The 47,271-nt window shown below is 67.1% G+C and carries 46 protein-coding genes, 1 pseudogene and 1 riboswitch; of the genes and pseudogenes, 24 read left to right on the top strand and 23 right to left on the bottom strand.

Going from position 1 to position 47,271, the window contains the following annotated elements:
* Positions 1-59: 59 nt before the first annotated feature.
* Positions 60-536 (top strand): annotated as a pseudogene (locus A5708_RS17015) (hypothetical protein); the annotation flags it as partial.
* 82 nt (positions 537-618) lie between these two features.
* On the opposite strand, the gene A5708_RS17010 reads toward A5708_RS17015, so the two are convergent.
* Together A5708_RS17010 and A5708_RS17005 are read right to left on the bottom strand one after the other, a co-directional pair.
* Positions 619-765 carry a hypothetical protein gene (locus A5708_RS17010; RefSeq protein WP_003875447.1) on the bottom strand — a complete coding sequence of 49 codons (147 nt, stop codon included), beginning with the start codon at positions 763-765 and terminating at the stop codon, positions 619-621.
* Between the two features lie 29 nt (positions 766-794).
* On the bottom strand, positions 795-1,367 hold the full coding sequence (locus A5708_RS17005) for an HhH-GPD-type base excision DNA repair protein (protein WP_065029751.1): 573 nt from the start codon (positions 1,365-1,367) through the stop codon (positions 795-797).
* A gap of 90 nt (positions 1,368-1,457) precedes the next feature.
* Here A5708_RS17005 and A5708_RS17000 point away from each other — a divergent pair, with 90 nt between their 5' ends.
* Positions 1,458-1,991, top strand: a complete 534-nt coding sequence (locus A5708_RS17000; RefSeq protein ID WP_065029750.1) for a nuclear transport factor 2 family protein — start codon at positions 1,458-1,460, stop codon at positions 1,989-1,991.
* Positions 1,992-2,036: 45 nt separating this feature from the next.
* Here the strand turns inward: A5708_RS17000 and A5708_RS16995 are convergent, their stop codons facing one another.
* Together A5708_RS16995 and A5708_RS16990 are read right to left on the bottom strand one after the other, a co-directional pair.
* Positions 2,037-2,261: a DUF5302 domain-containing protein gene (locus tag A5708_RS16995; protein ID WP_065029749.1), complete on the bottom strand. Its 225-nt coding sequence runs from the start codon at positions 2,259-2,261 to the stop codon at positions 2,037-2,039.
* A gap of 50 nt (positions 2,262-2,311) precedes the next feature.
* On the bottom strand, positions 2,312-2,755 hold the full coding sequence (locus A5708_RS16990; RefSeq protein WP_065029748.1) for a PPOX class F420-dependent oxidoreductase: 444 nt from the start codon (positions 2,753-2,755) through the stop codon (positions 2,312-2,314).
* 75 nt (positions 2,756-2,830) lie between these two features.
* Between A5708_RS16990 and A5708_RS16985 the strand changes: the two genes are divergently transcribed.
* Positions 2,831-3,361: a DUF1697 domain-containing protein gene (locus tag A5708_RS16985; protein ID WP_065029747.1), complete on the top strand. Its 531-nt coding sequence runs from the start codon at positions 2,831-2,833 to the stop codon at positions 3,359-3,361.
* A 57-nt stretch (positions 3,362-3,418) separates the two neighbouring features.
* On the opposite strand, the gene A5708_RS16980 is transcribed toward A5708_RS16985, so the two are convergent.
* A complete protein-coding gene (locus A5708_RS16980) occupies positions 3,419-3,784 on the bottom strand; it encodes a GntR family transcriptional regulator (protein ID WP_065029746.1) in 366 nt (121 codons plus the stop codon).
* A gap of 37 nt (positions 3,785-3,821) precedes the next feature.
* Between A5708_RS16980 and A5708_RS16975 the strand changes: the two genes are divergently transcribed.
* Entirely contained in the window at positions 3,822-4,535 is a 714-nt protein-coding gene (locus A5708_RS16975; RefSeq protein ID WP_065029745.1) for an SIR2 family NAD-dependent protein deacylase, read from the top strand.
* Positions 4,536-4,546: 11 nt separating this feature from the next.
* Here A5708_RS16975 and A5708_RS16970 read toward each other — a convergent pair whose 3' ends face one another.
* Together A5708_RS16970 and A5708_RS16965 are read right to left on the bottom strand one after the other, a co-directional pair.
* Entirely contained in the window at positions 4,547-5,176 is a 630-nt protein-coding gene (locus A5708_RS16970) for a class I SAM-dependent methyltransferase (RefSeq protein WP_065029744.1), read from the bottom strand.
* Positions 5,177-5,243: 67 nt separating this feature from the next.
* Positions 5,244-7,577: an MMPL family transporter gene (locus A5708_RS16965; RefSeq protein ID WP_081292988.1), complete on the bottom strand. Its 2,334-nt coding sequence runs from the start codon at positions 7,575-7,577 to the stop codon at positions 5,244-5,246.
* Between the two features lie 310 nt (positions 7,578-7,887).
* On the opposite strand from A5708_RS16965, the gene A5708_RS27825 reads away from it, so the two are divergent.
* On the top strand, positions 7,888-8,010 hold the full coding sequence (locus tag A5708_RS27825; protein WP_085981634.1) for a hypothetical protein: 123 nt from the start codon (positions 7,888-7,890) through the stop codon (positions 8,008-8,010).
* 137 nt (positions 8,011-8,147) lie between these two features.
* Here A5708_RS27825 and A5708_RS16960 read toward each other — a convergent pair whose 3' ends face one another.
* Entirely contained in the window at positions 8,148-8,912 is a 765-nt protein-coding gene (locus A5708_RS16960; protein ID WP_065029743.1) for a 3-hydroxyacyl-CoA dehydrogenase, read from the bottom strand.
* Between the two features lie 48 nt (positions 8,913-8,960).
* On the bottom strand, positions 8,961-10,055 hold the full coding sequence (locus tag A5708_RS16955) for a CaiB/BaiF CoA transferase family protein (RefSeq protein ID WP_065029754.1): 1,095 nt from the start codon (positions 10,053-10,055) through the stop codon (positions 8,961-8,963).
* Positions 10,056-10,175: 120 nt separating this feature from the next.
* On the opposite strand from A5708_RS16955, the gene A5708_RS16950 reads away from it, so the two are divergent.
* Entirely contained in the window at positions 10,176-10,988 is an 813-nt protein-coding gene (locus tag A5708_RS16950) for an enoyl-CoA hydratase (RefSeq protein ID WP_065029742.1), read from the top strand.
* 90 nt (positions 10,989-11,078) lie between these two features.
* Positions 11,079-12,419 (top strand): DUF2867 domain-containing protein, encoded by a 1,341-nt coding sequence (locus tag A5708_RS16945; protein WP_065029741.1) that lies wholly within the window; start codon positions 11,079-11,081, stop codon positions 12,417-12,419.
* A gap of 6 nt (positions 12,420-12,425) precedes the next feature.
* Here the strand turns inward: A5708_RS16945 and A5708_RS16940 are convergent, their stop codons facing one another.
* Both A5708_RS16940 and A5708_RS16935 read right to left on the bottom strand, forming a co-directional pair.
* A complete protein-coding gene (locus A5708_RS16940) occupies positions 12,426-13,151 on the bottom strand; it encodes a CPBP family intramembrane glutamic endopeptidase (protein ID WP_065029740.1) in 726 nt (241 codons plus the stop codon).
* Positions 13,148-14,296: an NAD(P)H-binding protein gene (locus tag A5708_RS16935; RefSeq protein WP_065029739.1), complete on the bottom strand. Its 1,149-nt coding sequence runs from the start codon at positions 14,294-14,296 to the stop codon at positions 13,148-13,150. Before A5708_RS16935 ends, A5708_RS16940 begins: the two co-directional genes overlap by 4 nt.
* Positions 14,297-14,367: 71 nt before the next feature.
* On the opposite strand from A5708_RS16935, the gene A5708_RS16930 reads away from it, so the two are divergent.
* From A5708_RS16930 to A5708_RS16920, 3 genes are read left to right on the top strand one after another with little or no spacing between them, the layout of a single operon-like run.
* Positions 14,368-15,462 (top strand): type III polyketide synthase, encoded by a 1,095-nt coding sequence (locus A5708_RS16930; RefSeq protein ID WP_065029738.1) that lies wholly within the window; start codon positions 14,368-14,370, stop codon positions 15,460-15,462.
* 20 nt (positions 15,463-15,482) lie between these two features.
* Positions 15,483-15,983: an isoprenylcysteine carboxyl methyltransferase family protein gene (locus A5708_RS16925; protein ID WP_065029737.1), complete on the top strand. Its 501-nt coding sequence runs from the start codon at positions 15,483-15,485 to the stop codon at positions 15,981-15,983.
* The gene (locus A5708_RS16920) at positions 15,980-16,996 is read left to right on the top strand and encodes an NAD(P)/FAD-dependent oxidoreductase (protein WP_065029736.1); all 1,017 of its coding nucleotides are present in this window, start codon (positions 15,980-15,982) and stop codon (positions 16,994-16,996) included. Before A5708_RS16925 ends, A5708_RS16920 begins: the two co-directional genes overlap by 4 nt.
* Positions 16,997-17,071: 75 nt before the next feature.
* On the opposite strand, the gene A5708_RS16915 is transcribed toward A5708_RS16920, so the two are convergent.
* Together A5708_RS16915 and A5708_RS16910 are read right to left on the bottom strand one after the other, a co-directional pair.
* Positions 17,072-17,863 carry a crotonase/enoyl-CoA hydratase family protein gene (locus tag A5708_RS16915; RefSeq protein WP_065029735.1) on the bottom strand — a complete coding sequence of 264 codons (792 nt, stop codon included), beginning with the start codon at positions 17,861-17,863 and terminating at the stop codon, positions 17,072-17,074.
* Complete coding sequence (locus A5708_RS16910) at positions 17,860-19,008, bottom strand: thiolase family protein (protein WP_065029734.1); 1,149 nt, start codon at positions 19,006-19,008, stop codon at positions 17,860-17,862. The genes A5708_RS16915 and A5708_RS16910 overlap by 4 nt, the downstream gene beginning before the upstream one ends.
* 178 nt (positions 19,009-19,186) lie before the next feature.
* Between A5708_RS16910 and A5708_RS16905 the strand changes: the two genes are divergently transcribed.
* On the top strand, positions 19,187-20,623 hold the full coding sequence (locus A5708_RS16905; protein WP_065029733.1) for a WS/DGAT/MGAT family O-acyltransferase: 1,437 nt from the start codon (positions 19,187-19,189) through the stop codon (positions 20,621-20,623).
* A gap of 10 nt (positions 20,624-20,633) precedes the next feature.
* Here the strand turns inward: A5708_RS16905 and A5708_RS16900 are convergent, their stop codons facing one another.
* Both A5708_RS16900 and A5708_RS16895 read right to left on the bottom strand, forming a co-directional pair.
* A complete protein-coding gene (locus A5708_RS16900) occupies positions 20,634-21,377 on the bottom strand; it encodes a lysophospholipid acyltransferase family protein (RefSeq protein ID WP_231117938.1) in 744 nt (247 codons plus the stop codon).
* Positions 21,378-21,421: 44 nt separating this feature from the next.
* Entirely contained in the window at positions 21,422-22,690 is a 1,269-nt protein-coding gene (locus A5708_RS16895; protein ID WP_065029731.1) for a cytochrome P450, read from the bottom strand.
* A gap of 365 nt (positions 22,691-23,055) precedes the next feature.
* Between A5708_RS16895 and A5708_RS16890 the strand changes: the two genes are divergently transcribed.
* Positions 23,056-23,304, top strand: a complete 249-nt coding sequence (locus tag A5708_RS16890) for a hypothetical protein (protein ID WP_065029730.1) — start codon at positions 23,056-23,058, stop codon at positions 23,302-23,304.
* A 3-nt stretch (positions 23,305-23,307) separates the two neighbouring features.
* On the opposite strand, the gene A5708_RS16885 is transcribed toward A5708_RS16890, so the two are convergent.
* The 7 genes from A5708_RS16885 to A5708_RS16855 form a co-directional block, all read right to left on the bottom strand.
* Positions 23,308-24,792, bottom strand: a complete 1,485-nt coding sequence (locus A5708_RS16885; RefSeq protein ID WP_065029729.1) for an aldehyde dehydrogenase family protein — start codon at positions 24,790-24,792, stop codon at positions 23,308-23,310.
* Positions 24,793-24,906: 114 nt separating this feature from the next.
* The gene (locus A5708_RS16880) at positions 24,907-26,124 is read right to left on the bottom strand and encodes a cytochrome P450 (RefSeq protein ID WP_065029728.1); all 1,218 of its coding nucleotides are present in this window, start codon (positions 26,122-26,124) and stop codon (positions 24,907-24,909) included.
* Between the two features lie 9 nt (positions 26,125-26,133).
* Positions 26,134-27,138 (bottom strand): SDR family oxidoreductase, encoded by a 1,005-nt coding sequence (locus A5708_RS16875; protein WP_065029727.1) that lies wholly within the window; start codon positions 27,136-27,138, stop codon positions 26,134-26,136.
* Entirely contained in the window at positions 27,131-28,273 is a 1,143-nt protein-coding gene (locus tag A5708_RS16870) for a spirocyclase AveC family protein (protein WP_065029726.1), read from the bottom strand. Before A5708_RS16870 ends, A5708_RS16875 begins: the two co-directional genes overlap by 8 nt.
* Positions 28,273-29,391, bottom strand: a complete 1,119-nt coding sequence (locus A5708_RS16865) for an ABC transporter substrate-binding protein (RefSeq protein ID WP_065029725.1) — start codon at positions 29,389-29,391, stop codon at positions 28,273-28,275. The genes A5708_RS16870 and A5708_RS16865 overlap by 1 nt, the downstream gene beginning before the upstream one ends.
* Positions 29,392-29,475: 84 nt before the next feature.
* The gene (locus A5708_RS16860) at positions 29,476-30,342 is read right to left on the bottom strand and encodes a CbbQ/NirQ/NorQ/GpvN family protein (RefSeq protein ID WP_065029724.1); all 867 of its coding nucleotides are present in this window, start codon (positions 30,340-30,342) and stop codon (positions 29,476-29,478) included.
* Positions 30,343-30,398: 56 nt separating this feature from the next.
* A complete protein-coding gene (locus A5708_RS16855; protein ID WP_065029723.1) occupies positions 30,399-32,165 on the bottom strand; it encodes a nitric oxide reductase activation protein NorD in 1,767 nt (588 codons plus the stop codon).
* An 82-nt stretch (positions 32,166-32,247) separates the two neighbouring features.
* On the opposite strand from A5708_RS16855, the gene A5708_RS16850 reads away from it, so the two are divergent.
* The 9 genes from A5708_RS16850 (at position 32,248) to metE (ending at position 42,458) form a co-directional block, all read left to right on the top strand.
* Positions 32,248-33,222 (top strand): SDR family NAD(P)-dependent oxidoreductase, encoded by a 975-nt coding sequence (locus A5708_RS16850; RefSeq protein ID WP_065029753.1) that lies wholly within the window; start codon positions 32,248-32,250, stop codon positions 33,220-33,222.
* Between the two features lie 2 nt (positions 33,223-33,224).
* Positions 33,225-33,794, top strand: coding sequence for a nuclear transport factor 2 family protein (locus A5708_RS16845; protein ID WP_065029722.1), 570 nt, complete (start codon positions 33,225-33,227; stop codon positions 33,792-33,794).
* Between the two features lie 44 nt (positions 33,795-33,838).
* On the top strand, positions 33,839-34,996 hold the full coding sequence (locus A5708_RS16840) for an acyl-CoA dehydrogenase family protein (protein WP_065029721.1): 1,158 nt from the start codon (positions 33,839-33,841) through the stop codon (positions 34,994-34,996).
* Positions 34,993-36,114: an acyl-CoA dehydrogenase family protein gene (locus tag A5708_RS16835; RefSeq protein ID WP_065029720.1), complete on the top strand. Its 1,122-nt coding sequence runs from the start codon at positions 34,993-34,995 to the stop codon at positions 36,112-36,114. Before A5708_RS16840 ends, A5708_RS16835 begins: the two co-directional genes overlap by 4 nt.
* The gene (locus tag A5708_RS16830) at positions 36,114-36,761 is read left to right on the top strand and encodes a nitroreductase family protein (RefSeq protein ID WP_065029752.1); all 648 of its coding nucleotides are present in this window, start codon (positions 36,114-36,116) and stop codon (positions 36,759-36,761) included. The genes A5708_RS16835 and A5708_RS16830 overlap by 1 nt, the downstream gene beginning before the upstream one ends.
* 138 nt (positions 36,762-36,899) lie before the next feature.
* Complete coding sequence (locus tag A5708_RS16825) at positions 36,900-38,177, top strand: TetR/AcrR family transcriptional regulator (protein ID WP_065029719.1); 1,278 nt, start codon at positions 36,900-36,902, stop codon at positions 38,175-38,177.
* 97 nt (positions 38,178-38,274) lie between these two features.
* Positions 38,275-39,117, top strand: a complete 843-nt coding sequence (locus tag A5708_RS16820; RefSeq protein ID WP_065029718.1) for an SDR family oxidoreductase — start codon at positions 38,275-38,277, stop codon at positions 39,115-39,117.
* Positions 39,118-39,146: 29 nt separating this feature from the next.
* Positions 39,147-39,788 carry an SDR family oxidoreductase gene (locus A5708_RS16815; RefSeq protein ID WP_065029717.1) on the top strand — a complete coding sequence of 214 codons (642 nt, stop codon included), beginning with the start codon at positions 39,147-39,149 and terminating at the stop codon, positions 39,786-39,788.
* A gap of 51 nt (positions 39,789-39,839) precedes the next feature.
* Positions 39,840-40,042: riboswitch (cobalamin riboswitch) on the top strand.
* A 136-nt stretch (positions 40,043-40,178) separates the two neighbouring features.
* Positions 40,179-42,458: a 5-methyltetrahydropteroyltriglutamate--homocysteine S-methyltransferase gene (metE, locus tag A5708_RS16810; protein WP_065029716.1), complete on the top strand. Its 2,280-nt coding sequence runs from the start codon at positions 40,179-40,181 to the stop codon at positions 42,456-42,458.
* Between the two features lie 50 nt (positions 42,459-42,508).
* On the opposite strand, the gene A5708_RS16805 is transcribed toward metE, so the two are convergent.
* Entirely contained in the window at positions 42,509-44,260 is a 1,752-nt protein-coding gene (locus A5708_RS16805) for a DUF3556 domain-containing protein (RefSeq protein WP_065029715.1), read from the bottom strand.
* Positions 44,261-44,408: 148 nt separating this feature from the next.
* On the opposite strand from A5708_RS16805, the gene A5708_RS16800 reads away from it, so the two are divergent.
* The 3 genes from A5708_RS16800 to A5708_RS16790 form a co-directional block, all read left to right on the top strand.
* Positions 44,409-44,630 carry a hypothetical protein gene (locus A5708_RS16800; protein ID WP_065029714.1) on the top strand — a complete coding sequence of 74 codons (222 nt, stop codon included), beginning with the start codon at positions 44,409-44,411 and terminating at the stop codon, positions 44,628-44,630.
* A 158-nt stretch (positions 44,631-44,788) separates the two neighbouring features.
* Complete coding sequence (locus A5708_RS16795) at positions 44,789-46,156, top strand: flavin monoamine oxidase family protein (RefSeq protein ID WP_065029713.1); 1,368 nt, start codon at positions 44,789-44,791, stop codon at positions 46,154-46,156.
* A 78-nt stretch (positions 46,157-46,234) separates the two neighbouring features.
* Positions 46,235-47,271 (top strand): 13E12 repeat family protein (locus tag A5708_RS16790; RefSeq protein WP_065029712.1); only part of this gene is annotated, 1,037 nt, incomplete at its 3' end.

Below are 47,271 nucleotides of genomic sequence, written 5' to 3'. Positions count from 1 at the left end.
ATTCGTCGCAGATTTGGCGCACCCGCTCGAAATAGCCTGGGGGAGGCGGGATGCTGCCGCCCGCGCCGGCACCGGCACCCGCGCCCGACGCCGCTCCCGCGGCGGCGGCCCCGGGTTTCGGCCCTGACACGCCGCCCACGCAGGACTTCATGTACCCGTCGATCGGCTCCAACTGCCTGGCGGACGGCACCAGCGCCATCGCCACCGCGTTGTCGGTGGCGGGGCCGGCCAAGATTCCTGCCCCAGGCCCGGGGCCCGGCCAGACCGCCTACGTGTTCACCGCGGTCGGCACGCCCGGACCCGCCGAGGTGCAGAAGCTGCCGCTGAACGTCACCTGGGTGAACCTGACCACCGGCAAGTCGGGAACCGTTGCCCTGCAGCCGCGCCCGGACATCAACCCGGAAGGCCCGACGACCTTGAGCGCGATCGTCGACACGGGCTCGGGCAGCATCATGTCGACGATCTTCGGGCAGGTCACCACCAAGGAAAAGCAGTGCCAGTTCCTGCCCACCATCGGCTCGACGGTGGTGCCGTAACGGATCGGCGCCGCCGCCGCCTCGTCGCCTGCGAATGCGCGTGTCCCCGCCCGGGGGCACGCGCATTCGCGTCAGGCGGACGCTAGTACGCCATGAACAAGATGGCGTCGCGGTCGTACTCGAGGCCAGGATGAACGCTGGCGAGGTGAGCCTGGGTCAACTCGACCAGTTCGTCCTCATCCTTGCCGACGATGGCTTCGCCGCATGGACACGTTATGTGTGTCTTCACGTTGTCGCCCTTCCCTTCTTATGGACCTGCTACTTCGCCGCTTTGGCTGCCGCTTTCATCTGCTTTTTGTAGGCGCGCACTTTCCCCATCGACTGGGCGTCGACGATGTCGGCGACGGATATGTGCGCACCGGCCTTGCCGAAGTCCCCCGCCGCCGCGCGCCACCCTTTCGGCGTCACGCCGTATTGCTTGCCCAGCAGTGCCAAAAAGATCTGCGCCTTGACGTCGCCGAATCCGGGCAATCCCTTGATCCGCCGCAGCAGCTCGCCTCCGTCGGGGTCGCCGGCGGTCCACAATCCGGCCGCGTCGCCGTCGTAGCGGTCCACGATGATCTGCGCCAGCGTTTGGATGCGCTTGGCCATCGAACCCGGAAAGCGGTGTATCGCAGGCCTTTGCGAGCACAACGCGGCGAACTTGTCGGGGTCGTAGTCCGCGATTTCGGCGGCATCGAGGCTGCCCATCCGGTCCGCGATCCTCTTCGGCCCGGCGAACGCCGTCTCGAAGGGGACCTGCTGATCGAGAACCATCCCGATGAGCAGCGCCAAGGGACTCTCGTCCAGCAGCCTGTCGGCCTCAGGATCTTGAGCGAGGCAAATTTTCACCGTCAACGATCTTCCTTCCGCTGAACATGCTGGGACCGGGGACCCATAGGTCGCAAGACTACTCACCAGCAATGGCCGCGTTATCGTGGCGTGGTGGTGGATGAGGGCAAGCTGGCGCTGATGCTGGCGCGCGACGAGCTGCATCAGCTCGTCAACGCCTACTGCCGGGCCGTCGACCGCGCCGACTACGACACGCTGCGCAGCCTGTACCACCCCGAGGCGACCGATTCGCACGGCTCGTTTTCGACCGGCGGCGTCGAACAGTTCATCGCGCAACTACAAGCGGCCGAACCGTATGTGCGTGTCTCCCAACACAACATCACCACCACGAACTTCGTGGTCGACGGCGACACGGCGCGCGGTGAGATCTACTGCCTGGTGTTTCACACCTTCGCCGGCCCCGAGCACGACGTCGACGTCATCATCGGCGGGCGATACCTGGACACGTACACCAAGCACGACGGCCGCTGGAAATTCGGTCAACGCACCATCGTGGCGGACTGGGCGTACCAAAACGACCCGTCCCGAATGAACTTCGAACACCCCAGCACCCGGGGCAGCCTGCGCGGCCGACCCGGCCAAGCCGACCCTTCGATCGGCGTATTCACCGCGCCGGAAGGCTGAAGCTCACGGAACATCCTGGCGCACAGCACGTTTCGCCAGCGACCATCAGCCGCTCTTGCGACGGAATTCCCGGCGGTTTCCCACCGCGCCGTGTGCCCGCGACTGCTTGCCCGCGCCGTCCTTGTGGTCGGACCCGCTCGCGGATTTCGCCATCTTGCGGTCCAGGGCTTCGCGGAATTTGCGCTTGGTGTCGTCGTCCGACCCGGGCGATCCGGCGGCCCCCGAAGGCTCCGACGACTTCGAACCCTGCCGAGCATTCGATTCAGCCATAGGGGGCAGCCTAGCCCTGGTTTGCCGAAACGGTTGGCTAGGTGGCGCGGCTACCGCATGCCCGGCGGCATGCCGTACAGGTGCGAGATCGGCAGCGTCAGCAGCACCCGCCGGTCGGTGACCATGGCCTGCCGGTATTCGTCCCAGTCCGGGTGTTCACCGGCGATGTTGCGATACAACGCAATCAGCGCCTCGACGGTGTCGTCGTCCGGCGCGGCCGCGGGGGGCGTCAGCTCGGAGGTGCCCTCGGCGACGGCGTACGACCAGCCGTCGTCGGCGTCGACCAGGATCGAGGCCCGCGGGTCCCGACGCAGGTTGCGGGTCTTGGCGCGCGGCTCGGTGATCGACACCTGGATCGCCAGGCTGCGCGGGTCGAAGTGATAGCTCACGTTCGAGAGCTGCGGCCGCCCGTCGCGCTTGATGGTGGCCAGCACCCCGAGGGAGTGTCCGCTGATCAAGGCCAGCAATTTGTCGTCGAAGACTTGGCGTCCCATGACGAAAGCCTACGTCGCGGACGGCCGGGGCGGCCCGGCATATTCGCCGCGCGGCCGACCTGGTGGAATCGGGGCATGACCAAGTACGCGGCGTTTCTGCGTGGCGTCAACGTCGGGGGCGTCAACCTCAAGATGGCCGAGGTGGCGGCCGCGCTGACCGAGGCGGGATTCACCCAGGTCCGGACCATCCTGGCGAGCGGCAACGTGCTGCTGGAGTCGACCGCCGGCGTGGCATCGGTGCGCAAGAAGGCCGAAGCCGCGTTGCGTGACCGGTTCGGCTACGACGCGTGGGTACTGGCCTACGACATCGACACGGTGCGCGCAGTGGTCGAGGCTTACCCGTTCGAGCGTGAGCTCGACGGCTATCAGTCGTACGTCACGTTCGTCGCCGATAAGGCAACGCTCGATGAACTGACTGAGCTCGCCGCGGCGGGCGAGGACGCCGGCCCCGACGAGAAGGTTCGCCGCGGCGAAGGCGTCATCTACTGGCAGGTCCCCAAGGGCGGCACGCTGGACAGCCGCATCGGCAAGACGATGGGTAAGCCGCGGTACAAGTCGTCGACGACGACGCGCAACCTGCGCACGCTGGACAAGGTGTTGCGCTGACGCACCGCTAGCAAAACTGCTGTGCGCCAATGGGTTTCGATGCTTCCCGAGCACCGGTCACTCGTCGGGCACCGCTTCGATGTAGCGCACCGCGTCGGCCCTGTCCAACCCCAGTCCGCGCGCAACCCGGACGTACTCGCGGGCCGCGGCAGCCATCGCGGCGTCGGTCGGGTCGTAGCGGGCGATGAAAGTGCCGAAGCGCCCGCGGGTTTCGATGATGGCGGAGGTTTCCAGCTCGCGGTACGCGCGCGCCACGGTGTTGACGGCGACGCCGAGCTGGCCGGCCAGGTCCCGCACGGTCGGCAAGCGGGTGCCGGGCGGCAGCGCACCCTCCCGGACTCCATCGATGACCTGCGTCCTGAGCTGGTCGAACAACGGCTTGCCCGCCTTCATGTCGACCTTCAACCAGTCACCCAGCTCCACCCGTCCAGTATCCCCCACCCCCGGCTATCTTGGTGGGATGCGAGTAGCGGTGCTCAGCGGCGCGGGGATCTCCGCCGAAAGCGGTGTGCCGACCTTCCGCGACGACAAGAACGGATTGTGGGCCCGCTTCGACCCTTACGAGCTGTCCAGCACCCAGGGATGGCGCGACAACCCGCAGCGGGTCTGGGGCTGGTATCTGTGGCGTCATTACCTGGTCGCCGACGTTCAACCGAATGCGGGTCACCGTGCCATCGCCGCCTGGCAAGACGACGCCCGGGTCAGCGTCATCACCCAGAACGTCGACGACCTGCATGAGCGCGCGGGCAGCCGGTCGGTGCACCATCTGCACGGCAGCCTGTTCGAATTCCGTTGTGCGCGTTGCGGTACGGACTATTCCGGTGCGCTGCCCGCGATGTCCGAACCGGCGCTGGAGGTGGACCCCCCGGTATGTCACTGCGGCGGGCTGATCCGGCCGGACATCGTGTGGTTCGGTGAGCAGCTGCCCGACGAGCCGTGGCAGCGCGCCGTAGAGGCGACCGAGGCCGCCGACGTCATGGTGGTGGTGGGGACCTCGGCGATCGTCTATCCGGCGGCCGGACTGGCCGAGCTGGCGCTGTCCCGGGGCACCGCGGTCATCGAGGTCAATCCCGAGGTCACGCCGCTGTCGGGCAGCGTGACGATCAGCATGCGTGCGACGGCCAGCGAGGCGCTGCCCGGTCTGCTGCAGCGGCTACCTGCGCTGCTGAACTGACGGGCCGGCCGTCACGGGCGGCGCGCGCGGCCGAGCAGCAGCTCGGAGACGGGCATCGGCGCCCAGGCCGGCAGCGTGAATTCGCGCCGCGAAGTGTCGATTTCGAACCCCGCCTCCATGATCGAGCGCTCGGTGTCACGGTGCGTGTGGCAATTGCCGAACAGCCGCGGCCACAGCGTCGCATCGGCGAAACGCTGGAAGCGCCCCCGCGCACCGGCACTGGCGATGTGCTCGAGATAACGCAACTCCCCGCCCGGTCGCAGCAGCGAATACAGGCGCCGCAACACGCCGACGGGGTCACGCACCGAGCACAACACCAGCGAGCACACCACCGCGTCGAACGGCTCGCCGCCGCGAAACGCTTCGGCTGTCTCGCCGGTCACCACGACGCGCGTGGGTACCGCCTCCGCCGCGGCCCGGGCCTGGGCCGCCAGCCGCTGCTCGGGTTCCACCGCAACCACCTCGTCGACCGAGTCCGGGTAGTGGGGAAAGTTCGTGCCGATTCCCGCGCCGACTTCCAGCACCCGACCGGACAAACCGGCCAGATTCTCCCGGCGCAGGGCCCGGATCGCCTCGGCTTCATGGGTGGCGACGACTGGCCAGACGCGCGCGAAGAAGGGGTTGTCGACCACCGTTGTCATATGTATGTGAACCTTCCGACTCGGAATCAGCCCCACAATAGGGTCCGCAACGACGAACCGGTCGGCGTTAAACGGAATTAGGTACCGGTTCGCCGACGGGCACGGGCTCCGCAACCGGCTCGAGGTATTCGAGGGTTTCGTCGGGGCCGCCCTCACTGATGCCGAACCGGTCATGCAGCCACGCCAGGGGTTTGGGCGCCCACCAGTTCCATCGACCCATCACGTGCATGAAGGCCGGCACGACCACCATCCGCACCAGCGTGGCGTCGGCGAACACGGCGAGCGTCAGGCCGAGGCCGAACATCCGCATGAACGAGACGTGGGCGGCGATCAGCGCGGCGAACGACATCGACATCACCAACGCGGCCGCGGTGATCACCCGTCCGGTGCGGGCGACACCGAGCGCCACGCTCTCGTCGTTGGCGGCGTGGGCCTGCTTCGCGGTCGGCCTCGCCGGCCGCGCGGCACCGGACGCCAGCCAGTACTCGCGGATCCGGGACAGCAGGAACACCTCATAGTCCATGGACAGCCCGAAGGCGATGCAGAACAGCAGCACCGGCATGTTGGCCACCAGCGTTCCGCTGGGCGTCGTCCCGAGCGCACCCAGGTGTCCGTCCTGGAAGATCCACACCAGCGCGCCGAACGCCGCCGTCAGCGACAGGAAGTTGCAGGCCAGCGCCTTGGCCGGCAACAGCACGCTGCCGGTGAGCAAGAACAGCAACACGAAGGTGATCGCCGCCATCAACCCGAGGACCAGCGGAAGCCGGTCGGTCACGGCGTCGACGCTGTCGCGGTTGACCTGCGCGACCCCGCCCATCTCGACGGATCGGCCCGCGGGTCCGGGTACCTGGTGCAGCCGTTTGAGCTGGGCGTCATTCGCCGTGGTGAACAGCGGCGCCGTGCTGCTGACGGTCAGGAAGGCGCTGCCGTCGTGCAACCCGGTGGCCCCCGCAGGCGGCCCCACCCGGTTGCCGGCCGTGAAGGTGCCGCCGGGGGCTGCCACCGCTGACACGTCGGCAACCCGCGACAGGTCGGCGGCGTAGTTGTCGAGGTCCGCCGCACCGAGGCCGGTCGCGTCGGGGATGACGACGGGCACCGACGTCGCAGAGTCGTGCGCGAAATCGTTGCGCAGCTGGTCGCCCACCTGATGCGCCGACGCCGACCGCGGCAGCACCCGGTCGTCGGGGAAGCCCCACGTGACGCGCAGGAACGGATACCCGAGCAGCAACAGCAGCGCGACGACGGTCAGGCCGATCGGCGCCCAGCGGCGCATCACGAGTTTGGTGGACCGATACCAGAACAGCTGCTCGGCGGGTTTGTGCACCGGCTCGGGACGGCCCAGCATGCGACGCCCCAGCCGGCGCACGTTCAGGGCGTCCAGCCGGGGGCCCAGCAGCACGATCGCGGCCGGGGTGATCACGATCGAGGCGGTCGCGACGAAGGCGACGGTCGCGACGCCGGCGTAGGCGAACGACTTGAGGAAGTACATCGGGAACGCCACCGTCGCCGACATCGACAACGCCACGGTGACCGCGGAGAACAACACGGTTCGCCCGGAGGTGGCCATGGTCCGGACGAGCGCTTCCTCGCGGTCGTGGCCCTCGGCCAACTCGTCGCGGTAGCGGCTGACAATCAGCAGGGTGTAGTCGATGGCCAGGGCGAGGCCCAGGGCGGTGCTCAGGTTGAGGGCGAAGATCGAGACTTCGGTGGTGAAGGTGATGAGGCGCAACACCGTCATCGACCCGACGACGGCCAGCGCGCCCAGCGCCATCGGCAGCGCCGCGGCCAGTAGCCCGCCGAACACCCAGATCAGGACCAGGAAGCTCAGCGGCAGCGCAATCATCTCCATGACCAGCAGGTCGGCCTGGTTCTGCGTGTTGATCTGCGCGTACTGCATCGCCGCGCCGCCGGCGCGGACGGTGACGCCGTCGCGGTCGTGGATGAACTGGTCCGCCAATGTCTGCGCGTTGCTCTGGGCGTAGTTCTCGCCGCCCTTGAGGTTGACCACCACGAGCCCAGACTTGCCGTCGCGGCTCACCAGGTCGTCGGGCTGCCCCGGGGGGACAGGAACAGGGCGCGTCCACGGCGAGGACACGTTGTAGACCAGCGGGGATTTCTGCAGCTGGTCGACGAGGTCGGTGCCCACCTTGCGGGCCTGCTCGCTGTTGGTGCCGCCGGGGGCCGTCACCAGGATGAGCACCTGCTGGCCGCTCTGCCCGAACTTGTCGCTCAACACGCTGATGGCGTGCGCCGACTCAGAATCCGGGTCCTGGAAGCCGCCCGGGGACAGGCTCTTCGCGACGGGGACACCGAAGACGGCGGCTGCGATGAAAACCAGCACCCCGGTCGCGATGATGCGGCGGGGCGCCCTGATGGCGACTCGGGCGATTCTTTGCAGCATGTTGTGCCCTTCCGCTGCCGGTGCCCCATTGCGCTGGCCGCTGGCTAATCCCGCGACAACCTAACAAACGCTAGTTTCCACGCGTCGAACAGTGTTCTCTATAAGCACGCAGGCGGGTGCCGGAGCGTTCAACGCCGCGTTTTAAACCGCATCGACGGTAAGAGTCCAGCCAGAAAAATGTGTCGCAATTAAGCAGCTCACGGCATAAATCGCCGCGCGTGCGCCGGTCAACCTACTTGCCGGTAAATTGCCAAGATTTTCCGAATCGTGACTCAAAGATTCCTTAATGGTGGCCCATACGCTCAGTGTCATGTGGATCGACGACACAAGTGCCGACGTCATCAAAGTTGACTTCGAAGCCCTCTACCACGGCGACGTGCTGGTGGAAGGCGAGACCTCAGAGCAGTTCGAAGAACTGCAAGCGGCGAGCTGAGGCAGACCATGAGCATGCTCGCACGGTTGTTAATGGCCGAACCCAACGTCAGTCGGTGGTTCCGCAAGTAACCACTGGTCCTGGTTTTCCCGAAAGCCCCCCGCGGATGCGGGGGGCTTTCGTTCTGTCCGTCCGGCTCAGCGAGGGGCCATGCGGATGGCGCCATCCAGGCGGATGACCTCGCCGTTGAGCATCGGGTTCTCGACGATGTGGACGGCCAGGGCGCCGTACTCGTCGGGGTCCCCCAGCCGGGCCGGGTGCGGCACCTGCTTGCCCAGCGAGGCCTGCGCCTCCTCGGGCAGCGAACCCAGCAGCGGCGTCTTGAACAGGCCGGGGGCGATGGTCACCACGCGGATGAGCTCGCGCGACAGGTCGCGCGCGATCGGCAGGGTCATGCCGACGACGCCGCCCTTGGACGCCGAGTAGGCGGCCTGGCCGATCTGGCCTTCGAACGCGGCGACCGACGCGGTGTTGATGATGACGCCCCGCTCTGGACTTGTTTCGGGGCCGACCGGCTCGGTCTTGGCGATGCGCTCGGCGGCCAGCCGCAGCACGTTGAACGTGCCGATCAGGTTGACCCCGATCACCTTCTTGAAGCCGTCCAGCGGGAAGGGGCCGTCCTTGGACAGCGTCTTGATGGCGTTGCCGATGCCGGCGCAGTTGACGTTGATGCGCAGCGTGCCCAGCGACTCCGCGGCGTCCAGCGCCTTGCCGACGGCGGCCTCATCGGTGACGTCGGCCTCGACGAAGCGGGCGCGATCGCCCAGCTCGCGGACCGCTTCTTCGCCGCGCACGTCGATGACAACCACCTGGGCACCGCGGTCCAGCAGTCGCTTGGTGGTGGCCAGGCCCAGGCCTGACGCTCCCCCGGTCACGACGGCAACGGCGTCTTTGATCTCCATCCGAGTCCTTCCTGATTCGCTCGAGTCCAGCCAACTGGTTGGTTGGGACTATACCCAGTCCTTGAGGACCGCTTCGGCGTCGGCCACCGGCGCCGCGCGGCGCGGTGTCTCCGGCGCGGTGCGGGAGAACCGCGGCGCCGGCAGCGGCTGCAGTCCGCCGTCGACCTCGTAGAAGGTGTTGCGCTCGGTGATGTGCGGCTCGGTCTGCACCTCGCCGAACGCCAGGATCGGCGTCACGCAGGCATCGGAGTCGGCGAACACCTTGGCCCAGTGGTCGCGGTCCTGGCTGCCGAACTTCTCGGTCAGCACCGCCCGCAATTCGGGCCAGCGACTCACGTCGTTCTGCCCGGGCAGGTCGGCGCCGTCGAGGCCGAGCCCGGTCAGCATGGCGGCGTAGAACTGTGGTTCGATCGCGCCGACCGCGACATAGCGGCCGTCGGCGCATTCATAGGTGTCGTAATAGGGGGCGCCCCCGTCGAGCAGGTTGGTGCCGCGGGCGTCGGTCCACATGCCCGACGACCGCATCTGCCACATCATCTGGATCAGCACGCTGGAGCCGTCCACCATCGCCGCGTCGACGACCTGCCCCTTGCCGGAGGTCTGCCGCTCCCACAGCGCGGACAGGATGCCGAGCAGCAGGAACATCGAGCCGCCACCGAAGTCACCGACCAGGTTCAGTGGCGGGACCGGCCGCTCGTTCGCCCGGCCGATGGAGTGCAAGATGCCGTTCAGCGAAATGTAGTTGATGTCGTGACCCGCCTGCTGGCTGCGCGGGCCGGTCTGGCCCCAGCCGGTCATCCGGGCGTAGACCAGCCGGTCGTTGACCTCGGCGCAGTCCTCGGGGCCCAGTCCGAGCCGCTCGGTGACGCCGGGACGGTAGCCCTCGATCAGCACGTCGGCCTTCGCGATCAGCTTGAGGACGAGGCCGCGGCCTTCGTCGGACTTCAGGTCCGCGGTCACCACGCGCCGGTTGCGCATCATGGCGTCCTTCGCTGCGCCTCCGCCGCCACCCGCGGCCGAAGACGACGGGCGATCGATGCGCACCACGTCGGCTCCCAGATCCCCCAGGATCATCGCCGCGTGCGGGCCGGGACCGATGCCGGCCAGCTCGACAACACGAAGTCCCTTCAACGGTCCAGCCACGATCCACCGACCTTTCGTCTGCTCTGACGCCGTTGACCGTTCGCAACCAAACAACCGGTCGTTCGACATCTTCGCAGCCGTGCCGGAAGGCCGCGCACCCCGGTCACTTATGGTGAGCCCATGCCTTCATCCGCGCTCGCCACCCTCACCCCAGTCGCAGGCCTGGACGTCTCGCTGTCCGACGGCGTGTTGTCGGTGACCATCAACCGGCCCGACAGCCTGAATTCGCTGACGATTCCGGTGATCACCGGCATCGCGGACGCGATGGAGTACGCGGCCACCGACCCCGAGGTCAAGGTGGTGCGGCTCGGCGGCGCAGGACGCGGCTTCAGCTCCGGTGCGGGCATCAGCGCCGACGACGTCTCCGATGGCGGCGGCGTCCCGCCCGACGAAATCATCCTCGAGATCAACCGGCTGGTGCGCGCAATCGCCACGTTGCCGCACCCGGTGGTCGCCGTCGTTCAGGGCCCCGCGGCCGGCGTCGGCGTCTCCATCGCCCTGGCCTGTGACGTCGTACTGGCTTCGGAGAGCGCGTTTTTCATGCTCGCGTTCACCAAGATCGGATTGATGCCCGACGGCGGCGCGTCCGCGTTGGTGGCGGCTGCGGTGGGCCGGATCCGGGCCATGCAGATGGCGCTGCTTCCGGAACGGCTGACCGCCGCCGAGGCGTTGTCGTGGGGCCTGGTCACCGCGGTCTATCCGGCCGGCGATTTCGACGCCGAGGTGGACAAGGTGATCGCACGGCTGCTGGGCGGCCCGGCGGTGGCCTTCGCCAACACGAAGCTGGCGATCAACGCGGCCACCCTGACCGAGTTGGACCCGGCCCTGCAGCGTGAGTTCGACGGTCAGTCGGTGCTGCTGAAATCGCCCGACTTCGTCGAGGGCGCAACGGCCTTCCAGCAGCGGCGCGCCCCCAACTTCACCGACCGCTGAAAGTTCTTGCGGTGATCGGCCGCAACGCTTAATCCCGCTGCGATGCGGTAATCCTCCTCGTCAGACCAACTGACGAACCACGGAGGATCGATGCCCGAATCGGTGCGGTGCCTGGTGACCGGAGCGACCGGCTACATCGGCGGGCGCCTGGTGCCCCGGCTGCTGGACGAGGGCCATCACGTTCGGGCGTTGGCGCGCAACCCCGACAAGCTGGCGCAGGCGCCGTGGCGGCAACAGGCGGAGGTCGCGCGCGGTGACCTCGGTGACGTCGATTCACTGATCGCCGCGTTCGACGGCATCGACGTCGTCTACTACCTCGTTCACTCGATGGGAACCTCGAAGGATTTCGCCGCCGAGGAAACCCGCTCCGCTCGCAACGTCGTGACGGCGGCGCGGCGCGCGGGGGTGCGGCGGGTGGTGTATCTGAGCGGGCTGCATCCCGAAAATAGCGACCTCTCACCGCATCTCGCGTCGCGCAAAGCCGTCGGGGACGCCCTGATCGACTCCGCCCTCGAGACGGTGGTGCTGCAGGCCGGGGTGGTCGTCGGGTCCGGGTCGGCGTCGTTCGAAATGATCCGGCACCTCACCGACCGGTTGCCGGTGATGACCACGCCGAAGTGGGTGCACAACAAGATTCAGCCGATTGCGGTGAGCGACGTGCTGTACTACCTGGCCGCGGCGGCAACGGCCCCGGTCCGGGAGTCGCGCACCTGGGATGTCGGTGGGCCCGACGTGCTGGAATACGGCGACATGATGCGGGTCTACGCCGACGTGGCGGGCCTGGGCAAGCGCTACCTCATCGTGCTGCCGTTTTTGACCCCGACGATCGCCAGCCTCTGGGTGGGGACGGTGACCCCGATCCCGCCCGGCCTGGCGAGGCCACTCGTCGAATCGCTGGAATGCGATGCGGTGATGCGTAATTCGGACATCGACGGCATCATCGAACCGCCACCGGGCGGCCTGACCGGCTACCGTCGCGCCGTCGAACTCGCGCTAGCGCGCGCCGCTCGTGGTGTCCCCGACGCCTCCTGGTCCTCGCTGCGGTCCGAGCCGGCCGAGCCGCTGCCCAGCGACCCGGACTGGGCGGGCCAGATCGTCTACACCAACGTCCAGACCGCGACCACCGCCGCCGAACCCGGGAACGTCTGGAAGGCGACGGAGGACGTCGTGAACTCGCGGGCGACCGGCTGGAAGGTCGAGGAGCGCGCTGCGGGAACCCTGTTGCGGCTGCGCTCCACCAAGCGAGCGCCGGGACGAGAGTGGCTCGAGATAGCGATCGCCGGGCAGGACGGCCGCGGCACCTGCTATACCCAGCGGTCTACCTTTCTGCCGAGAGGCATCCCGGGGCGCGTGTACTGGTTCTTCGCGCGGCCGGTGCACATCGCCGCAATGCGTGCGCTGGCCCGCGAGGTCGTCGGATCGGCCCGGTAACCGGCGTCAGACGCCGAACATCGGGGGCAGCGCGAGAACCATGATCAGCCCCCACACCAAATGGGTGAGCACCGGCGCCAGGACACCGCCGGTGGCCCGGCGCTCGAACGCGCACACCGTCCCCAGGATGATCGCGGCGAAGCCGAGCATCGGGTTGCCGCTGGCCAGCGTCGCGCACGTATAGAGAATCGTCGAAATCACGAGCGGGTGATAGCGGCCCAGGGCGGTATAGAGCGCGCCGCGAAAGAACACTTCCTCGGCGAAGCCGTTGATCAGCGTGATCGCCACGATCACCGGATACCAACCGTGGTGGGCGTAGAGCAGGACCCGGGTTATCAACTCCGCCACGGGCGTGATCTCCCGGGCGATCAGTCCGCCCACGACGAACGCGCCACCCACCAACAGGCCGACGCCGGTGCCGGTGATGACCGGCCGCTGGTTGCGGCCTCGCCAACAGATGCCGCCCAGGTGCAGCGGACCGGAGATCAGCGCTCCGACGGTCCACACCCCCGCCAACACCAGGGTCAGCCAATAGAAGCTCGCATCCCCCGGATGGCGCCGCAACGAGAACCCGAGCACTCCGGCCCCAAGGACCACCGTGATCGCCACGATGATCCGCCGGCGCCGCACGATGGCAGGCGATTCATTGTGGGGCACAGCAACATTGGTGACCGCACGGCGCAACTCGGTGAAGGCGCCGGTGCGGTGGGGACTACTGGTCGACTGGGTCATGCTGGACGCACCTTCGGGGTCAGGGCGATCAGGATGTCGAGGCCGGTGCGTACCGCTCCGGCCACCGGGCCGGGGACCATGTTCACCAGCCCCAGGGTCGGCCGCACGATGGAGGGGGTGACCCGCCGGGCGAGTCGGCGGATGCGCAGCGCGTCGCCACCGGCCCAGGCGGGATCGGTGTTGGCGAGGTGGTGCGGATCGGCCAGGGCGTTGACGGGACGCGGCCGGTGCGTGGACCGGCCGGCCAAGGCCAGGGCCATGGACTCGTCGATGCCGAGCAGGCCGCCGGGCGGGTCGGGAACCCGATCGCGCAGGCCGCTGGCCGATGCCACCATCGGGTGGTCCAGCGATTCGACCAGGTCGCCCGCCAGCCCCGGCGGCACCGGCAGCGCGACGCCGGTGATCAGCGAGGCCAGCGAGGTGTCGACCCTGCCGACCGGCAGGCCGGTGTGCCAGCGGCCGGAGACGCGCGCATACGCCTTGAGCAGATCCCGGTAGGTCGTGGTTTCCGGGCCTGCGATGTCGTACGCCCCGGCAGGCACCAGGTCGCGGTCGGCCGCGGCGACGAGATAATGCAGGACGTCGCGGATGGAGATCGGGTCGATGGGGTTGTCCATCCAGCACGGGATCGGGATCAGTGGGAAACGGTCGCCGACGTAGCGCATCATCTCGAACGACGTCGAACCGGCGCCGATGATGATCGCCGCGCCCAGCCACACCAGCTCCGGGCCGTCCGGGATGGTCAGCGCCTGGGCCACCTCGGCCCGGCTGGTCAAATGCTCGGACAGGTCTTCCTCGGCGGGCACGAACCCACCCAGGTAGACGATGCGTTGCACCCCGGCGTCACGGGCCGCCGCCGCGAAGTTTGCCGCCGCGGACTTGTCGGCGTCGCGAAAACCGGGCTGACCGATCGCGTGCACCAGGTAATACGCCACGTCAACGGGCCCGCAACCGGCGAAGGCGGAGGCGAGCGACGCGGGGTCGGCGGCATCCAACTTGACCGGTGTGACGTCGTCGAACCAGCCGAAACGCTTGAGGCGCGCCGGGTTTCGAGTCGCCGCCGCTACCTGGTGCTGATCGGCCACCAGCGCGGTGACCAGGCGTGATCCCACATAACCGGTGGCACCGGTGACCAGAGCCCGCATACCCCGACCCTAGCGGCCCGACCGCGCGGCGGGCATTTGAACCGACGGCGCGGCGGCACCGTCACATCTACATGGACCATGGGGGAAGCCGTGATTTCGCCGGCTCGACGGACACTGCGCTGAAAGATCCGGCCATCGCCGGCGTCGCGGTGAAGTTTCCACCTCATCGCTATACCCAAAGTGAAGCCATCCAGGCGCTGACCGACATCGCCGGCCCGGACTTTCAGCGCTTCGCGCGCAGCAGCGGGGTCGAGTTCCGCAACACCGCGCTGCGGCTGCCCCGCTACCGCGAGCTCAGCGGATTCACCGAGGCCAACGACGCCTATCTCGAGGTCGCGCTGGACTTGGGCGAGCAAGCGCTGCTGGCCGCGCTGGACCAGGCCAAGGTCAAGCCGTCGGAGCTCGACATCGTGTTTTCCACGACGGTTACCGGGCTGGCCGTGCCGACGCTGGAGGCGCGGCTCGCGACGCGGGTTGGGCTGCGGCCGGACGTCAAACGCGTCCCGCTGTTCGGGCTCGGCTGTGTGGCCGGTGCCGCCGGCGTGGCGCGCATGCACGACTACCTGCGCGCGTTTCCTGATCAGACGGCCGCGCTGCTCGCGGTGGAACTGTGCTCGCTGACCGTTCAGCGCCAGGACAAGTCGGTTGCCAATCTCGTCGCCACCAGCCTTTTCGGCGACGGCGCGGCCGCGGTGATCACCGAGGGCGCCCACCGGGCGGGCCGGGAACACACCGGCCCCCGGGTGCTGGCGACGCGCAGCCACATCTATCCCGACACCGAAGATGTCATGGGCTGGAAGATCGGCGGGAACGGCTTCCGGATCGTGCTGTCCGCCGACGTCGCCATCATCGCCGATAAATACCTGGGCGACGACGTCCGCGATTTTCTCGCCGACCACGGCCTGACCCCGCGCGATGTGGCGACGTGGGTATGCCATCCGGGCGGACCGCGGGTGATCGAAACCGTCGAGAGCGCCCTGAACCTCCCGGCGGACGCGCTCGATCACACGCGAAACTCGTTGCGAGAGAATGGAAATCTGTCGTCGGTCTCGGTGCTCGACGTGCTCGCGGCCAACATGGCCGATCCGCCGCCGACGGGGTCGATCGGCCTGATGATCGCCATGGGCCCGGCGTTCTGTTCCGAGCTGGTGCTGCTGGCCTGGTAGGGCTGGTAAAGACTGTAACCATGTATTACCTGCTGGTTCTCGCGGTCGGACTCGAGCGCGTCGCGGAGCTGGTGGTGTCCACCCGCAACGCACGTTGGTCGTTTACCAAGGGCGCCAAGGAGTTTGGTCGCGCGCACTACCCGGTGATGGTGATCATTCACACCGGGCTACTGGTCGGCTGCCTCGTCGAACCGTGGGCGCTGCACCGGCCGTTCATCGCATGGCTGGGCTGGCCGATGCTGGCGGTGGTGGTGGCCAGCCAGACATTGCGGTGGTGGTGCATCACCACGCTGGGGCGGCGATGGAACACCCGGGTGATCGTTCTGCCGCAGGCGCCGTTGGTGCGCCAGGGTCCCTACCGCTGGCTGCACCATCCGAACTATGTTGCAGTGGTGGCTGAGGGGGTGGCATTGCCGCTGGTGCATACGGCGTGGCTGACCGCGATCATCTTCACGCTGGCCAACGCCGCGGTGCTCAGGGTGCGCCTGCGGGTAGAGAACTCCGCGTTGGGTTACACGTGAGCGACTACGACGCGGACCTGTTGATCGTTGGTGGCGGACCGGGCGGGCTGGCCACGGCGTTACACGCTCGCCGCCAAGGACTTTCGGTGATCGTGGCCGAGCCCCGCGACGGCCCCATCGACAAGGCCTGCGGCGAGGGCTTGATGCCCGGCGGGCTGGCCGAACTGACCTCGCTGGGCGTGGATCCCGTCGGCATGCCTTTCCACGGGATCGCCTACGTGAGTGAACGACGGCGGGCCCAGGCACGCTTTCGCAGCGGGCCGGGACGCGGCGTCCGGCGCACCACGTTGCACGCGGCGCTGGCCGCGCGGGCCAAAGAGCAAGACACCGACTGGATCCGCACGCGGGTGACCAGCGTCGCGCAAGACGCGCACGGCGTCTCGGCCGCGGGAGTGCGCGCGCGATGGTTGGTGGCGGCCGACGGGCTGCATTCCCAGGTCCGGCGCGCCGTCGGAATCGACGCGACGGCGGGGACACCGCGCCGCTACGGCGTGCGGTGGCACTACCGGGTGCCGGCATGGTCGGAATACGTCGAGGTGTATTGGTCGCGCTGGGGCGAGGCGTACGTGACGCCGGTCGAGCCGGATCTGGTCGGTGTCGCGATCCTGTCACGTGGCAGGCCCGACCTGGCCTGGTTCCCGCGGCTGGCCCGCCGGTTGCACGGCGCCGACCCGGGGCCGCACCGCGGCTGCGGCCCGCTGCGGCAGGTGGTCTCGCGCCGGGTCGCGGGGCGTGTGCTGCTGGTCGGCGACGCGGCCGGCTACGAGGACGCGCTCACCGGCGAGGGCATCAGCCTGGCGCTCAAACAGTCCGCCGCGGCCGTCGACGCCATCGTCAACGAGACGCCGGCGTCATACGAGCAGGCGTGGCACCGGCTCACCCGCGATTACCGGCTGCTCACCCGCGCGCTGGTGCTGGCCAGCACGCCGCGGGTGGTCCGGCGCGCCGTCGTCCCGACGTGCACGCTGCTGCCCCCGGTGTTCGACCGCGGCGTCAACATCCTGGCCGGCTAGTCCCGATGGTGGCGACCCTCCCCGCAAGCAAGAGATGCCCCCATTCGCCCGGCTACGCCGCGCTCGCGATCACAACTAGCGCGCCTTCCAGACGGGCTCCCGCTTCTCGGCGAACGCCAGCGGACCCTCCTTGGCATCCTCGGATCTGAGCAGGGCCTTCATCTCGCGCATTGTGCGTTCCCAACCTGGCTCGTCACCGACGACGACGCCGTCGTCGACGCCGTAGGCGATCCGCTTGCTGGCCTGCACCGACAGCGGCGCGTTGACGGTGATCCGCGCAGCCAGCGCCAGGGCGGCTTCCAGCACCGAGCCCTGTGGGACGACCTCGTTGATCAGGCCCCACTCGCAGGCGGCGGCCGCGGTGAGCGGCTCGCCGGTCAGCAGCAGCTGCATGCCCACCTTGCGGGGCAGCTGCTCGGCGATGCGAAAGACGCCACCGGCGGCGGCGATGAGCCCCCGCTTCACCTCGGGGAGCCCGAACTGCGCGCGTTCGTCGGCCACCACCAGGTCACTGGCCAGCGCCAGCTCGGTGCCGCCGCCCAGGGCGGTCCCGTTCACCGCCGCGATCGTGGGCTTGTCGATGAAATGGTGGACGTAGCCGGCGAAGCCCCACTCGGGGTGGTCGGGGTGATAGAGGTTCTCCCGCCGGGCAATCGCCTTGAGGTCGGCCCCGGCGCAGAACGACTTGTCGCCCGCGCCGGTGACCACCACCGCCCGCACCTCGGGATCGTGCTGCGCCTCTTCGAGCGCATCCCCGAGGCCGATACTGACGGAGGCGTTCACCGCGTTGCGGGCTTCCGGCCGGTTGATGGTTATCACCATCACGTTGCCCCGGCGTTCGGCCAGGGCCCCCGGCTCCTGGGTCACAACAGTTCCACGATGGTGGCGTTGGCCTGGCCGCCACCCTCGCACATGGTCTGCAGACCGTACTGAATTCCCTTGTCCCGCATGTGATACAGCAGGGTGGTCATGATCCGGGCACCGGATCCACCGAGCGGGTGGCCCAGCGCGATGGCACCGCCGTTGGGGTTGAGCTTCTTCTCGTCGGCGCCGATGTCCTTGAGCCAGGCCAGCGGAACCGGCGCGAACGCCTCGTTGACCTCGTAGGCGCCGATGTCGCCGATGGACAGCCCGGAACGCTTCAGCACCTTCTGGGTCGCCGGGATGGGTGCGGTCAGCATGATCACCGGGTCGGCGCCGGCCAGGGTCGCGGTGTGCACCTTGGCGATCGGCTTGAGCCCGAGTTCCTTGGCCTTCTCGGCGGACATGAACAGGATCGCCGCCGAGCCGTCGGAGATCTGCGACGAGTTGCCGGCGTGAATCACGCCGTCTTCCTTGAACGCGGGCTTCAGGGAGGCCATCTTCTCCATCGGCGTCCCGCGGCGGATGCCTTCGTCCTTGAGCACCACGTTGCCGTCCTGGTCCTTGATGCCCACGATCTGGTCATCGAAGGCGCCGGCATCCTGTGCGGCAGCGGCCTTTTCGTGCGAGTCGAGGGAGAACTGGTCGAGCGCGGTGCGGTCGAATCCCCACTGCTCGGCGATCATCTCCGCGCCGATGCCCTGGTTGGGGATCTGGCCCTCGTAGCGGTCCAGGAAGGCCTGCGGGTACGGCCGCCCACCGTTGGCCAGCGACGCGCCCATCGGGGTCCGCGACATCGACTCGACACCACCGGCGACGACGACGTCGTAGTGCCCGGCGATGACTCCGGCGGCGGCGAAGTGGATGGACTGCTGGCTGGATCCGCACTGGCGGTCCACGGTCACGCCCGGGACGGTCTCGGGCCAGCCGGCGGTCAGCAGCGCGGTGCGTCCGATGTCGAGGGCCTGCTCCCCGGCCTGCATGACGCAGCCCCAGATGACGTCGTCGACCAGGCCCGGGTCGACGCCGGCCTTGTCGACCAGGCCGTTGAGCACCTGAGCGGACAGATCCGCCGGGTGCACCCCGGACAATCCGCCGTTGCGCTTGCCGATCGGTGAACGCACTGCCTCGACGATGACGGCTTCAGCCATGGTCTTGTCTCCTTTGACACGTGGACTTCGAAAAGAGTGGAGTCTTGCGTCGATTGTCAACCAAGGGGTTGGGCGGGCGAAGCCCGGGGTGGTCCTGGGCACGGAAGCCGGCGCTCAGCGGTGCCTGCGAACCAGAATTTTGTTCTCATTGCCCACGGTGCAGGGCGATAATGGTCGAGTGAAGCGGCTCAACGGTATGGACGCGATGCTGTTGTACAGCGAGACGCCGAGCCTGCATACACACACCCTGAAGGTGGCAATCATCGATGCCGCCGACTACGACGGCGAGGTCAGCTTCGACGTTTTTCGGCACACGCTACGCCGGCGACTGCATCGGCTGGAGCCGCTGCGCTACAAGCTGATCGACATCCCATGGCGACTGCACCATCCGATGTGGCTGCAGAATTGCGAAGTTGACCTCGACTACCATGTGCGGCGCGTCCAGGTGCCCGCCCCCGGTGGGCGCCGAGAGCTCGACGAGGTGATCGGGCAGATTGCCGGCGTTCCGCTGGATCGCGGCCGTCCGTTGTGGGAGTTCCACTTCGCCGAAGGCATGGCTGATCACAAATTCGCAATCATCGGCAAAATGCACCACGCCTTGGCGGACGGCGTCGCCTCCGCCAATCTGCTGGCCAGACTCATGGACCTGACCGGCCCGGTGCAGGACGAGCGGGACAATGACACGACGTGCATTCCGCCCTCGACGGCGCAGCTGCTGCGCGCCGCCGCCGAGGATCACGCTCGGCAGGCCGCCGCGTTACCCGGGGTGATGGCCGAGGCGCTCGCCGGGGCGCGTCGGCTGCGGCAGCGCGCCCGGCAGCGCGGCGAGCAGCCAGACCTCGCCCGGATGCTGCACGCACCGTCGACATTCATCAACCACAAAGTTTCTCCGGCAAGGACTTTCGCCACCGCGACCCTATCGTTGGAGCAGGTCAAACAGACCGGTAAACAGCTGCGGATCACCATCAACGACATGGTGATGGCGATCGCGGCGGGTGCATTGCGCGAACTGCTCTTGCGTTACGACGGCAGCGCGGACCAGCCCCTGGTCGCCTCGGTCCCGGCCACCACGGACAGGTCGCCGCAGCGGATCAGCGGCAACGAGCTCGGTGGGATGGCGGTGTCGCTACCCACCCACATCGACGATCCGCTGCAGCGGATTCGGCTGACGTCCGTGGCAACGACGATCGCCAAAGAGAACAACGAGCTGTTCGGCCCGCAACTGTATGGCAGATTGATCAGCTACCTACCGGGCGCGGCGGCTCCTCTGGTTTTCAGCTGGCTGGACCGGCGGAACACCAGAAACCGGTTGTTCAACATCCCGATTTCCAACGTGATGGGGCCGCGCGAGCGTGGCCGTTTAGCCGGCGCCCCGATCAGCGAAATCTATTCCGCCGGACCGCTGATCACCGCCTGTGGGATCAACATCACCGTGTGGAGCTACGTCGATCAGCTCAACGTTTCGGTGATCGCCGACGACCGCACCCTGGACGACACCCACGAACTCACCGACGCCATGGTCAGCGCGTTCTGCGAAATCCGCACTGCGGCAGGCTTTTCCGATGACGTGGCCGCCGTGCAGAGCGCGATGCCGCCGGTTACGCTCAAACCGTGAGGCGCCGCCGTCAGCCGAGAACGGGAAAGCGTCGCTCGCGAGCCAGCCCGTCCAGGGCGTCCTGCATGGTCGTACGGACGTGTGCGTCAACGTCCGTGGCCTCCGGTGTGTCGCCGAATTGCGCGGCGACGTCGATCGGCTCCAGTACTTCGCTGACGATCTTGGTAGGCAACGGCAGATTGGGCGGCAAGATCATGCTGAGCCCGAAGGGAAGGCCCCAGGTGATAGGCAGAATGTCGGACCGCAAGCGCGACAGGCCCAACCGCTTCGCCAGACAGGTGCCGCGGGTGAGGAACAACTGGCTTTCCTGCCCACCGATGGAGACCATCGGCACAATCGGCGCGCGCGCGTCGATCGCCGACCTGATGTATCCGGTCCGGCCATTGAAGTCAATCACGTTCTCCGCCAGCGTCGGCCGGTAGGCGTCGTAGATCCCGCCCGGAAACACCAGCACCACACCTCCGGACTGCAGCGCTCGCGCGGTGTTTTTGGAGGAAGCGCGAATGACCCCGAGGCGACCCAACCATCCCGACATCGGCCCGACGAACATCCCGTCGTGCCCGAGCGTGTACAGCGGACGCCCGTAGCCGAACCTGCGGTAGAAGGCCGCGGCGAAGATCAGCACGTCCGGCGTGAGCATGCCGCCCGAGTGGTTGCCGACGATCAAGGCACCGCCATCGGGCGGCAGCAATTCCAGCCCACGCACGTCGAAGCGAAACCAGGCCCGCGCCAACGGTTCTACCGCACCGACCATGCGCTCGGTGAAGCCTGGGTCCCACTCGCCGATTTCGCGGTCACTCACGAAATCGGCGTGAACTCGAGGTGCAACTCGCTCAGACCCCGCATCTGCCACGTCGGGTCGTAGGTGTAGCGGCGGGCGTCCGGCGGCCCGTGCTCAGCCTCCGTGATGGCGATGTCCGCCATCCGGTCGAGTATGCGGTTCAGCGAGATTCGCCCTTCCGCACGGGCCAGCGGTGCGCCCGGGCAGGAGTGATTACCGCGACCGAAGGCGACATGCTCGCGCACGTTCGGCCGGTCGATGCGGAACTCGTCGGGCTGCTCGAACTTTCGTGCATCACGGTTGCTCGCGCCGGGCAGCAGCATCACCGTGCTGCCCGCCGGGATGTCGGTGTCACCGATCGAGGTCGTCGTGCGGGCCATCCGGAAGTGGCACTTGACCGGACTCTCCATGCGCAGCGTCTCTTCGACGAAATTCGGTATCCGGCTGCGGTCTTCGCGGAGCAGCTTCTGCAAGTCCGGGTTCTCGGCGAGCGTGCGGACCCCGAAGCTGAGCAGCTTGGTCGTGGTTTCCTGGCCGGCCGCGAACAGGAATGTCGCCAGCCGGACCACGTCGATGACTTCGGGAGTCGAGCCGTCCGGATACTTCGCCTGGGCCAGCTCGGTCAACACATCTTCGCGTGGTTGCCGGCGGCGTTCGGTGATGTGGGTGGTGAACTTGTCGTCGAGGTATTCCAGCGGGTTGTGCGCGCGCGTCACCGAGTCGTCCTCGACCCCACCGGAGAACTTGCCCGAGAAAACATCCCGAAACTCTTCGTGGTCCTCGACGGGAACTCCCAGGAGATCGGCGATCACCAACCCGGAGAACGGCCGCGCATAGTCGTCCAGGAATTCACAACTGCCGCGGGACAAGAACTCGTCGAGCTGCTGATCGGCGAGCCGCCACATGAAGTCTTCATTTTCCTTGAGCCGCTTGGGTGTCAGCAGGCGGCTGAGCAGACCTCGCGTCCGGGCGTGCTCCGGTGGATCTTGAGTCACGATGTGTTCGCTCATCGGGATCTGCGAGCGATGTTGTTCGATCAGGCTGCCGATGTCGTCGCCCTCGGGCTCGAACGGCAACCCCGAAAACGGCCCGGCGACCGAGACACACGACGAGAACGCCGGATCTTTGTAGACGGCAAGCGCCTCGGCGTGTCCCGTCACCGCCATGACACCCTGATCCGGCCGCGGCAGCACCGGGCAGCGCGCCCGCAGATGATCGAAGTAGGGGTACGGGTCCGGAATCAGGGACACGTCAGTGAAGAAATCAACCTTTTCGAATTCGCTCAACAGGACTCCTAGGCATCAACGTAACCGCCCCCACCAACGTCAACCCGGGCGACGTAACCTCTCCTGCCAATCTAGAGCTGAACAAATATTAGGTCAAGCTGGCCACCCCGGTTGCGGTCGCACGATGGCCCACTCTGGGCGGGACCTCTCGCACCATCCGCGCTGTTGACGCCAGTTCTTCGGCGTTGCGTACAGCGACGGTCACCTGCAGTTCATTTCTGTTGGGTCGACGGCGCATATGGTCCCCGGATGTGAGCACTCCTGCACCCGGGCCCGGTTGGTGGCTGGCGTCGGACGGCGCGTAATATCCCCAGCGATGGGAGAGCACCTTCATCTCGCACACCCACGAGTCGTTGGAAGCGGTCTTGGAACAGGCGAACCGCCTGACGACGACCTACGGCGAGCAGGGCTGGGAAATCGTGGGATCCTCGGTGCAACGCACCCAAGTTGCCCACCGATTCAAGGAATACGACAGCGGCGGTGACCACTACTTCGAGTGGAGCATCGTCTGCACACTCAAACGGCCGCTGCCGCCGGGTCACACCAAGATTGCCGCCACGGTCGCGATTCAGCCCGAAAACCCCGACCCTGACGGCAATCTCGTCGAAGGGTGATTCCTAGCCGGCGGGGTAGGCGACCGACTTGATCTCGGTGTACTGGTCGAATCCGGCAATGCCGTTCTGACGTCCCACGCCGCTTTCCTTATAGCCGCCGAACGGTGTGTCGGCGCCGTACGGGGCGCCGCCGTTGACGCCCATGAAGCCGGCCTTGATCCGGCGGGTCACCGACAGCGCACGCTCGAGCGAACCCGCAAACACGTTGCCGGCCAACCCGTACACGCTGTCGTTGGCGATCCGGATCGCGTCCTCCTCGTCGTCGAACGGGATGACCGACAGGACCGGGCCGAAGATCTCCTCCTGCGCGATGGTCATCTTATTGTCGACGTTCGTGAAAAGCGTTGGCCGAATGAAGTATCCCTTGTCGAAACCGGTTTCTGCACCGGGTCCACCGACCAGCGCCGTCGCGCCCTCTTCGACGCCCTTCTTGATGTAATCCGTCACGCGGTCGAACTGTCGTTGCGAGATCACCGGCCCACACAGCGTTCCAGGATCCTGCGGATCGCCGCACGTGACGTTCTCATAGATGTTCTTGAGGATCTCGACGCCCTCGTCGTAGCGGGACCGCGGCAGCAGCAGCCGGGTCGGGTTCGCACAACCCTGACCGGCGTGCATGCACGGCGCGATGCCGACCATGCACGCCGTGCCGAAGTCGGCGTCCTCCAGCACGATGGTGGCCGACTTGCCGCCGAGTTCGAGGAACAGCCGCTTCATGGTCGCGGCGCCCTTCTCCATGATCCGCTTGCCGACCACCGTCGAGCCGGTGAACGAGATCAGGTCGACCTTCGGCGACAGCGTCAACTCCTCGCCCACGAAGTGGTCCGAGGCGGTGACGACGTTGACGACGCCCGCGGGGATGTCGGTCTTCTCGGCGATCAGGCGGCCGAGCCGGTTCGCGTTGAACGGGGTGTTGGGGGCCGGCTTGAGCACCACGGTGTTGCCGGTGCCCAGCGCCTGGCCGAGCTTGTTGAGGGTGACCTCGAACGGGAAGTTCCACGGCACGATCGCGCCGACCACGCCCACCGGCTCCCGCCACACCTTGCGGGTGGTCAGCGTGCCGGTCAGGCTGATCACCTTGTCGCCCAGGTCGGTTTCCCACGCGTACTCGTCGATCAGGCGCGCGGGGTACTTCAGCCCGTCTTCCAGCGGGGCGTCCAGCTGGGGTCCGAACGTGATGGCCCGCGGCGAGCCGACCTCGAGGATGAGCTCCTCGCGCAGCTCGTCGATCTCGGACTCGATCGCCTCGTGCAGCTGCAGCAGGCAGCGCTTGCGCAGCTCCTTGTTGGTCGACCAGTCGGTCTCGTCGAAGGCGCGCCGGGCGGCGTCGATGGCCCGGTGCATGTCCTCCTTCGACGCGTCCGAAACCTCGCCGAGCGACTCCTCGGTCGCCGGGTTGATGTTGGTGAAGGTGCCGGCCCGGCCCTCGACGAGCTTGCCGTCGATCATCATTTTCGGCTCGAAGCGGACCTTTACAGCCTCAGTCATATCTGTCACTCTCTTCTGACTTGTTAGAGGGGCGTCCCGCAGAGCACTGGTTACCCTACGGGGAGCCTTACTGGAAACTAGCCGATTGGCAAGTGGAGCCTCGGACGGGGCCGGTTATTGGGGGTCGAACAGCACCGGGACCGACGTCGGTGACCGGAAGACCTGGCCGCGAATATGCGGGTCGTTCCCCCCGGGGTCCAGCCGCAGGTTGGGCAACCGGTCGAGCAGAAGGTTGATGGCGGTGCGCATCTCGAGCCGCGCCAGGTGCATGCCGAGGCAGACGTGGACGCCATGCCCCCAGCCCAGATGTGCCCGGGCCTCCCGGTGGATGTCGAACGTGTTCGGATCGGGATAGCGATCCTCCTGCCGGTTCGCCGAACCGAGCATCGGCATCACCGTCGCGCCGGCCGGGATCGCCACGCCTCCGAGTTCGGTGTCGCGGGTGGCGACCCGGGTGATGGTCAGCAGCGGTGACTCCCACCGCACGCCCTCCTCGATCGCCTGGGGCAGCAAAGATCGATCCGCGCGGATGGCATCCAGCTGCGCGGGATCCGACAACAACGCCAGCAGCAGGCTGCCGAGTGCGCGGTAGGTCGTCTCGACGCCCGCCGGCAACAGCAGGCGAAGGAACGAGAAGATCTCCTCGTCCGCGAGCTTCTCCCCGTCGATCTCGGCCGCACCCAGGGCGCTGATCAGATCATCCTTCGGCTCGGCCCGGCGGGCCTCGAGTATCGGCGCGAAGTAGTCGCACAGGGCGGCCGAGGCGGCAAGTCCGCGTTCGGGGTTCATCAGCCAGCTCAGCAGCGAAATCGACCACCGCTGGAACTGCGGGTAGTCCTCTTCCGGCAAGCCCAGCAATCCCGCGATGATCTGGCTCGGGTAGTCGAAGGTGAATTCCTTGACCAGATCAGCCTTGCCGTTGGACGCGAACTTGTCGATCAGGCCGTTCGCCACACGGCCGACCAACTCGTCCTGCCAGCGCGCCAATGACTTCTGCGAGAACGCCTTCGATACCAATGAACGCAACCGGCCGTGGATCGGCTCGTCCATGCCGAGCATCACGCCTTCGCCCAGCACGGGCCCGAATGCGGCGATGACCGCGGACGAGGAGATCTTCTCGTTGTCGCGCAACATCTGCTGGATGTCCTCGTGGCGATACACGATGAACATCGGCAGCCCTTCCTCGTGCGGAAGCGCTCCCGACGTCTCGAGTCGCTGCACCGGTTCCTCGTGGCGCAGCCGCGCCAATTCGGTGTACGGGTCACGCACATCACCGGATATCGCGTCATCGAAGGCGCCGAAATCATCTAAGTCGTCGAAAAGCTGTTCCATGATTCCCCTCTAATCCCCTTGCGGTGCCGCATCTTTCTGCGACGAGAACCGCCCCGCCACCGCGGCCAAGCGCTGCAGTACCGGCTGCGGAAGAACACGAGCGACGAAGACCATCGCCTTTTGACTTGTCGTCAACGGCCACGCCCCGCCGCGCATCGACCCCTGCCGGGGGATGCCCAGCACGATCCGCGACATGTGGTGCATGCCCGACGCTGGCAGGATCCTGTTGGCCACCAACAGCATCGAGGCATCCGGCCCGATACCCCGCCGGCGAAACGCTCCCCGGTCATCAATCGCCTTGAGCAGGCCGTCGGTGAACCGCTCCGGCGGCCGCGCCAACTTCATCGCGAAGCGCCCGCGGCTGTTCATGGTGTTGTGCAGCCGGGCATACGGTCCACCGAAGTTGCGGTCATCGGTGGTACCGGCGTCGGTGATGATCTCGGTGTCATACGTGCCGGCCACCAGAACGGTGACACCCAGGCCGAACGGCGCGATTTCGCACGCCATCGATTCCCCCCACCGCTCCAGCGCTCCCTTGGCCGCGGAGTACGGCGCGGTGGCAGGCTGGCCCCGCACCCCGGCCGCGCTGGACACCAGGACGATTCGCCCCTGACCCGCCGCCCGCATCGACGGCAGCAGGGCCTGGGTGAGCGTGACGGGGCCCAGGACGCTGGTGGCGAGCATGCGCTGCCACAACGCCATGTCGGTCTCCTCCACCATTCCGGCGGCGGAGATGCCCGCGTTGTGCACCAGTGCGTACGGTGCGCCTACGGCTTCTTCGATTGTCTTGGCCGCCGCGGCGATCGACGCGCTGTCCGTCAGGTCGAGCTGGACGCCGATCAACCGCTCGTCGTCGGGGCCGGCTCCGATAGCGTTGCGCAGCAGTGGCATTCCCTGGTCGGGGGTGCGCATGGCCGCGACCACGCGCCAACCCTCCTTATACATCCGCACCGCCGAGGCGAAGCCCAGTCCGCGGGACGCGCCGGTGATGACGACTGTGCGCGGCTCAGCCATGCTGGCCCGCCGTCGCACATGCGCCCTCACCGGGCGGCGGGGGGATGACGTGGGGTCGCCCGTTGGGCTCCCCGTTGGCCCAGGTCGACCAGATCCCGACCGAGTAGGGGCCCTGGGCGCCCGCCTTCTCGTAATACCCTTGCGGGTCATACACTTTGGCTTCCGGATACGGCCACGGGCACGCAACCGAGGTGGCGGCATGGCTGACCTTGATGGCCCAGAACCAGCCGCCGTAGGCGAAGTACGACACGTTGATGATGACGAACATCACCAGGAAGGTGCCGAGCACCGGACGCGACGGGAACAACTTCGCTTTTGCGGCAAGCTTTTCCGCCACCGACTTACCGGTGTCGTCGCGGTAGCAGAGGATCGCAGCCGGGACCATCACGAAGCACACCGAGAACGATTCCCAGATCAGCGGGAATTGGAAAGTGGTGCCGGTGAACACCGATCCCCACGGGATCACCTGCGAGTAGATGTACATGCCCCAGTGGATCAGGATGTTTTCCAGGAAGGCGTCGAAAATGAACCCGATCACCAGCGTGATCAGACCCAGACTGACCAGGGGATGCCGCGACACATAGCTGGTGGGCCCGTACTTTGCCTGCAGTCTGCGCAGCAACCAGACCGCCGGAAAGTAGGGGCCGAAGTAGAACATCACATAACCGAAGACCACGAACGGTTCGACCGTCGGCGACAACGACACCAACGGCCAGGATTCCGGCCAGTGAACGAGATCGGGGTTGTAGACCGCGAACGGCGACCAGTTCATGATCGGGTCCTGCCACACGATCAGCGTGGTGCACAGGAACATCAACATCACCGGGCTACCGGGATTGCGGCGCCAACCCCTGATGAAGACAATCAACAAAACGATCAGCGCCACGACCGTGGCCCAGTCCAGGAAGGTGATGTAGTCCAGCCCGAACGTGAACTTCACCGGACGCGGCCGGCCCTGCACGTTCGGGTTCGCGACTCGAGGGTCAAGGGCCACACGGCAATTGGCGATGAAGAACAGCGCGAAGGCGGCGAGCGCCGCGCCGGCGATCCATCCGCCCCAGCCGCGCTTGGCTTTTCGCTGTGGGGCGGACGGTTCCTCCTGCTCGGCGGGCGATGTGGTCTGCTCTGTGGACATCAGTCTTCCTCTCCGAAGCGATCCACTAAGTGCGAGTTGATGCCGTCGGCGTCGAGGGTGCGTGCCACCAGATACCCGGCACCCATCCAGGCCCGGCGTGTCCATTTGCCGAACGACACGCGGGTACCGGGCGCGCCGGACGCGGCGGGCATCATCTTCACCCGCTCCAGCGCCTCTTTGACGCCGCGGGGGCTCAACGGATGTGCGTCGGTGAACGCGCGCACGAGTGTCGCGGCGACGTCGCGGTTGACCACGGTCACGCAGAACTCGGGCCGGCTGCCGTTGTACTTCGTCGCGTAGCTGTCGAGGAAGTCCTGACCGATCCGGTTCGCCTCGTCATACTGGTCGACACCGGTCCAGCCCATGAACGCGTTCCACATGATCGGGTTCACCCAGGCGTTCTGCCACGCCGTCGTGGTGAAGCGCGGCGGGTCCCAGCCGAGGGACTCGAGTGCGGGGTTGATGAAGACGATTCCGAAGCCGAAGCCCAGGTGCACGATCGCCTCGGCCTTCGCCTCGTGCAGCGTCTGCACCGCGGCGTTGATGTCCTGGGCCGTCTGCGCGATGGCAACTTCCGCGGCGATCCGAATGCCTTTGCGCCGGCAAGCGCTTCGCAGGTTCTTCAGGTAGCTCTCACCGATGAGGCTCTGCTCGACCAGGACGCCGATTTCGCCGAGCCCGCGTTTGGCGATGAGGTCGGCCAGGAAGATCGGTTCATCGGTCATCGATCCCTGGGGGAAGGAGAACGTCCACTCGCCCAGCCAGTCGTCGGTACCGGTCACGCTGATCGCGGGTACCTTGAACCGTTCCTCGATCGCTTCTCGCAACGGCACGCAGTTATCGGTGATGTTCGGACCGAAGACCACCAGGCAGCCCTCGTCGACCAGTTCGCCATACGCATCGATCACCGCCTTGACCGAACCCTTGGGCAATCCCTCCACCTCGCGATAGATCATCTGCACGGGACGGTCCATCAGGCCCTGGGCGACGGCTTCTTCGAAGATGAGGTCGAACGTCTGGGTGAAGGAGGCGAACAGGTCTTCGGGGAACCCCGGCGGAAGCTTGAAGTCCATCAGGTAGCCGACCTTGATCGGCTCTGCGCTGCTCTCGTAGGACATCCGACCTCCCAGCTGACTGAATTGCACGCGCCGATCCGAAAAACCTAATATTTGTTCAGACCCTAGCGGGGGCGGTATGCAGCGTCAATCATCGGACCCGCCGGACCCGTCCGTACCCAGGTAAATCTGGATCATTTCGCCGAGCGCCTTGCCCACCGCCACGTCGTCGGTCAGCGGGCCCGCGATGGCGGCCCGGGCCGCCTCCCGCATGCTCAGGCCCTCGGCGACCAGCCTGCCCGCGGCGATCAGCACCCGCGTCGACGCCACCTCGCGCAGGCCGCCCGTTTCCAGCCGGCGGATGGCCTGCCCGAAGCGGACCAGCTCGGCCGCGGTGGTCCCGTTGACGCCCGCCTCGTGCGCGACGATGCCCTCTTCGATATCGGCTGCGGGGAAATCGAATTCGATGGCCACCATCCGCTGCCGCGTCGAATCCTTCAGATCCTTCAGCACGCTCTGATAACCGGGGTTGTAGGACACCACCAGGCCGAATCCGGGCGCCGCGTCCAGCGTGACGCCGAGTCGCTCGATGGGCAGCTGGCGCCGGTGGTCGGCCAGCGGATGCAGCACCACCGTGGTGTCCTGCCGGGCTTCCACCACCTCGTCGAGGTAGCAGATCGCGCCTTCGCGCACCGCCCGGGTCAGCGGGCCGTCCACCCACACCGTCTCGTCGCCGCGCAGCAGGTAACGGCCGACCAGGTCCGCCGTGGTGAGGTCGTCGTGGCAGGCGACGGTGATCAGCGGCCGCCCCAGGTCGTGGGCCATCGCCTCGACGAATCGGGTTTTGCCGCACCCCGTCGGACCCTTCAGGACCAGCGCCAGACCCTGGCGATAGGCCGCCTTGAAAACGGCCTCTTCGCCGCCGACCGCTTGGTAGTAGGGCCGCACTTCTTCCTTTCCGTCCGCATCGGACGGACCGCCGTTGAAGTATGCAAGCCCGGACTCGTTGGCCATAGCTTCCCTTCTGCTACTCCCGGCGATTGGAGCCTAACCGGAACAGATGTTTGTTTTCAAGTGCCCTGACGGGCGGTGTTGACGTTCTCGCGCGCCAACTGTGTTCTGGGACTTGGCATCACCGATATCCTGCGCCGAACCTCCGCCGAGCGCAGGGCGGACCGGAACAGCGGTCCGATCACCCCGGCGAGCTGATCGGGGCGGGCGATGGTGGCATGCGCCGTGCTGCCGAACACCCGGCGCAGCGATGCCACGTCGGTTCCCGCGCCGATCGTCAGACATACGCAACCGGTCCCCCGGCGACGGGCCTCGGTCAGCGCGCGGCGCGCGTCCGCGGCACCGTACGCCCGCTCGTAGCCATGGTCGTAGGCCAGCCCATCGGAGAGCACCACCAACAGCCGCCGCGACGTACCGCCACGCGCCTCCAGGGTCGCCGAACCGTGCCGGATCGCCGCGCCCAGTCGTGAATACGCGCCGGGTTCCAGGCTGTTGAGCCGGCGGATGACCTGGGCGTTCAGGTGGTCGTCGAACCGCTTCACCGGCACCATGCTCACCGCGCGACGGCCCTGCGAGTAGTACGCGTACAGCGCGACGCGGTCACCCAGATCGTGCAGCGCCACGGTCAGGTTGGCGACGGCCGCACGCTGTTGTTCGTGCACCGTGCGCCCGACCGTTCCGGGTTCGCCCGATGAGCCCGACACGTCCAGCAGCAGCAGCACCGACAGGTCGCGACGGCGCCGCAAGCTGTCGAGGTATACGGCCTCGTCAGGCACCGATCCGGCGCGCACTTCGACCCGAGCCTCCACGGCCGCGTCGATGTCGATGTCGTCGCCCTGCGACTGCCGGTGCCGACGGTGCAGGCCCATGCCGAGCCGCGACAGCGGGCGCCGCACGCCGATGGCGTCCTCGATGGCCTGGGTTGCCGACGCCTTGATCTGCGGCTCGACCTCGCGCACCGTGCACCACGCCGGCCGGTAGCTCTTACGCGCGATGTCCCATTCCGGATACCGCACCCCGTCCGCGGCGGTGTAGCCCTCGTGATCGGCGTCCCCGTCGTCGCCGCCGGAGACCGAGGCCAGCGATGTGACGGCGTACGCGCCGCGCTTGCCGGAGCTGGTGCGGTGGGTGGGGTTGTCCGCGCCGGGCGGGCCGCCGCCACTTCCGGTCTTGCGCGCCGACGAGAGCATCTTCTTCAACCACTTGCCGATGAATCCGCCACCGCCAACCGGGCTGGTGAACAGGTCGGGATCGTCGGAGTCGTCGACCTCGCCGTCGTCGAGCTCCTCGAGTTCCGTTGCGCCATTACGCCGCGGCACATGGCCGGCCTTCTCCTCTTCGTCTTGTTTGGCCACCCGGGCGCACGCGGACATCACCTTTGCCGCGCGAATCACGCCGAACTCGGGCGCCGGGTCTTGCAGCGCCACCCGTGCGGCGGCAATGTCGAGCGACGCGCTGGGCGAATCGCTGCGACCCGCGATGTCGCGGTCGCCCAGCGACGCCAAAACACTTGGTAACAAAGGGGCATTGGCGACCAGTGCGCGGTGGGCTTCGACCGAGAGGTAACGCTTGGCCAGCTTGCGCCGGTGAACCAACGCGCCCACCACATCGGGCTCCAGGCTGCCGGCAGCGATCATCGATGCCTGCACGGCTACGGCTTTCAGTTGCGCGCGCGGCGCCGCCGCGGCATCGACGTGGATCGTGTGGCCGTCGGTCCATGCCGGTGCGCCCGGTGGCAGCCCGGCGACAGCAACGGCCCGGCCCGCGAGCGCGGAGGCGAGCATGCCCAGGGCCTGCAGTCGGTCGGCACCGGCGCCGTCCTCCACGCTCAACCTCCAGATTGTTGACCAAATATCTGTTCCACCGTAAAGTCCGGCTGCACAGCAGTCAATGAATCAGGAGCGCACGATGATTGACTTCACCGGCCAGGTGGCGGTGGTGACCGGGGCCGGTCGGGGACTCGGTCGGCTGTACGCGCTGGACCTGGCGCGCCGCGGCGCCGCCGTGGTGGTCAACGACCTCGGCGGCTCGATGCGCGGGGAGGGTTCCGACAGAGGCGTCGCCAATGAGGTGGTCGACGAGATCAAACAGGGCGGCGGCCGGGCCATCGCCTCTTACGACTCCGTTGACAGCCCCGCCGGCGGCCAGGCGATCATCGACGCGGCCGTGGACGCCTTCGGGCGACTCGACGCCGTCGTCAGCAACGCCGGCATCTTCGGCAGCGTGCCCTTCGAAGACCTCTCGCACGACGACTGGACGCGGATGCTGCGCGTGCATCTCGACGGCGGCTTTCATCTGTCCCAGCCCGCGTATCGCGTGATGAAGAACAACGGCGGCGGCCGATTCGTGTTCATCTCCTCCTCCGCCGGAATCTTCGGCCAGCCGATGGAGGCCCACTACGCAGCGGCCAAAGCCGGGTTGGTCGGGTTGACGAACGTCATCGCCATCGAAGGCGCAGCACACGGAGTACTGGCGAATTCCGTTATGCCCACCGGGTTCTCGCGGATGGTCACCGAGACCGTCGGCGACGAGAAGTTCCTCGCCGAATCGGGCTTCATGCAAGCAATTCGGCCCGAGCTCGTCGTGCCGCTGGTGACGTTTCTGGCCAGCACGGCCTGCACGTTCACCCACCGCAACTATTCCGCGGCCGCCGGCCGCTACGCGCGGGTGTTCGTCGGCCTCACCGAAGGCTGGCTCGCCGACGCCGAGAGCCGGCCCACGGCCGAGGACATCGAGGCGCATCTCGAGCAGATGTCCTCCACGGAGAAGTTCATCGTGCCCGCGTCGATCGTCGATGAGGTGCTGGAAGTGTGCGACCGGCGCGGCGTCAGCCCGATGCCAGGCAACGTCGAGGTCGCCTTCCCCGAACCTGGAGGGAGCTGACCGTGGATGACGAATTGCGCGACCAGGTCCGGCATCTCACCGACCGCGCGGAGATCCACGACTGCATGCAGCGTTACGCGCGCGGAATCGACCGGCAGGACCGGGCATTGCTGCGGTCGGCCTACCACGACGGCGCCGTCGACGACCACGTCGGATTCGTCGGCGAGGTCGACGATTTCATCGACTGGGCGCTGGCGTACCACGGCAGCCAGACGCGATACCAGCACTATCTGCTGAACCACACCGCCGACATCGACGGCGACGAGGCGCACGCGGAGACCTACTACCTGTTCATCGGCACCGACCGTGAACCGGCGAACCACATGACGATCTCCGGGGGTCGTTACGTGGATCGCCTGGAGCGGCGCGACGGACGTTGGGCCATCGTCGACCGCGTCTGCCTGGTGGAGTTCATGAACGAATCGCAATCACTGCTCACCGACGAAGCCATCGCCATGGTGCCTGGAAGCCGCACGCCCCGCCACGACGAGACGGACGCCTCATACGACCGCCCGCTCGCGGCATCGCGCATGCCCGACAACATCGTTGACCAGATATCCGCCCAACCGTAGAGTGCGGCTTGGCCAGGGTTTTACGACGCCAAAGACAGAGGAACGTGGACTTTTCATACCCGGCGGAAGTGGAACAGTTCCGCAGCGAGCTGCGTGACTGGCTCTCGCAGAACCTGACCGACGAGCTGGTGGCCGCGCGCCGGCCCACCGGCCGTGACGACGCCGCGTTCGAGATGTTGCGCGCGTGGAACGCGACGATGGCCGACGCGGGATGGGCCGCCGTGTCCTGGCCGCCCGAATACGGTGGGCGCGGCGCAACAGTGCTCGAGCAGCTGGTCTACACCGAAGAGACCACGCGCGCTCGAGCTCCGATGCCGCTCAACGTGATTGGGCTCAACAACATCGCGCCTGCCATCATGCAGTACGGCACCGAGTCGCAGAAGCTCACCCTGCTCCCCCGCATGATGCGTGCCGACGACATCTGGTGCCAGGGAATGTCGGAACCCGAGGCGGGGTCCGATCTCGCGGCGCTGCGCACCCGCGCCGTGCGAGACGGCCCGGAAAATAGTGACTTCGTCGTCAACGGCCAGAAGATCTGGACCTCGCTGGGGCATCGGGCCGACTGGTGTCAGCTCTACGTGCGCACCGATCCCGAGGCGCCCAAGCACAAGGGGATCTCCTGCCTGATCGTCGACATGACGCTGCCGGGCATCGAGGTGCGCCCGCTGGTCACGCTCAACGGTGACGCGGACTTCGCCGAGATCTTCTTTCACGACGTGCGGGTGCCGGCGGACGCGCTGCTCGGTCCGCTCAACGCGGGCTGGCAGGTGGCCACCACCACGCTCAGCCACGAGCGCGCCGGGGCCGCCAGGCTGTACGCGGAGATGCAGGTGCGGCTCGAAGAGCTGGTCAACGATCTCGCCGCAGCCGGCACCGGCGCGCTGGACGATCCGGTGACGCTGCGGCGCCTCGGCGAAATCGCTGTCCGCATCAAGTATCTCGAGGTCCTGTGTCAGCGGTCGATCTCGGCGACGCTGCACGGCGGTGACGCGTTGGGGTCGGCCAGCCTCGCCAAGACCGTGTGGGGCGAGATCGGCCAGGATCTGGCCGCACTGGCCTTCGACGCCCTCGGGACCCAGGGCGCCGGCGCGCCATGGGCGAACTACCGCCTGACCTCGCGGTCGCTGACCATCGCGGGCGGTACCACGCAGATCAACAAGAACATCACCGCGCAACGAGTGCTGGGACTGCCGCGCAAATGAACCTCGAACTCAACGACGAACAGGTGGCGCTGCGCGACACCACCCGGCGCTTCCTCGCCGAGAAGGCACCCATTTCGCAGCACGTGCGCGCTCTGCTCGACGATCCCTCCGGAACGGACGAGGCGGTCTGGCGCGGCCTCGCCGATCTCGGAACCACCGGCCTGCTGGTCCCGGAGGAGTACGGCGGCGCCGGCATGACGATGGTCGAGGCCGGCATCGTCGCCGAAGAGCTGGGTGCCGCTTTGCACCCGGGGCCGTGGTTGTCGACCGCGGTGGCCGCCGCGCGGGCGCTGACCCAGCTCGGGGACAACGACATCGCACCGAAGCTGTTGCGCGGCATCGCCGACGGCACCACGGTTGCCACGGTCTGTTTCCCGGATTCGGCGAACACCTCGATCGCCGCCAGCCGACACGATGACGCGATCGTGCTGCGCGGCGAGATCGCCGCCGTGCCCGACGCCGCGGCCGCCGATGTGCTGCTCGTGGTCGCCGAAGATGACCACGGCAGCGCGCTTTTCGCGGTGCGGGCCGCCTCGTCCGGGTTGTCGATCGCGCCCGAGCACGGCATCGACCAGACCCGCAAGCAGTTCCGCGTCGCGTTCGACGCGGCACCCGCGCAGCGACTGGCAGCGGCGCCCGCGGACGCCCTGGCGGCGGTGATCGACGACGTGCTGGTCGCCACCGCGGCCGACGCACTCGGCGCCGCGCGCGCCATCATGGACTTGGCGGTCGAATACGCGAAAAGCAGAACACAATTCGGCCAGCCGATCGGCTCGTTCCAGGCCATCCAGCACCTGTGTGTGGACATGTTCGAGACGGTCGAGCTGGCCCGCAGCGGTGTGATCCACGCGCTCTGGGCCAGCGACGCGTTCCCGGGAGCCGACGGTCGATCCGGCGAAGAGCGCCATCTTGCCGCGATGCGGGCGAAGGCGTTCGCGGGACGATTGGCCACCGTGGCCGACACCGCCATCCAGGTGTTCGGCGGGATCGGCTACACCTGGGAGCACGATGCTCACCTCTACCTCAAGCGCCTGCTGAGCTGGAGCGCGTTGCGGGGCGGCCCCGACGAGTACCTCACCGAACTCGGTGCGCGCCTTGCCAAGAGAGGCCGTCAGTGATGGATATCGAGTACCTGCTCACCGCCACGCCTTCGGCCCGCAAATCGCTCGACCTCGACGCGCCGGTGGACCCCGACGATATCCGTGACTGCCTGCGGATCGCCCTGCAGGCCGCGAACGGGTCGAATGCCCAGGCATGGCGCTGGCTGGTGATCTCGGATCCGGCGCTGCGCACCAAGATCGCCGAGCTGTATCGCCAGGCCTACCTGCTGCGCGTCGGTGGACAGTTGATCGCCGATCTGATGCCCGCGGGAACTCCCGAGAGCCGGGTCATGTCGTCGACGGAGTGGCTGGTCGAGAACATGGCGAGCGTGCCCCTGCTGGTAATCCCTTGCTATGAGCCCTATTTGCCTCGCGTCGAGGGCGACGAATCGTTTCACCTGGCCACGTTGTACGGCTCGATCTTCCCGCCGGTGTGGAATTTCCAGTTGACGCTGCACACCCGGGGATACGGGACGTGCATCACCACGCTGCATCTGCATCACGAAGAGGAGATTCGGAACCTGCTCGGGATCCCGCCAACCTACGTTCAAGGTTGTCTGTTGCCGGTGGGGCGGCTCCGTGCGGGCCGCGCGTTCTCACCGGCGCCCCGGCGGCCGCTCGAGGAGGTGGTTGCGTGCGACCGCTGGGACGGTCCGCCGCTCTAGAATGGGGCTTTCACCGCTTTGTGCAGCGCATTCATCGCGCACAGTCTGATAGCCTCTAACAAAGATTTGGTTCGGCAAGAGAGGACGAATGCGAATGTTCGCCAGCCCGCAATCGTCCGGATTTGCACACCGCTAACCATGGCGAAGGCCGAGTCACTGCGAGCCGGCAGCACAGCCGATTCCCCAACCCGTCGCGCCGAGATCCTGGCCACCGCCGCGTCATTGATCGCGTCCTCGGGGCTGCGGACGTCGCTGCAGGAGATCGCCGATGCCGCCGGCATTCTCCCCGGCAGCCTCTATCACCACTTCGAGTCCAAGGAAGCCATCCTCGTCGAGCTGATCCTGCGTTACCAGGAGGATCTGGAGCGCATCGGGCGGTCCGCGCAGGAGAGGCTGGACGGACCCGACGCTCGTCCGGTCGCCGACCAGATCATCGAGCTCGGGTCGGCGATCGCCAACTGCGCCGTCGAACACCGCGCGGCGTTGCAGATGTCGTTCTACGAGGGGCCGGGTACTGACCCGGAGCTGACCAAGCTGACGCAGCAGCGGCCGGTGGCCATCCAGGAGGCGATGCTGCAGACGCTGCGCGCCGGCCGGTGGAGCGGCTACATCAAACCCGACATCGATCTGCCGACGTTGGCCGATCGCATCTGCCAGACCATGCTGCAGGTCGGCCTCGACGTCATGCGCCACAGTTCATCGGCCAACCAGGTGGCCGAATTGCTGTGCCGAATCATCTTGCAGGGCTTGGCAACTCGTCCTCCCACCGACTCGGCGCTGGACCGGTCGAATGCCTTCGCCGCCGCCAAGGACGTCATCGCGACGTGGTCCGACGACAGCGACGCGGACCCGAGCGACAAGGCGGCGCTGGTGCGCGCGGTGGCGCGAACCGAGTTCGGCCGCAGGGGCTATGAGGTCACCACCATCAGGGACATCGCCTCGGCGGCCGGTCTGGGCACCGGCACGGTGTACCGGGTGATCGGGTCGAAGGACGAACTCCTGGACTCGATCATGCGTTCCTTCGGCAAAAAGGTGGAGGCTGGCTGGGTCAGCGTCCTGCGTTCCGACGCCACCCCCACCGAGAAGCTGGACGCTCTGAGCTGGGTCAACGTCAATGCGTTGGATCAGTTCTCCGACGAGTTCAGGATTCAACTGGCCTGGATGCGGCTCTCACCGCCAACAGCGAATCCGGGCTGGTCCTACACGACGCGCCTCCGGCAGATGAAATCGCTGCTCGCCGAAGGGCTCCGCTCCGGCGAGATCGCGATGGACGCCCCGTCGACCGCGATGCTGGCGCGCTGCCTCATCGGCCTGCAGTGGATTCCGGAGAACATCCTCGCCGAGATCGGTAAACGCCCTGCTTTGCTGCATGTTCGCGACACCGTCCTGCGCGGCGTCGCCGTCCGCGGCAAGTAAACCTCATTTAAGCCGCCCCGGTATTGAACCAAATAACTGTTACCCATACAGTTGAGCAGTTAGAACCGCGTTGGCATTATCCGAGAAGGGGATTTCCATGACCATTGTCGATCGGTTGCGCTACGACGGCAAGCGCGCTCTCGTTGTTGGTGGCGCGACTGGCATGGGCGCCGCGGCGGCCAAGTCAGCGGCCGAGCTGGGTGCCGAAGTCATCGTGATGGACTACGCGCCGGTGGACTACAAGGTCGCCCAGTCCGTCCAGGTGGACCTGCGCGACCCCGCGTCCATCGATTCCGCCCTCGAGCAGATCGAGGGCCCCATCCACGCGGTGTTCTCCGCCGCCGGCGTCGCCGACGGCACGATCGACCTGATGAAGATCAACTTCATCGGCCACCGCCATCTGATTGACCGGCTGCTGGAGAAGAACCAGCTGCCGAACGGCGCGGCGATCTGCTTCATCTCTTCGGTCGCCGGCATGGGCTGGGAGAACGACTTGGATCTGATGCTGGAATTCCTCGCCACGCCGGACTTCGCGGCGGCCGAGGCCTGGTGCCAGGCGCACGAGTCCGAAGGCATCAACCACTACGGCACCAGCAAGAAGGTGATCAACACCTACGTGGCGACCCAGGGCTATCCGCTGGCGAAGAAAGGCATTCGGATCAACGCGATCTGCCCGGGCCCGACGGACACCCCGCTGGCCCAGGCCAACGCGGACCTGTGGCTGTCCTTCGCCCAGGACTACCGCGATGAGACCGGCTCGAAGGTGCACACTCCCGAGCAGATGGGCGATGTGATGACCTTCCTCAACAGCGAGGCGGCCTGCGGCGTCAGCGGGATCACGCTGCTGGTGGACTCCGGACACACCATGGCCTCGATGACGGGCGCCTACGCGCCCGGCAAGCCGATCATCGACATCATCATGGGCAAGGTGAGGCTCTAGCGGGTCGCCGTGGCGCTACCGTCGGGGGCATGGCACGCATCATCGTCTTCGGCGGACACGGCAAGGTCGCACTTCAGCTGGCTCGCGATCTGACCCAGCGCGGCGACCGGGTGAGCTCGGTCTTCCGCAATCCCGACCAATCCGACGATGTCGCTGCCACCGGCGCCGAGCCGGTGGTGGCCGACATCGAGCGGCTCGACACCGACGCGCTGGCCGACCTGGTGACCGGGCACGACGCGGTCGTCTTCTCGGCCGGGGCGGGCGGTGGCAATCCGGACCGGACCTATGCCGTCGACCGCGACGCGGCGATCCGGGTGATCGACGCCGCCGCACAGGCGGGCGTCAAGCGGTTCGTGATGGTGTCCTATTTCGGCGCGGGTCCGGATCATGGTGTGCCGCAGGATGATCCATTCTTCGCCTATGCGGAGGCGAAGGCCGCCGCCGACACCCACCTGCGGGACAGCGACCTGGACTGGACGGTGCTGGGTCCCGGACGGCTCACGCTGGAACCGGCGACCGGCAAAATCGTCCTCGCGAAGGGAAAGGGAGAGGTATCCCGCGCCGACGTCGCGCTCGTCGCGGCCGCCGCGCTGGCCGACGATTCGACCATCCGGCGAACCATCGAATTCAACAACGGCGATATCCCGATCGCCGAAGCATTGGCGATCTGACTAAACTGCTCCTCGCAGCTGGTCTGCTTGCGCCGCAACCGCGGCGCGGGCATCGAGCGAGGCAACGTTAGTAACGCTTCGCGAGAGGGAACCCGGTGAGAATCCGGGACTGTCCCGCAACGGTATGCAGGAACGACCGCCGTCAGAGTTTTTGGCAAGCACTGGTCACTACGACTGGGAAGCGACGGCCACTAGGAGCACCACACGGTGCGCGCCTGCGAGTCCGGAGACCTGCCAGCTGTGCCGGGCGCGCCGCGTCCGGCGGCTCATCGCCTCGAGGAATGGGCGTTAGGCTGCAGCCGTTGCGGTCGGTACCTGGGTACGCACCGCTGACGGATCGGCTGCACGTCCGCCGGCGGTGACCACCACGCCGACTGAAGGACGAATCTCGTGACCCCTCAAGCATTCACCGCAACGGTTGTCGGCTCGCCACGCATCGGGCCCAAGCGCGAACTCAAGCGCGCCACCGAGGGCTACTGGGCCGGACGCACCAGCCGAGCCGATCTGGAAAAGGTCGCCGCCGCGCTGCGGCACGACACCTGGAAGGGCCTCGTCGATGCCGGCCTGGACTCGGTGCCGGTGAACACCTTCTCCTACTACGACCAGATGCTCGACACCGCGGTCATGCTCGGCGCATTGCCGGCGCGGGCCGCGCAGGTGGCCGACGACCTCGACCGCTATTTCGCCGCGGCGCGCGGCAACTCCGACGTCGCGCCGCTGGAGATGACCAAGTGGTTCGACACCAACTACCACTACATCGTTCCGGAGATCGGGCCCGAGACCACGTTTTCGCTGAACCCGGACAAGGTGCTCTCGGAGTTGAAAGAGGCACGAGATCTTGGGATTCCGGCCCGTCCGGTGGTCATCGGGCCGGTCACGTTCCTGCTGCTGAGCAAGGGCGTCGACGGTGGTGGAGCGCCGATCGAGCGGCTCCAGGAGCTGATCCCGATTTACTCGGAGCTGCTGTCGCTGCTCGCCGACTCGTCTGTTGGAGGCGCGCAGTGGGTCCAGTTCGACGAGCCCGCGCTGGTCACCGACATCTCCCCCGACGCGCCGGCGCTGGCCGAGGCGGTCTACAACAAGCTGGGTTCGGTGAGCAACCGGCCGGCCATCTACGTCGCCACCTACTTCGGTGACCCCGGCGCCTCCCTGGCCGGGCTGGCCCGCACGCCGGTGGAGGCGATCGGTGTCGACCTGGTCTACGGGGCCGACACGGCGGTGGCGGCGGTGCCCGAGCTGGCCGGCAAGACGCTGGTCGCCGGTGTGGTGGACGGGCGCAACATCTGGCGCACCGACCTGGAGTCGGCCCTGGGCAAGCTGGCGGCCCTGCGGGGCTCGGCGGCCCACGTGGTGGTCTCGACGTCCTGCTCGACGCTGCACGTGCCGTACTCGCTGGAGCCCGAGACGGGCCTGGACGACGCGCTGCGCAGCTGGCTGGCGTTCGGGCAGGAGAAGGTCGCCGAGGTGGTGACGCTGGCCCGGGCACTCAACGACGGCCGCGACGCTGTCGCCGACGAGATCGCCGCATCCAACGCCGCGGTGGCGTCGCGCCAGAGTGACGCGCGCCTGCACAACGACCGGATCCGGGCGCGCATCGACTCGATCGTCGCGTCGGGTACGCACCGGGGCGACGCCGCCCAGCGCCGCACCAGCCAGGAGGCGCGGCTGCACCTGCCGCCACTGCCGACCACCACCATCGGCTCCTTCCCGCAGACCGTCGAGATCCGCAAGGCGCGCGCCGCGCTGGTCGCCGGCGAGATCGACGAGGCCGAGTACCAGAGGCGGATGAAGCAGGAGATCGCGGACGTCATCAAGTTGCAGGAGAGCCTCGGGATCGACGTGCTGGTGCACGGCGAGCCGGAGCGCAACGACATGGTGCAGTACTTCGCCGAGCAGCTGGACGGCTTCTTCGCCACCAGGAACGGCTGGGTGCAGTCCTACGGCAGCCGCTGCGTGCGCCCTCCGGTGCTCTTCGGCGACGTGATCCGGCAACATCCGATGACGGTGGAGTGGGCCAAGTATGCGCAGTCGCTGACCGACAAGCCGGTCAAGGGCATGCTGACCGGTCCGGTGACGATCCTGGCGTGGTCGTTCGTCCGCGACGACCAGCCGCTGGCCGACACCGCCAACCAGGTGGCGCTGGCCATCCGCGACGAGACCGTGGATCTGCAGGCGGCGGGCATCGCGGTGATCCAGGTCGACGAGCCCGCGCTGCGGGAGCTGCTGCCGCTGCGTCGGGCCGACCAGGAGGACTACTTGCGTTGGGCCGTAGGGTCTTTCCGGTTGGCCACCTCCGGCGTCGCGGACTCCACCCAGATCCACACTCACCTGTGCTACTCGGAATTCGGTGAGGTGATCGGGGCCATCGCCGACCTGGACGCCGACGTGACGTCCATCGAGGCGGCACGCTCACACATGGAGGTGCTGGACGACCTGAACTCGATCGGCTTCTCCAACAGCGTGGGCCCGGGTGTCTACGACATCCACTCGCCGCGGGTGCCGAGCACGAACGAGATGGCCGAGTCACTGCGCGCGGCGCTGCGGGCCGTGCCGGCTGAGCGGCTGTGGGTGAACCCCGACTGCGGACTGAAAACCCGCAACACCGACGAGGTCAACGCGTCGCTGAGGAACATGGTCGCCGCCGCCCAGGAGGTCCGGGCCGGCGTGTAGCCCTCAGCCAAGGCCGAGCGTCGCGCTAGCGTGGCGCTCGGCCTTCGCCCTCACTCTGGCGTGGCGGTCGACGGCGACTCGTCCGAGAGCAGTTGCACCGGAACGTCGTCGGCCCACGGTTGGCGGACCACCATGTCGGCGACCCGGACGAGGCCGCGCTCGAATTCACCCGTCGCCGCGTCGACCAACCGGTACTCCTGGGTCTGCTTGTGGATCGGTTGTGCGTCGAGCAGAACCACGCGGACCTCGCCCGGTTCGAAGTGGCAGCGCTCCTGCAGCGCGGCGATCAGTTGCTCATTGTGCATGTGGCCGTCGCCGAAGTTCCAGCCGATCGCGGTGCTGCAGATCCGCTCGCCGTCGGTGATGACGTAGTCGTCCTCGTTCTGCCCCGCCATGGCGCGGTGCGCCAGCGTGAACAGCGCGCGTCCGTGAGTGTTGAAGCCGCGGAACGCATATCCCATGTAGATGGGGATCTGCGCCGCCTCGGGGCTGCCATAGAAGCGCTCCAGCTGGGCCTGCGGCATGCTGGCGATCGCCACGATGCCCCTGCCGATCTTGTCGCTGGCCGAGGGCTTGATGCACCACAGCGTGGTGTCCCAGTTGCCTGCGTAGTAACGCATCCCGGGCAGGAACGAGATCTTGCGCGGAAACATGTTGCCCAACACGACGATTCCCGCGACGACGACGAACAGGACCGCCACCACCACCGGGTGCCGCAGGTCGCGGAGCCCGATGTGGGTGTGCGCGACGAACAACGACAACACACCGAAGATCATGAAGACGTTCCACTCCAGCGGCACGCCCATCGGGATCGATACCAGGATCCCCAGGTGGAAGCAGACCATCGCGATGGCCGCGATCGTGAGGGGCCAGCCGCCGTGACAGAAGAACAGCGGTAACGGCACCAGCATCTCGATGGCGGTGCTGAGGTGCGCGATCCACCGCGACAGCCGTCCCGGCCGCAGATCATCCGGGAAGCTTTCGAAGAAGCGACGTTTCAGCCAGCGGGGCCGCACCAGCGGGTTATTGGACATCATCGTGGAGATGACGAACGGAAAGTGTTTGTTGAGCTTGGATGTGGCTGCGCCCATCCAGATCACCAGGAACACCACCTTGGACCCGACGATCATGTCGGGCGCGGCGAACAGGAACGTCACCGCCATGGTCGCGTACACCTCGCCGCGCGCGGCCAGGAAGATCACCTTGTCGCGCAGGCTGACCACCGCCAGCAGCACCAGTATCAGCACGATCTTCCACGCGGGCAGCAGCCCGATCTTGGTGCCCAATTCGGGTATCGGTCCGGTGCCGTCGGCGAACAGCGCGGCCAACGTCACCAGAAGGAACAGCGCGTACAGCGCGACGTCGACCGGTTTGCGCTTGGTGCCCTTGGTGAGCGGGACCCGATCGGGCCAGGGTGGCAGCCGGATGGTGCCGAAGCGCATCCAATACAGGATCGAGCCCATCGGTGGGAAGAACCGGTTGTTCAAAGGGCCGAAGCCGCAACCCAGCCCGATCACCTCGAAGAGCATCGTGTAGAGAACCACCTTCTCGAACACGATGGGCTCCGACCACCACGACGCGACGCGCGTGAAGCCGCCGAGGCCGTCGGTGGCCGACGCGAACAGCCACGCGCCGAGGATGTAGAGCAGGATTTTGACGACATAGAACAGATGCAGCACGACCGGCGTGCCGAAGCCCACCTCGGCCCAGTGCTTGGCCATCGGCCGGATCTTTTCGCTACGGGTGCCCTTGTTCCATTCGGCCATGTCGAGCTGCGGCAGCTCGGGCTTCAGAAATCCCATGGTTCCACAGACTAGAACCTGTTCTAGGGCTGCGTACTACAACCTTGGGCAAGAAACCTTTGCAACCTTGGGCAAGAAACCTTTGCCTGCGCCTTTCGCGCCGATACCGTTGAAGGCGGGTCGGCGTGCGTTTAGGGGGATTTTCATCATGAGCAGGCCTTGGTCCCTCGCATGGATAACAGTTACCGTCGTCTCCGCGATCACGCCGGCCGCCGAAGGCCGTGCCGATCCGCCGATGCCCGGTGACGAGTGCACGGTGTTGCACTCGATCACCCAGGACGTCAACGACAGACCGATGTGGTGCAACCCGACGATCACCGGACCCCATGCCCTGGTGTGGCAGTACGGCGGGCCTTCGTCATCCGATTAGCCTGTGCCCCAACATATTCAGCCAACCGACGCGCCTTCGTCACCACCCGCCGGGCGGCCGTTCCCGGGAACTCCCGCGGAAATCTGAGATAACCGGTCACCGCGGGCATCCGCCCGGTGTAGTTTGCTGCTGGGGTGGGCGAGGTTGAGGAGCCAGCCGTGTCTGAGGTCGATTATTGCGTGGTCGGAGCGGGATTCGCGGGTTTGACGGCCGCGTTGCGGCTCAAACAGGCGGGCCATTCGGTGGCCTTGCTGGAGGCCCGTGATCGGGTCGGTGGCCGCACCTTCACCGAGACCCGACCCGACGGGACATGGATCGACCGCGGCGGCGCGTGGATCGGGCCGGGCCAGGACCGAATCTATGCGCTGATGAACGAGTTCGGCGTGCCGGAGTACAAGCAGCACAACGACGGCGACGCCATGATGATCGTCGGCGGCAAGAAACACCGCTACGGCGGCACCATCCCGTGGACCGTGAGCCCGTGGGCCGTCGCCAACCTCGGGCTTGGTTTGGCCGCCATCGAGAAGATGTGCAAAGCCATTCCCCGCGAGGCCCCATGGAAGGCGAAGAAGGCCCAGGAGTGGGACCGCATCAGCATCGGGCAATGGATCGAGAAGAATTCGATGTCCAAGGATGCCGCCGAGATGCTGGACATGGCCTTCGCCGGCCTCTACACCTCGGCAGCCTCCGAGACGTCGTTGCTCTGGGGGCTGCTGCAGACGGCCTCCGCGGGCGGACTCACCTTCGCGATATCGGGCAAGGGCGGCTCGCAAGACGCCCGCCCGGTCGGCGGGATGGGGGCGCTGCACCGTCCGATGGTGGCCGAACTGGGTGACGCGCTCCATCTTTCGCAGCCGGTCCGGCAGATCAGCCAGGATGGCGACGGTGTGACCATCACCGCGGCCGACGTGACGGTGCGGGCGCGCCGCGTCATCGTCGCGATCCCGCTGGCGATCGCCACCTCGATCCTGTATGAGCCGATGCTCCCGGTGGACCGGGCGTTTCTGCACCAGCGCATGCCGAGCGGCGCGGTCATCAAGACCTCGCTCATTTACGACGAGCCGTTCTGGCGCGCCGACGGACTCTCCGGCCAGTCCGCAGCCCCGGGGTCCCCGGCCACCCTGACCATCGACGCCTGCACGGACACCGCGGACCCGGGAATCATGTGCGTTATCACCGAAGGGCCCGCGGCTCGCCGGCTGACAAGCCTTGATGAGGCCGAGCGCCAAACGGTGGTCATCAACGAACTCGTCGACCGGTTCGGCAGCAAGGCCAAAGCGCCGCTGGAGGTCCACGAACAGAACTGGACGGTGGACCGCTACTCCGGTGGCGGAATGATCGGCCACGCCCCCACCGGCGTGCTGACCGAATTCGGCTACACCCTGCGCGAGCCCTGCGGCCGGATCCATTGGGCCGGCACCGAAAGCTCGGCCGTCATGTGCGGGTGGATCGATGGAGCGATCCGCTCCGGCGAGCGCGCCGCGGCCGAGGTGACAGAGGTCGGGACCGCCGCCGTCGTCGCGTAGCCAAATCACTTGTGCCACTTTTGTTTCAGTGGTTCCACCGAGGCGTTTCTTGTCGGTGCGCCGTCATAGTATTCGAACATGTTTTCGAGTACGCGGCACGACATCGATGCGGTGTTCGATGCCCTCGATGACGGCATGGACCGGGTCTGCGCGTTGTCGTTCGATGCATTGACCACCCCCGAGCGGTTGCGGAAATTAGAACGTCTCGAAACGCTGACGCGTCGCCTTCAGGTGCCCAGCCACCAGTTGATCAATCAGGTGGCCGCGCAATCGGATCCGACCGAGTTGGGTGGCAAGTTGTCCTGGGCGCTGGCCGATCGGCTGCACATCACCCGGGCCGAGGCCGGACGGCGCATCGCCGAGGCGGCCGATCTGGGGCAGCGTCGGGCGTTGACCGGAGAGCCGTTGGCGCCGGTGTTGCCCGCGACAGCGGCGGCCCAGCGGGGCGGGGTGATCGGGGCCGATCATGTGGCGGTGATCCGGCGGTTTTTCCATCAGTTGCCCGAGTCCGTCGACCTCGAGACCTGTCTGCACGCCGAAAAGCATCTGGCGAGCAAGGCCGCCGAGTTTCGGCCCGACCAATTCGCCAAGCTGGCCCGCCGCTTGATGGATTGCCTCAATCCCGATGGCAGCTACACCGATGCGGACCGGGCGCGGATGCGTGGGCTCGTGCTCGGCAACCAGGAGGCCGACGGCATGTCGCGACTGAGTGGATGGCTGACGCCAGAGGCGCGCGCCAGCTGGGAGGCAGTGCTGGCCAAACTCGCCGCCCCGGGCATGGCCAATCCCGACGATGACACGCCGGTCGTGGACGGGGCCCCCTCAGAAGAAGCGATGCACCGCGACACCCGCAGTGCCGCCCAGCGCAACCACGACGGTCTCAACGCCGCGCTGCGCGCGATTTTGGCCTCGGGAGAGCTCGGTCAGCACAACGGGTTACCGGCCTCGATCGTCGTCACCACCACACTGGCCGAGCTCGAATCGACAACCGGCAAAGGCCTCACCGGGGGTGGCACCCTGCTACCCATGTCCGACGTCATCCGCCTGGCCCGACATGCCCACCACTACTTGGCGATCTTCGACCACGGCAATCCGCTCGCGCTGTACCACACCAA

The sequence above is a fragment of the Mycobacterium colombiense genome (genome assembly GCF_001672755.1).
Classification (GTDB): Bacteria; Actinomycetota; Actinomycetes; order Mycobacteriales; family Mycobacteriaceae; genus Mycobacterium; species Mycobacterium colombiense_C.
The sequence above is the reverse complement of the archived record's forward strand: the minus strand, read 5'-3'. Positions and strand labels throughout refer to the sequence as shown.

Bases quoted from the DNA above. Each gene is read 5' to 3' on its own strand.
- A5708_RS16995 (WP_065029749.1), bottom strand. From the start codon at position 2,261: ATGGCTGAATCGAATGCTCGGCAGGGTTCGAAGTCGTCGGAGCCTTCG.
- A5708_RS16990 (WP_065029748.1), bottom strand. From the start codon at position 2,755: ATGGGACGCCAAGTCTTCGACGACAAATTGCTGGCCTTGATCAGCGGA.
- A5708_RS16985 (WP_065029747.1), top strand. From the start codon at position 2,831: ATGACCAAGTACGCGGCGTTTCTGCGTGGCGTCAACGTCGGGGGCGTC.
- A5708_RS16975 (WP_065029745.1), top strand. From the start codon at position 3,822: ATGCGAGTAGCGGTGCTCAGCGGCGCGGGGATCTCCGCCGAAAGCGGT.
- A5708_RS16970 (WP_065029744.1), bottom strand. From the start codon at position 5,176: ATGACAACGGTGGTCGACAACCCCTTCTTCGCGCGCGTCTGGCCAGTC.
- A5708_RS16965 (WP_081292988.1), bottom strand. From the start codon at position 7,577: ATGCTGCAAAGAATCGCCCGAGTCGCCATCAGGGCGCCCCGCCGCATC.
- A5708_RS27825 (WP_085981634.1), top strand. From the start codon at position 7,888: ATGTGGATCGACGACACAAGTGCCGACGTCATCAAAGTTGACTTCGAA.
- A5708_RS16960 (WP_065029743.1), bottom strand. From the start codon at position 8,912: ATGGAGATCAAAGACGCCGTTGCCGTCGTGACCGGGGGAGCGTCAGGC.
- A5708_RS16950 (WP_065029742.1), top strand. From the start codon at position 10,176: ATGCCTTCATCCGCGCTCGCCACCCTCACCCCAGTCGCAGGCCTGGAC.
- A5708_RS16945 (WP_065029741.1), top strand. From the start codon at position 11,079: ATGCCCGAATCGGTGCGGTGCCTGGTGACCGGAGCGACCGGCTACATC.
- A5708_RS16940 (WP_065029740.1), bottom strand. From the start codon at position 13,151: ATGACCCAGTCGACCAGTAGTCCCCACCGCACCGGCGCCTTCACCGAG.
- A5708_RS16935 (WP_065029739.1), bottom strand. From the start codon at position 14,296: ATGCGGGCTCTGGTCACCGGTGCCACCGGTTATGTGGGATCACGCCTG.
- A5708_RS16930 (WP_065029738.1), top strand. From the start codon at position 14,368: ATGGACCATGGGGGAAGCCGTGATTTCGCCGGCTCGACGGACACTGCG.
- A5708_RS16925 (WP_065029737.1), top strand. From the start codon at position 15,483: ATGTATTACCTGCTGGTTCTCGCGGTCGGACTCGAGCGCGTCGCGGAG.
- A5708_RS16910 (WP_065029734.1), bottom strand. From the start codon at position 19,008: ATGGCTGAAGCCGTCATCGTCGAGGCAGTGCGTTCACCGATCGGCAAG.
- A5708_RS16900 (WP_231117938.1), bottom strand. From the start codon at position 21,377: ATGGTCGGTGCGGTAGAACCGTTGGCGCGGGCCTGGTTTCGCTTCGAC.
- A5708_RS16885 (WP_065029729.1), bottom strand. From the start codon at position 24,792: ATGACTGAGGCTGTAAAGGTCCGCTTCGAGCCGAAAATGATGATCGAC.
- A5708_RS16880 (WP_065029728.1), bottom strand. From the start codon at position 26,124: ATGGAACAGCTTTTCGACGACTTAGATGATTTCGGCGCCTTCGATGAC.
- A5708_RS16875 (WP_065029727.1), bottom strand. From the start codon at position 27,138: ATGGCTGAGCCGCGCACAGTCGTCATCACCGGCGCGTCCCGCGGACTG.
- A5708_RS16870 (WP_065029726.1), bottom strand. From the start codon at position 28,273: ATGTCCACAGAGCAGACCACATCGCCCGCCGAGCAGGAGGAACCGTCC.
- A5708_RS16865 (WP_065029725.1), bottom strand. From the start codon at position 29,391: ATGTCCTACGAGAGCAGCGCAGAGCCGATCAAGGTCGGCTACCTGATG.
- A5708_RS16860 (WP_065029724.1), bottom strand. From the start codon at position 30,342: ATGGCCAACGAGTCCGGGCTTGCATACTTCAACGGCGGTCCGTCCGAT.
- A5708_RS16850 (WP_065029753.1), top strand. From the start codon at position 32,248: ATGATTGACTTCACCGGCCAGGTGGCGGTGGTGACCGGGGCCGGTCGG.
- A5708_RS16835 (WP_065029720.1), top strand. From the start codon at position 34,993: ATGAACCTCGAACTCAACGACGAACAGGTGGCGCTGCGCGACACCACC.
- A5708_RS16830 (WP_065029752.1), top strand. From the start codon at position 36,114: ATGGATATCGAGTACCTGCTCACCGCCACGCCTTCGGCCCGCAAATCG.
- A5708_RS16825 (WP_065029719.1), top strand. From the start codon at position 36,900: ATGGCGAAGGCCGAGTCACTGCGAGCCGGCAGCACAGCCGATTCCCCA.
- A5708_RS16820 (WP_065029718.1), top strand. From the start codon at position 38,275: ATGACCATTGTCGATCGGTTGCGCTACGACGGCAAGCGCGCTCTCGTT.
- A5708_RS16815 (WP_065029717.1), top strand. From the start codon at position 39,147: ATGGCACGCATCATCGTCTTCGGCGGACACGGCAAGGTCGCACTTCAG.
- A5708_RS16805 (WP_065029715.1), bottom strand. From the start codon at position 44,260: ATGGGATTTCTGAAGCCCGAGCTGCCGCAGCTCGACATGGCCGAATGG.
- A5708_RS16800 (WP_065029714.1), top strand. From the start codon at position 44,409: ATGAGCAGGCCTTGGTCCCTCGCATGGATAACAGTTACCGTCGTCTCC.